Below are 54,833 nucleotides of genomic sequence, written 5' to 3' on the forward strand. Positions count from 1 at the left end.
CGGCCAGCTCCTGTTCCACCTCGTCAGCCGGCTCTACGAGCGCACGTCCATCGTCGTCACCACCAATCTCGCGTTCGGTGAATGGCCCAGCGTGTTCGGCGACGCCAAAATGACCACCGCGCTTCTCGATCGCCTGACCGACCATTGCGACATCGTCGAGACCGGCAACGACAGCTGGCGCTTCAAAAGCCGCGACGACGATCACGCAACCCGCGCTCGCACCGTCTCCGCAACCCCGACCAGCTCCGACGGTGCGAGCGCTACCGCCAAAACCCGCCGCTCGAAGGGGTCAAAATTGGACGCCGATACGGGGTCAAATTTGAACGCCGATTGACAGACGATATCGCCTTCACGTCGATCGACAGCCAGCGCGTTGTCTTGTGCCACTTCGCGCTGCGGAGCTGGCCTGGAATCCGCAAGGGCGCGTTGATGCTCTACGGCCACCATCACGGCCGTCTGCCTGGCAATCATCAGAGCTGCGACGTCGGCGTGGACGTCTTCGGTCCGGCGCCAGTCAGGCTCAACCAAATCAAGGCGTATCTGGCGACTCTGCCGCGGGCGGTGGATCCAGAGAGCGGCGACAACCTCGACGCGGACGGGGTGACGCCGTGAAGCTGTTTGAGCTGGAGACGCCCGCAATTCCCGCTATATCGCGCATGCCCACGCTGCCAAGCGCAAGGGCAGGACGTCATCAGGGACAGTGCTGGTGCGGATCGGAGCCGTGGAGCAATTTCTCGGACGTCGGCGGCCGGCATATGCTGTCCTTCGATGACTCGCCCGGCAGCCGCAACAATCTCGTCGGCGGGATCGAGATGCTCCGCTGCGATCTCGACACCGACGGCCGCGACTGGCTGCATGTCGGCAACTTCACGCCGACCGAGCGCAAACCGGCGAAGAAGAAGCGCGCCGAGCGCTGTTCGTCTGAGTCACGGGCTGTTGATATCGTGGAGAGCGACCGCGGAGCGCGCGTCCATTTTGCCTACTATAGCAGGCAAATTCGCGCTTCGTTCTCCGAAATGACCAGTATAGCAGGCAAATTAACCACGCGGTGGGAAGCTAACTTTCCTACGCGCGCTTGATTCCTCAATCCTGTCAACAAATTATCTATTGCGCTGCCGAAGCTCTCGGCCAGGGCCGCCCGCATCAAGGCCGCCGCCATCGCGGCCTACGGCGACCGCGGCGTTTCGCAGCTCGCAGCGGCATCAGGCGTCTCTCAGCAACTGATGAGCTTCATCGTGCGCGGCGACCGCGCGGTGTCCGATGAGGTCTATCGCAAGGTCGCCAATGCGCTGTTCGCTGAGTCCGAGCGGCTCATCACGGCGTCCGAGAAGATCGGCCTGCTGGCCGGCAAGATGATCGCAGAACTGGAGAAGTGACTATGGCGCGTTATCATCATTATCCGGCAATCGGCAGCGGAGCCGTGCTGCGCGAGCGCGATGGCGCAACGCGCATGGCCAAGGTGATCTTGTCCGAGCGGACTAAGTTGCTGGTCGCCGTCGAGGACGAGAAAGGGGCTATTCTCAATTTCCGCCCCTACGGCTGGGCCGGGCCCGGCGTCCAATGGACGCACGTAAAGCGGTATCCGACCCGCTGGCTGCGTGACGACAGCAAGATGATCGCCGAGTTCGAAGACCCTCCGCCGTCAGGCGGGTAAACCGGCTCGCTTCCATGACATGTTAGCGGTTGGGAACGACTTCCGCCCTCGGGCGGGTAAGCCGGAGCGAGGCGTCTACATCGAGACCCTGAATTCCGGATCCGCGGGTCGCGCGGCAAAAATGACACGGAGACCCCGGCTTAGGCCGGGGTTTTCTTTTTGAGCTTGCTCTTGCGCCGCTCCTCGCGCGGCGCCGGCATCTTGCCGCCGGCCTTCAGGTAAGCCCCGACGACGGCCTCCGACCACGCCCGCATGCCGGTGGCCTTCTCGGCCATGCGCTGCGAGGTCAGGTAATAGGCTTTCGTCGTCGGCGCCGCTTCCTCGGCATCGTTCGGGAGCGTGTGCGCCAGCACCAGGGACGACACCACGCCGCTGACGCGCTCGGCGATGTAGTCTCCCATGGCGCTGCGGACAAGATGCAGCGAGAAGTGCGGGAGGCCGTCGAGGGCGTCGGCGGCGCGCATCCGCTGAATGTGGCGGTTCAGACTGTTCGGGTAGACGCTCACGTCGTCGTTGTCGGCGTCGCGCCCGTGGCGCCTGGTCGACGCGAACACCCATTGGCTCGGCCAGTCCCCATGCTCGTTGGCGACGAGCTGCGTGTAGTCGGCGATGCTGCCGGCGGCGACGTCGCGAACGACAGGCGGGAGCGGCAACCAGAATTCGGTCTTGGCCTTCATCGCGGCCGGCGGCCAGGCGGCGCGCCCCCAGCCGGCGTCGCCGAGCGGATCCTGCCCGAGGAAGTCCGATCGGCGGAGCTGCACCGTTGAGGCCCGCCGGTTCGCGGTCAGGCAGACCCACCACAGACCGAAGCGGATCCCGGGCGAGATCTTGTCCTCGGCGGTCCGGCCGGCGCAGTAGCGTTCATGCGCCGCCAGGACGGCGCCGATCGCCGCCACGTCCAGGTCGGCCTTGCGCTGGCGATGGACGCGCCGGCGCTCCTCGATCGCATGCATGGTGTCGGTATCCGGATCGCCGGCCGTCAGCCGCTCCCACCACCGGTCGACGCCCTCGACCAGGCCGGACTCGTCGGGCTTCTTGTCGGCTGCCCAGGTCATGGCGGCCTTGAAGTAGGCGATGTTCTTCTCGCGTTGCCGGTGGCTCTCGATGGCGTCGCGGGCGGCGTTGATGGCCGGCCGGTCCAGCTCGGCAAGGCGCTTGCCGTGCAGCGCGGTGAAGCTCGGCCTGGCGAAGGCGAGGCGGACGTCGTCGACCGTGCCCTTCGAGGGCGGCTTCATCCGCCGGTTGACCCAGCGCGGCTGCGCGATCATCGCCTGATAGGCGGCATCCAGCTCGGCCCAGGTCCATCCCCCGTCGGCGGAAACGGGGGTCTCGGGCTCGCCGTAGCGCCTCCCCGCCGCGCCGCTGCGCCGGCGCGGGGATTTTCGCCGGCGACGTCCACCACGCCTACCGGGCGGTGAGTTGGCTGACCAATCAGCGCGCGCTGTGGGGCAAAGAGGTGCTCCTCGTAGCCGGCAACCACGAGTATTACGGATCCATCCTGGAAGACGCCGCGGCCGAGATCCGCGACCGGGCGCGCCGGACCAACGTCAGGTTTTTGGATGCGACCGAAGTGCCGGTGATCGACGGCGTCCGCTTCCTCGGCTGCACGCTGTGGACCGACTACCGCTTCGATGCCGAGAGCCAGGCGCACGGCCTCCACGCCGGACGGTTCATGAACGACCACAAATTCATCCGGACCTCGGGCGGGGCCGAATTCCCGAAGCCGTTCACCCCGATCGAGGCCTATAAAAGACACCAAGCCGAGCTGCGCTGGCTGACCGATCGCCTCTCGGAGGAGCACGACGGCCCGACCGTGTGCATCACCCACCATGCGCCGCATCCGGGCTCGCTGCACCCGCGTTACGCCGACGCCGAGGCGATGAACGCCTCCTTCATCAGCGACCCGTCAGCCGCCATCGCCAGCAGTTGTTGATGCTCCTCCGGCGTCCACCTTCGGACCAACGGATAGCGTGATTGTGCCATTCGCCCGGCGTCCAGCAGTTCCAAATTGGAGGAGGTGCAAGCCATGATCGAGGCCAAGGACGCCGTGGTGTGGGTCAACGAGCGGATCAAGGAGGTCCGGGTCGTCGCGAATGGCGGGCCGGAGAACTGGCTGCCAAGGCCGTGGGGCGATCCTATCGGAGCGGCCTACGCTCAGTGGCAGGAGATGACAGACACCCAGCGCGCCCGGCTGATGACTGAGACCGCCATTGATCTGGCGATGGCCGGCTTCGATCTCGGCACCGTGCTGCGCGAGTTCGCCAAGGCCTCGATCACAACGTCCACCATCCGGGAATATTGAGGGGAGAGTTTGTAGTGTTCACCACACTGTTGGAGGGGTATCCCGATATAATCGGCTTACGATTTGGGAGGACGTCTACGACAGCATCCGCACGCCAACCGATGTCAAGACGATAACTCTTGTTTTTCCCAAGCATCACCACGGTAGCAATTGCAGATTGGATTTTGTCCATAGTGTACTTGCCATTCGGATCAATAATATCATTCCATACATATGTCATGTAGAGCTTTATGCGGTACGAGCCATCTGAAGCGCGTTTGCCTGGCTCCGCAAAACCGACGATATGAAAATCGCCGACGTCGCGATTCGTCCCATGCATCAATGCATATCCGGTCTTATTGCTATTTTCCGGAAATTCTGCATGAAATCTAAAGGAGAGGGGAATGCGAGCGGGCGAGTGCGTGCGGCATTCAAGGTCAGCGACCAATTTCTCGACGGCAGAAGCCAGCTGCACGTAAATTTGCCCTCGCAAACTCCTGTGCCTCATCATGTAGGCGTTCCAGAAAGGGTCGTCGCGAACCGACACCGGCGAACCATCGCCGTTCAGATAGGTCCCGAGTATGATTTCTCCGGCGTCATCCATCCCAGCGATTTTGGCGTAAGCGCCCACATAGATTCTGAACGGGTTGACCATCGCAACATCCTCCATCTTAGTTTCAAGGGGTATCAAGCCAATTGCGCTTCGCCTGTGATCTAGATCGCAGGGCAACCCAAATTTGTAGCGCCGCCAACCCCGGACCGACGCGTTCCGCAGGCCGGCCGGAGCGGTGCCCTCAGACTGGCAAACGTTGCTGCATGAATAAGTGGCAGCCATTGGCTCGAGACTGATTTTCCGAGCGCGTTCTTCAGAACGGCGGCTTCTGATCCCCTTGGGTCAAACTTCATATCGGCCTCCGCTCTCGCTGCTGCTGGCGGGGTGATCTGCGTTTGCAGCCGATGACATCTCTTTCGATCTCGGGCAAGACTTCTCTCAAAGGCAAAAAGCCTGGCGATCGGGAGGACCCCATGAGCTACCAGCACATCATCGTCGACGAGCCGCGTCCGCGCGTCCGGCGCATCACGTTGAACAGGCCGGAGAAGCGCAACGCGCTGAACAATCGCCTGCGCAGCGAAATCTTCGAGGTGCTCGAACAGGCCGATCGCGACGGCGAAGTCTCGATTACGATCCTGCGCGGCGCAGGGCCTTGCTTCTCCGCGGGCTACGATCTCTCCGCCGACAATCGCGTCGACCAGCCCTATCACTCGGCTTCGGGCCCGGGCCAGTGGTCACGCCACGTCGTCGAAGGCTGGTTCCGGATCTGGGATCTCGCCAAGCCCGTGATCGCGCAGGTGCACGGCTACTGCCTTGCGGGTGGCACCGAGCTCGCCACCGCCTGCGACGTCGTCTACGTCGCCGACGATGCGCAGATCGGATATCCGCCAGTGCGTCTGATGAGTCCGCCCGACATGCAATATCATCCCTGGCTGGTCGGCATGCGCCGCGCCATGGAACTGATGCTGACTGGCGATGCGATGTCCGGCCGCGAAGCTGCCGATTGGGGGTACGCGACGCGGTCGTTCCCGCTCGCCGAACTCGACGAGAAGACGCTCGATTTCGCCGAGCGCGCCGCCAAGGTGCCGGTCGAGCTGCAGCAGCTCAATAAGCGCAGCGTCCATCGCGCGATGGAAATCATGGGCGCCCGCGCTGCCATTCGCGCCGGCACCGAGATCCAGGCGCTGGCCTTCACCACGGAGGCGAGCAGGGCCTACATGGGCAGTTTTCGCCGCGACGGCAGCAGCGTTAAAGATCTCCTCGACCAGCGCGATACGACCTTCGGCGATTATCGAACGAAGAAGGAGTAGAGCGAGGGCTGTCACCAGGCGGCAGTTCGTAGGATGGGTAGAGCGGAGCGAAACCGGTCATCGCTCTTCCAAAAGAAAGCCAAAGGATTTCGCTGCGCTCTACCAATCCCTACAAGCTCCACGTGTGGTCGTAGAAGGCCGAGGCGGCACTTCCGCTGTCTTGTGGTAAGGCGCTGCACGGGACGATTGAGCGTGCTGTCACGCCTCATGCGATGGTCGCAGCGTCGAATTTGATTAGCTGCTTGACTAACAACATCGACCGTCCTCATATCGAAAAAAATCAGGCCAACGCGCCACTGGGACGGAAATGCTCGATTTCACGCAGCAATTGATTAGCGGCGTCGCGTTGGGGTGCGTCTACGGGCTGATCGCCCTTGGGTTCGTCCTGATTTACAAGGCGACCGAAGTGGTGAATTTTGCGCAGGGCGAAATCATGATGCTCGGTGCCTTCATGTCGGTCACCTTCATCACGACGCTTGGGCTGAATTACTGGTTGTCGTTCCTGCTGTGCGTGATCGCGATGGCGATCCTCGGCGCGATCATGGAACGGCTCGTGCTTCGTCCCATCCTCGGTTATCCGCAATTCTCGATCGTGATGGCGACGATTGGTCTTGGGCTCGTGATCCGGGCGCTCGTCGGCATCATCTGGGGCACGGACGATCTGCGGATCGAGACCCCATTCACCGACGGCGTCTTGACGGTCGGCAAGCTCGTCATCGCCTGGGACGCGCTTTCCATCATCGTTGCGACGGTGCTGCTCTGCGCCGCGCTCTACGCCTTCTTCCGCTACACCCGGGTCGGCATCGCGATGCAGGCGACGTCGCAGAACATGCTCGCGGCGTATTACATGGGCATCCCGGTCAAGCGGATGTTCTCGCTGATCTGGAGCCTCTCCGCGATGGTCGCGTGCGCCGCCGGGATCTTGCTGGCGCCGATCACGCTGGTCCACGCAAATCTCGGCTTTCTCGGCATCAAGGCATTTCCTGCGGCCGTGCTCGGCGGCTTCGGCTCGATTCCCGGGGCGGTCGCCGGCGGCATCACCATCGGCATCGTCGAATCCTTGTCCGGCTTCTATCTGCCTGAGGGATTCAAGGACGTCGCGGCCTATGTCGTGCTGCTCGCGGTGCTACTGTGGAAGCCGCAGGGCCTGTTCGGCCTCAACGCCGTCAAGAAGGTTTAAGGCATGGCGCACCATGTCCGCACCGGTTACGGCGACAGCGATCCGCTGTTCCCGTCAAAGGCCGCAGTGTTCTGGTACGCTGTTCTGCTCGCAGGGCTGATTGCTGCGCCCTACGTGATCGAGTCTTATTATCTCAGCCAACTCGTGTTCATCATGATCTACGCCATCGTCGGCGTGGCGCTGAATATCCTGTCCGGGCAGGCTGGGCAGGTCTCGATCGGTCACGCCGCCTTTCTCGCCATCGGCGCCTATTTCACCGCAGTGGCGCAGAAGCACGGCGTTCCGCTGGTGCTCTATCTCCCGCTCGCCGGTGTCTTCACAGGGATCGCCGGCTACCTTGTCGGGCTGCCGGCGCTTCGCCTGCACGGGATCTATCTCGCCATTGCCACGCTCGCCTTTGCCTTCATTGTCGAGGAGATCATCGCGCGATGGGAGAGCGTCACCCACGGCAATGAGGGATTGATGCTGCCGCCGCCGAGCGTGTTCGGGCTGAAGCTCGGCACCGAAGGCTTCTATTACCTCTGTCTGCTCGTCACCGTGCTGGTGATCCTCGCCGCCATCAACATCATCCGGTCCTCGACCGGACGCTCCTTCATGGCCATCCGAGATTCCGAGACCGCCGCGCGCAGCATGGGCATTGACACCGCGCGCTACAAGACCACGGCCTTCGCGCTATCGGCCGGCATCACGGGAATCGCGGGTGCTCTCTATGCGCACAAGATGTCGTTCATCTCACCGGAAATGTTCAGCCTGGCTGTCTCGATCGATTTCGTCATGATCATCATCATCGGCGGGCTGGTGAGCCTCCGGGGCGCGGTGTTCGGCGCGATCTTCATGATCATGGCCGATCCGTTGCTGATCATCCTCAAGGACAAGGTGCCGGTGTGGAGCGAGACCATTATGCACGGTCTGTTCCTGCCGGAGACCGTGACCCAGGCCGTTCAGACCGGCGTCCTTCGCGTCGTTAACGCGCCCGGCCTGAAGTCGCTGATCTTCGGCATCATCATCATCGTCTTCATCATCTACGAGCCGATGGGCCTCGACGGCCGCTGGCAGCGCGTGAAGGCCTATTTCAAGCAATTTCCGCTGGCGCGCCAACGCAGCGCGCGCCCACCCCGCATGTTCCTGAAGTCCGAGCGCCGATGACCTTCTTCGACGTCAAGAACCTGACTGTGAAGTTCGGCGGTCTCACGGCCGTGGACAACGTCTCGTTCGGGATTAACGAGGGCGAGGTCTTCACTATCATCGGGCCGAACGGAGCGGGCAAGACCACGCTGTTCAACCTCATCAGCCGGCTCTACACGCCGAGCGCGGGCCAGATCATCTTCCGCGACGAGGACGTCACGCGTCTTTCGGCGCAGCAGATCGCCGGGCGCGGCATCGCCCGTACGTTCCAGAACATCGAGCTGTTCGAGAGCGCCTCCACCTTGCAAAACCTTTTAGTCGGCCGACACCGGCACTCGACCACGCGGGCTTGGCAGGACATTTTCCGCACGAAGAAGGTTCGCGCGGAGGAAGTCGCGCACCGTCGCGCGGCCGAGGAGGTCATGGACGTGTTGCGGCTGCAAAGATACCGCGACATCACGATCGGCGCGCTTCCCTATGGCGTCCGCAAGGTGATCGAGGTTGCCCGCGCGCTGTGTGTCGGTCCGACGCTGCTGCTGCTCGACGAGCCCTCGTCAGGCCTCAACGTTGAGGAAACCAATGCCATGGCGGAGTGGATCCTGGAGATCAACCGTCGTCTCCGCGTCACCGTGCTGATGGTCGAGCATGACATGTCACTGGTCAGCCGCGTCTCCAACCGCGTGCTCGCGCTGAACTACGGGAAGATGATGGCGCTCGGCACGGCCGCGGAGGTCCAGGGCCACCCGGATGTCATTGCAGCCTATCTCGGGACATGACGATGGACGCGCAACCAATCCTCCGTCTCGCCAACGTCGAGAGCACCTACGGGCCGATTACCGCGATCCGCGGCATCAGCCTCGATCTGAGGCAGGGGCAGATCGTCACCGTGCTCGGTGCCAACGGCGCCGGCAAGACCAGCATTCTCAAGACCATCTCCGGCGTGCTCGATCCCATAAAGGGAACCGTCGAGTTCGAGGGGCGCAAGATCCGTTCGATGGAGCCGGACAAGGTCGTCCGGCTCGGCATCAGCCACGTGCCGGAGGGACGCGAGGTGTTTCCATTCCTCTCCGTCCGCGACAATCTGCGGATGGGCGCCTACATCCGCAAGGACAGCAAGACCATCGCCAGTGATCTGGAGAAGGTGTTCGACTATTTCCCGGTGCTGCGCGAACGGCAAAGCCAGATCGCGGGCCAGCTCTCCGGCGGCCAGCAGCAGATGCTGGCAATCAGCCGGGCCCTGATGAGCCGCCCGAAAGTGCTGCTGCTGGACGAGCCGTCGCTCGGGCTCTCGCCGTTGCTGGTGAAGGAGATCTTCACGATCATCCGCCGGCTCAATGCGGAGGAGGGAGTCTCGATTCTGCTAGTCGAGCAGAACGCCAAGATGGCACTGGAGACGGCGCATTACGGCTACGTGCTCGAGGTCGGCCGCGTGGTGATGCACGACACTTGCGCCAATCTGCTCCAGTCCGACCAGGTCCGCGAATTCTATCTGGGTATGCACAGTGAAGGTGGTCATGGCGGGCGCTGAAAACGAGGCACTCTCGGCACGTCTTGCCACGGCCCTCGCGGCGCACGGCACGGCGACCGTCATGCGCTCGAAGCGTTACGGGCTTTGGCAGCCGCTCAGCGGCACGGAGACCGCGACGCGTATCGCCGCGATCGCGCGCGGCCTGCGCGCGGTCGGTTTGCGGGACAACGACGTCGCGGCCATCTGCGGCGAGACCTGCGCGGATTGGGTGCTCGCCGATCTCGGCATCATGGCCGCCGGCGGCATTTCGGCGGGGCTCGACGCGGACGCAAATGGTGAGGAGCTGGCGCGGCTCGTCGATCTGTTCGGGGTCACCATTCTCTTCGTCGCCGGCGATGCGCATCTGCACCGGGCGCTCGGCATCCGGGATCGCTGCCCGGGATTGCGGCTGATCGTCCTCATGCACGAGCAATGGGATGACGGCGCGCGCGTGGACCACGTGATGACGCTGGCGGAGCTGCAGGCTCGCGGCGCGGGCGCCGAGACGCTTCCTGCGCCTGCCGCGGCCGCGATCACCGCGATCGTGATGACATCGGGCGTTACGGCCCCGGCGCGCGGAGCCCTGCTCACGCAGGCCGCGCTCGGCCGGCAGGCTGCGCGGGCCGCCAGTGAACTGCAGCTGAGCGCGTGCGACGAACGCCTCTCGTTGACGCCGCTGTATCATGTGATGGAGCGCGTGGTCGGCGTCTACGCCTCTCTGCTCGCGGGCTGTATCATCAATTTCCCCGAGAGCCGCGAGACCGTGCTCGCCGATCTCAGGGAATTGCAGCCGACCGTCGTGCAGGCGCCGCCGCGCGTGTGGGCGAAGCTGAAGTCCGGTGTCGAACTCGCTGCGGCGGAGGCGACGAAGTTTCAGCGCCGCATGGTCGCGCTGGCCGTGAAGCCCGGAAGCGACGGACCGAGCCCCATTCTCGATGCCTTGGTCCTGACGCCGGTCCGCACTCGCCTCGGTCTATCGCGGGCACGACTGTGCCTCACGACCGGGGCGCCGGCGCGCACCGATGTTGGCGCCTGGTTCGCGGCGATCCGGCGGCCGCTTACCGATGCCTATGGCCAGGCCGAATCCGGCGGGGCCGTGACGTTGGCTCCGCATCGCGGCACGCCCAGAACGCTCGATGGCGTGACGCTGGAGACGCTGGTATCAGGCGAAATCCGGCTAACCTCCGATACGCTGTTTGTTGGTTACGCGGGCGAGACTGAGAACGCGGTTCGCGACGGCTGGTGGCATAGCGGCGATGTCGTCCATGCCGGCCAGCTGCATCCCGCGGGACGTGCCGCGGATCAGCTCGACAGCGGCCCCGCATCGCTCAGAAGCGAAGCCGATCTCGTGACATCGCCCTACGTCGCCGATGCCTTCCTGCATCGCGATGACAAGGGAAGGGTGATCGCTGCGGTGTTGATGGACGCTGATTCCGTCATCAAGTTCGCGCAGGACAATAGCATTCCATTCACGCACTTCCTCAGCCTTTGCCGCTCCGACGACATCCGCACACTGATCGGCCGCGTGATCGCGCAGACCAACGCGCGGGCGCCCGTAAAAATCGACGATTTCACCTTGATCGAGCGTTCGCTCGGTCCTGGCGACCCCGAGATGAGCGCCATGCTCGTGCTGCGTAGACGATTGCTGCGTCCTAGAGAACATTCCGTAACAGCAAGCGCCATTTCACAGAGCGCATAACCGAGAACCCTGGAGGTATACCATGACTTCACGTTTCCTTTTGTCAGCCGCGATCGTCGCGCTCACGGGTTTGCCGGCGCAGCCCGCGCTCGCACAGTTCAAGACGCAGGGCGTTACCGACACGGAGATCGTGATCGGCACGCATATGGATCTCTCCGGGCCGATCAAGTCATGGGGCGTTCCTGCTTCCTCGGGCATGAAGCTCGCAGTCGAGCAGATCAACGCCGCCGGCGGCATCAACGGCCGCAAGATCAAGCTCATTCTGGAGGACGACAGCTACGATCCGAAGAAGGCCGTGCTGCAGACGCAGAAGCTCATCGAGCTCGACAAGGCGTTCTCGATCGTGTCCGCGATGGGCTCGGCCACGACGCTGGCGCCGATGCCGCTGGTGCAGGGCGCCGGCCTGACGCATCTGTTCCCGATCACGGCCGCCGAATTCACCTTCAAGATGGATCCGGCCAAGCCCGAGGACAGGCTGAAGTTCAACATGTTTAGCCCCTACTACGACACGATGCGCCTAGGCATCAAATACGTGATGGAGAAGAACGGCATCAAGAAGCCCTGCATCGTCTATCAGGACGACGAGATGGGGAAGAATTTTACCGATGCCTATTCCGATCAGCTGAAGGATTTGAAGGTGCCCGAGGCCACCCGCGTGTCGTTCAAGCGCGGTGCAACGGACTTCAACTCGCAGGTTGCGCGCATGAAGGCGGACGGCTGCGATCTCGTTGCGCTAGGCTCCGTGGTCCGCGAGTCCGTCGGCATCGTCACCGCCGCCAAGAAGCTCGGCTGGACGCCGCTTTACGTGGTGTCGTCACCGAGCTACGTGCCTGACCTGCACGATCTCGGCAAGGACGCCACCGAAGGCATTTTCGGTGTCGGCCAGACCGAGATTTTCTATCCAGATACGGCAACGGGCAAGGTGAAGGAGTTCATCGAAGCGTATCGCAAGATGTTCGGCATCGATCCCAATCTGCAATCCACCTCGGGCTATGACGGCGCCATGGCGTTCGCGTTCTATGCCAGCCTCGCCGGCAAGAACCTGACGACGGATTCTCTCATCGCTGCGATGGAATCCGGCAAGGTCTTCGAAGACATCTTCGGTGGCGCGCCGGTGTCCTTCTCCAAGGACAATCATCTCGGCGTGTCCGCCGCGACCATTGGCCAGATCAAGAACGGCCGCTGGGTGACTATCGCAAAGAACCAGTCGTACAAGAGCGAGAAGTAGACGGTTGAGAATGACGGCGATGCCTAAGCTCCAGGCATCGCCGTCGAGCTTAGTGCTCGGATGGGTAGAGCACTTGCGAGCCCATCATATTTCCGGCGGGGGGAAGCCGATGGAGGCCGAAACCGCCAAAGCCCAGACAGTCCCGCCGAGTAGGTGCGCTGCCAGGCCTGTCACTCCTAGTCGCCGGGCCACTTCATACCCTGTCATCTTCGCAGAAGAAGGCGGACTGAAACGCTGCGTATTGCCGCCTGGGATCGAGTGATCATGCCGCCGAGAGCCGACGAGGTTGAAGGTCGGCCCCAGCGTCGCGGCCGGGGCCTCACGATCGTACGCACGATCGAGGGCCGCGGGCCTATCTCGGGCGGACCGGTGCAGGACTGGCGGGTCGTCATTCAGCGGGCCTGATTGCTCAGGCCTACGCCGCACGGGCCCACATCAGCGCCAGCGGCCCCGGCGAAATGCCGGCCGCAAGCACGATCCAGCAGCCACCTGCCGTGTTGGGCCGGCCGGCAACCTAGTGGCCGAGGAGGCCGTGGGGTGCTGCGCGCCAAGTCAAAATCGCTGGAACAACACCATGAAGCGGAAGACCTGAGCTGGTCGAGGCCGTCTCGCGACTATCGTGCCCGCCGATCAAGCCCAGCTTCATTTCAGCCTTCGTCCACAGCCGCGGAACAGGTGGACAAGCCGGAGGCTCTGCATTTCGGAATCCCTGACCCGTGCTAACCGCCAGGAACGAGCCGGCGATCCGAAGGATTCGTCCCGGCAGGAGCAAGCTCGATGCTGATGACGAAGGAAAGACGGCCGGCGATCAGAACGCGGCGCGGATGGGCGCTCAGCGTGTTGCAGGAGGCGGGCGCCATCCACGAATGTGAGGAGCATGGCTGGGCAATGGACCGGGCCGACCCTCACGCCCGCGCCCGCGCGTTGGACATCGCCAGGCAGGAGCCTCCAGACGGCTTGTCTCCGGATCAGGCTGTCGCTGAGCTCCGCGGAGTGCTGGACTCGATCGGCGATACCTGCCCTGAATGCCCGCCCGACTGAACCGGACCAACAACCCACGGTCCGATGCCGCTGTCGACGATCAAGGGATCAGGGGTGCCGCCGTGGTGCCAAGATGCTCAGCAGCGGCAAGCACCCGGCCGGCGTGCTTTCGCCGCTGCTGCGCGAACTCTGCTGCGTCGACCTGCGAACGCACCTTGTAGCCAGCCGCCGTCAAGCGGGCGCACACGCGCGGAACTGCCGCATCAGTGGTGTCGTCAGATTTTGCCTCAAGGCCGATCAGTCCATTCAGATCGTCGATGAGGCGCAATCCTTCGCTTCGGAGCAGGATCGCCGGCGCTCGGCTCTCGCGGTCCTCGATCAGCAGTTCGAACATCAGCGCGAGGTCCAGCATGGCCCCGAGCGTTGCAGGCCAACCCGAGCCGACGCCAACCGATCGAAAGTAGATCAGGGATGGATGGGAAGCATGGCTCTGCAGGACGGTGGCGCACCAGTCCCGTCCTTTGTAAAGCACGCGCCTGATCTCCTCCGGAGAGTCGAGGTCGGCGTAACGCTCCAGCAGTCCGAGAGCCGAGGGCGGCTGACCCGCAGCCGTCGTAAGTTTGAGAATTCCGGCATCGCGGCGGGAAATACCCTCTTGTACCTGGAGGAGGTAAGTAACAGCCATTGTCAGGACCGAGAGGCCCGAAAGGCCGGCCAGGATGAGGGCCCAGCGGGCTGGGCCATGGGCCTCAATGCCGCTCAGTCCCACCGTGCACAATGCGCTTCCGACGATGAACAGTGCCTCCTGGAAATCGGCTGGCGGCGCGAACCAATCGCCCAGAGCATGCGCGATCAGGCCGAAGCCCAGCCACAGAAGGACCATCCAGATGAGGAAGGAGCCCATGAGGATCGCCGGCGCAAAGCTGGTGGAGACCCCGCTCTTGCCGCGGCGGGCCCACTTCCAAACCGGAAGCATGATGGTGAGCAGCCGCCGCGCCACGCGGAGCGCGCCTCGGCTCTCTCCGGGCACCACCACCGTGTCGAATACATCCCGAAGGGCGAGGACGACCAGGACAATTCCTGCGATGATCTCGACCGTCGGTATGATCATGGAACGCCGCCAAGCGGGATGTGCTCAAACTCGTCACAACTGGGCGCGTGGAGGATCAGCAATCCCGCCCAACAGGCCAGAACCGAGGTCAGGATCGATCCTGCGGAGATCCTTCTGCGGCTATCTGCTGGTCGGACCAAATGCATCGGCGCATTTTCAATTAACCAGCACCAACCGCACGGTGCCGTGGCCGTTCCTATGCGCAGCTGCTCGGACCTACCCTGTGCTCGGCCAAGCGCCCTCATCCGTGCTCAAGCTCTACTGGGTCGCTGACTTTATCTCAGATTGCAGTGGCGTCACCCGAGCACGAACTGAAGTCTTTATCAGATCCTGTGCAGGAGCTTCATCTCGGCCGCCAGCTGGAAACTTCGTTTTCCGGCCAGCGCCGTCGCCTCCCAAATCGCGCCGTTGGCCTCGCAGCTGCCCGAAAAGCCGATGCCCACCTCGTAACCGCCGAAGATCGCGTCGCGAGCCGCCGTGTGTTCCTGGTTGACGATTTCACCGCGCCAGCGGTTATCCGCCGAGGAGTAAGAACCGGGATAATAGAAGAAGGCGTCTCCGCCCAGCATGCGGCCGTCCTCCAGCAGCATCACACCCGTCAGTCCGCCGTCAATCCCATCGAGCGCGCGGATGCGCAGCCCGTAAAGGCCATTCGGGATGCCGCTGTCGCCGACCTTTCCTGGCGGCGGCAAACACTCCTCATCCAAGCTGGTCATCACGGCATGCATCACTTGATCGGGGAGCCGGACCGGGGAGGCATCGAAGTGATAGGAATCGCCAACCGCACGGCCGCGCAGGATCAGCTCGTCATCGTCCGCACCGTAGAGCTGCCGCACCTCGGGATTGAGGGCATGGCGCTGTCCGGCTACCCGACCGACGATCACGCCGTCGATCTCTTGGTAGCTTCCGACGTGGGCGAAAGCCGAGTTTCCACCCAGCATGCGGCCACCGCGCACATGCATGACGCTACGGTTCAGCACGGCACCGGCGCGATACTCGCATTTGTACAATCCGTCGAACAACACCCTGTCCCCGCTATGCGTAGCGTATTCTAGCCGGTCAGATCGTACGCGAAAAGGCGGCTCGGTGCCGCCTCGAGGCTCGCGCTGATCGTGTCGTCCCCATGGGGCTCATCTTGCGAGGAGCGAATCCCCGAAGCAGGCAAGCAGGGCGGCCGGGCCGGGATATACCTGGACGCATCCAGCCTGCCTCAGCGAACTCTCGGTGAAGCCGCCGCACAGCACGCCGACGATCTCGATCTTCGCTTTGCTCGCAGCTTCCGCATCGTAGGGGGTGTCACCGATCGCCACCGCATGGTGGCCCTCGACCCCAAGCTTCTTCAGGACCGCTTCGAAGATGTCGGGAGCCGGCTTCGATTCCTCGACGTCGTCCGACGAGGTCGTCACGTCGACCAGGTCGCCGATGCCCGCGATCTCGAGATACTTGGAAAGTTCATCCTTCTTGGCGGAGGAGGCGACGGCAATCCGGGCGCCGGCATTCCTCACGCGCCGAAGCAGATCGGGGACTGCCGAAAACGGGCGCACCAGCGGCAGATACTCGGACCTGAACCGGTTGCCGCGCCATTCCTCCATCTCCTTGCCATGGTCCCGCTGCGCGTCTTCGGACAGGAAGTGCGGGATCAGCTTGTCGCCTCCCTTGCCTATCTGCCCGCGAGCCTGCTCGAAGCCGACATCGTGGCCGAACTTCGCCATCGCTTCGTGCCAGGCGAGCGCATGGAGATCGACCGAGTCCAAAAGCGTTCCGTCGATGTCGAAGATTGCGGCTTTGGGCAATTCAGGATCCTCCCGAGCGTGAGCGTCCAAGCTTTGCGTACCATTCGGCGTAGGTCGTGTTCTTGGCCATGTGCCGGTTGAGATCGGGTGCGCCGTCTTCCCACCAAACGGGGCCTCTCTCACCGAGCCTCCGTTTGAACTCGTCCACGGCCTTGTGCGCGGCGGCCTCCGTCTTGAGGTCTGCGCTCCGCTTGGCGTCGCGGACCGCGCGACGGGCCTTCATCAGATGGCCGACGAGACTGGTCCGCTCCGCTTCCGAGGCCGGGCCTGGCCATGCGCCACAACCTGCCACGGACGACGAAGTAGCGACCGTCGGGCGTCACTGGATATTTCACGTTACATCAGGCCGACTTGCGCCGCGCCCCTGACGCAGGCTTCTTCGCCACCGCTTCCTTCGCCGGCTTCTTACCGGCGATCGGCATCAGCATCTCCTTCTGAGCCGCCGCAGCTTTCTTCGTCTTCTTGGCAGGCTTTTTCGGAGCCTCGGTCTTGGCTGCTGCGGTGCCGACGCTCTTGCGTAGCGCGTCCATCAGATCGACGACGTTCTCGCCTTTCGGCCGATCCTTCGGCACGATCGGCTTGCCGGCCCGCTTCTGATTGATGAGCTCGATCAGCGCGCTTTCATAATGGTCCTCGAACTTCTCCGGCTCGAAGCTGCCCGCTTTCTGGTTCACGATGTGCCTGGCGAGATCGAGCATGTCCTTGGTCACTTTGACGTCCTGGATCTCGTCGAAGTATTCGTGTTCGCTGCGCACTTCGTAAGGATAGCGCAGCAGCGTGCCGACCACGCCCTTGTCCATCGGCTCGAGCGCGATGATGTGCTCGCGGTTCGTCAGCACCACACGCCCGATCGCGACCTTGTCCATCTCGCGGATGGTCTCCCGGATCACCGCGAAGGCGTCGTGGCCGACTTTTCCGTCCGGACGGATGTAGTAGGGGCGGATGAGGTAGCGCGGATCGATGTCCGCCTTGTCGACGAACTCATCGATTTCGATGGTCCGCGTGGATTCCAGCGCGATCTCTTCGAGCTCTTCCTTGGAAACCTCGATGAACTGGTCCTTCTCGAGCTGGTAGCCCTTGACGATGTCCTCGTTGGGCACCTCGTCGCCGGTGTCGGCGTCGACCTTCAGGTACTTGATGCGATGGCCGGTCTGCCGGTTCAGTTGGTTGAACGAGATCTTCTCGCTCTCGGAAGTCGCCCGGTAGAGCGCCACCGGACAGGTGACGAGCGACAGGCGCAGGAAGCCTTTCCAGTTCGCGCTGGGGGCCATGGCTACGCAACACTCCAGGTACAGGGACTCGGACTTAAGACGAACGGCGCGACACAGTTCCGACACTACGGCCGCCGTCCACGCATATCCGTTCCTGGCCGCCCGCCGAGGCGCCATGGCGCACGCCGCGCAGCCTTGACTCCTGCGAACAAAATGAGAACATGCTTTTATGACCCGACCCGAGCAATCCGAACCGGCCACCTTCGAGGTGGAGGTCGCCGCCGACCAAGCCATTGCCGCCTGCGGCGGAGATGCGCGGGAAGCTGTGAAAGCTCTGCTTGTCGCTAACGGCTTCCTGGAGGCACAGGTCGCTGAGCTACGGGCCTCGGTTTCCGCCGGCTACTCGCGCCGCCGGCTCGACGTCCCGCGCGATCGGAAGGATTGGTACGACTGAGATGGCCGAGGTCACCTACTACGTCGCCTTGCCCTTCGTGGCCGCCGACGATGGCATCGCCGCCGGCGAGGCGACGGAGTGCTTCTCGGCCAATGCCGCCGTGATGCGTGCCGAGGCGCTGTCTCGCACGCCCGGCATCCTGGGCGCGGTCGCGTTCAGCCGTAGCGGCGATCCTGCGACCGGCGAGTTCGGAGACGCGACCGTCATTCGCAAGTTCGGCGACGTGCCGGCCGATCTCAGCGCCCTATGAGACTTCACTGGGTCCGGAACGAGATCGCCCGGAGCGCGGGCAGACCCGCGCCCAGGAGCGCGAAATTCAAATGCCGCAGCGGGTCGGCGTCGCAACCGCCTGAGCCGAGCTGCTGCTCTCGAGGATGCGGGCGAAGGTAGGCGATCTTTGCCGAGAGCGGGACGTGCTCCGGGTAGCGTCGACCGCGTGACCGGCGCCCCGCTCGGGGCATCTTCCGGCGCCTTGACTCGCCGGCCGGACGTACGGTGATGTTGCTGGGTGCGTCATGGAGCAACAATTCTATCCGGGTCTTGACCCTCGCCGAGAAGGCCGAGTCGTTCACCGTGCGGCACCTGCTGGAGCTCGCGACCGGTACGATGACAAGGGTCCCTCTGGATCCGGAGCGACCGACCCACCGCTGCCTGCGCCACGCACGCCGCCGCCATCCACCTTCTCCCGACCAGGCGGGGATGCGGCCCGAGCTGCTCGTCTGGATAGTGCCGCGGTAGGCTCGCGCTCGCCGGGGCCCAAGGAGCCCCGGCGCCAACCTGGATAGATTACTTCTGCCCGGACGGAGCTTGCGCGTTCGAGTTGTTCGGGTTGTTGCCGTTCTGCTTGTTAGCCTCATGATGGCCCACCACGCAGCCCGCCACCGCGCCGAGCTTGCCATGACCCGCCATGTGGCCGGCAACACCACCGACGATCGCGCCCTTGATGCACCCCTTCGCTTGCACCGGCGAGGCCAACGCCAGTGACAGCAGGCAGACAGCCGCAAAGATGGTCTTCATGATCTCTCCTCCGAAAATTCGACGCTCGTGATGGTCAAGTCGCAAAGTGAATGGCCGTTCCGCGGCCATTGTTCGTGTAGATCCATTTTGCTGCTGGTCTCACGTCACCCGCTCGGCTGCGCCTGATAAGCTCGGACGCCGCAAACGCCCGAGCTCATGCTGAGCGCACCGCGAGCATCTGAACTCGAGCTCGACACCGGGTGAAAGGTTTTTCGGCGGTTTGCGGCCATCCGCCAGGCGCCGCAGTTCGGGCACTTAACCGCAAGGTATCGGTTTCAAGCATCGTTGCCGTTCTCTGCCGCCCCGCTGGGCAACCGCGCCAAATCGGAGACGTTCCTGCGTGCTGCCAGACCTAGGAAAAGCTGCCGCGAAGAGCACGGACCGATGTTGCCTGGCTCACTGAACGGTCGCGGCGCTCAGACGAGAGGAGGGCGCTGCTCAGGAGCTTGTAACATTCGGTAGTCCGTCTACGATCCCGAAATGACAGAGCACAAAGCTTGCCCGAAATGCGAGGGGACCATGGAGCAGGGTTTCATTCCCAGCCTGGGGCGTGGGCAGTTGCTCTGGTTTGCGGGAGTGCCGCCCGCCACGTACCGCGAGTCGTTCATGTTCGGCAGGAAGGCGCTTACGGTGGCCACGTATCGCTGCTCGGCCTGCGGCTATCTGGAATCGTATGCGGAGGCCGGATCGCCCGAGTAAAGAGAGCGCTTCATGGAAACGATTGCTGGATCTACCGCCCTTGTGCTCGCAATGGTCACGGGGCTCGCGTTCTATTTCCGCTTGAAAATGACAGGCCTGCAGCGGCGACTTGTCACCCTGGAAAGAGTTGAAGCAAAGCTCGATTTACTACTGAAGCAGGGCGGTGTGAGCTATGAACCGCTGGGTGGTTCGACGGAAATAGAGGACGCGCTCAAAGCCGGCGAGAAGGTCCGCGCAGTTTCACTTTACCGCGCCGCGAACGGCTGCACGTTGGCAGAAGCAAAGGCAGCGATTGAAAGGGCGCAGCGGCCCTAACCATCGTCACGTCAGTTGCCTTATGAAGCGCTTCGGCGTGCCCTCCTAGCTGGAATTGGACTTCGCGCCCGCGGTAGGCGGCTCGGACGGAACGAATCAGCGCGACCGCGTTGAATCGCCATGTGTGCCGTGGCGTTGCGTCAGTCTCGTTCGGGAGTATCGCGCGTCCATGGCGCTGTCAAAGCTGCTATTCCTGGTTACATCGAGCCGTGTGATCCCACGTTGCGCGAGAAGCCACCGCGCGGCGAAGACTGGGTCTACGAGATCAAGGCCGACGGATTCCGCGCCCAGCTGCATCTGCGAGATGGTGACGCCAAGGTCTATTCGCGCACCGGCCTGGACTGGACCCAACAATTCACCTCGATCGCCGCGAGCGCCGACCTACTCAAGGCAAACAGTGCGATCATCGACGGCGAGGCCGTGGTGTACGGCAGTGGCGGCCTGCCGGATTTCCAGCAGCTCTGGCGGGAGCTCGGTCCCAAGCGCAGCGAACGTGTGCGCTACCACGCGTTCGATCTCCTGTACCTCGACGGCTATGACCTGCGTGGCGTCGCGTATGAGGATCGCAAGCGCCTGCTGCAGCGGCTTCTGAAGGACGCACCGGAGACATTCATCTATGTCGAGGCGCTTGCGGCCGACGGCAACCTGATCTTCGACAAGGCGTGCAAACTGGGCTTGGAAGGTCTGGTCGCCAAACGGCTGGGCGAGCCGTACCGCTCGGGTCGGCAGGAGAGCTGGATCAAGCTCAAGTGCAAGAAGAGCGAGACCTTTCCGATCGTCGCCTTCGTGGAGAAGCTTGGGGCGCGACCGCGCAAGGTCGCCTCGCTCTACGTCGGCCGGCGCCAGAACGGCAAGCTGCTCTACGCCGGTAAGGTGCGTACCGGCTACACCGAGACGACCGCGCGCGAATTGCGCGAGCGGCTTGATCCGTTGATCCGCAAGACTTCTCCGCTCGATATGGCCATCAAAAAGCCGAAGGCGACCTGGGTCGACCCGACCCTTGAGATTGAGGTCCAATATGGCGCCCTGACCGATGATGGCCTGCTCCGCGAAGCCGTGTTCAAGGGTTTTCGCGATGATCTTGCCGTGCGCAAGGTCAAGGCGCCGCGACTGGTGCCCTCGGTGGCCGGCCGGCCGAAGCTGGGTGTCCCCCGAGAGAACATCCTGCAGCTCCTGCCCGAAGCCGTTGCTCCCTCCAAAGAAGAACTCGCCGAGTATTGGACCCGGGTCTGGAAAAAGGCGCTGCCGCACCTCGGGCATCGTCCGCTAAAACTCGTGCGCCACGTGCACGGCACGACCTTCTATCATAAGGGGCCGCTGCCGAAGGACATTCCGGCCGCCGTGCACCAGCTCCGTATTCAGAAGCGCGAGGGTGGCCAGGGAACGCGCCTGTGGGTCGACAGCCTGGATGGTTTCCTTGGTCTGGTCGGGATTGGGGCCGTCGAACTGCACCCTTGGAATGCGACGGTCGAAGACTTCGAACGTGCCGACCGCATCGTGATCGACCTCGATCCCGGAGAGGGTGTCGGCTGGAATGCCGTCGTGGAGACCGCGCTCGATCTGCGTACGCTGATGAAACGCGAGGGTTTTGAGACCTGGCCCAAGCTCACCGGCGGCAAGGGAATTCATCTGATGGCGCCACTGCATCAGCCGGTGCTGCACGACAAGGCGCATCGGATCGCGCATCAGCTGGTGTCCGCCCTCGCAGCGCGCCATCCGGACCGCTACCTCCTGTCCGCCCAGGCAAAGCGCCGCGATCGCATCTTCCTCGATTATCTGCGCAATGGCCGCGGCACCACCGCGATCGGTACCTATTCCCCACGAGCACGCGATGGATTTCCGATCGCAGCGCCCGTGACCTGGAAGCGCATCGAGAGCGGGATCGCGCCGGACGCCTTCACCATGGACAGTCCATTCCGCGCCAGGTCGACGAGGTGAGCGACATGTCGGATGCATTTGATCGATGGGTGGAATGGTGCTCAAAGCCACCGGGCGACAGGCGCGGCATTCCTGCCGAACTCTACGCCGCGGTGATGTCCCTGCCTGAGGCCGATCATTCCGACCGGCAGAGGGTGAACGAGGCCGTCCGCCACCATGACGAGGCTCGCCGCGAGGGAAGAACCGTTTGGCTCTACCTCGACGATTACCAGGACGGCAGAACGCACGCGGCAGGCGAGCCCGGATGGATAAAGGTATTTGCGTCTGCGAGTGCCGCCGACGCCTGGCTCCAGGACAATGACCCCGAAGGCGTTGCATGGGAATACGAAGTGGAAGTCGGTCCAGTCGAGGGATCGGTGTGGCTCTGCCAGTCCGACCCGGTGTCCAGAGCCATCGGTGAGCCCGATTGGATCAAGCTCTTTGCCTCGAAAGAGCGCGCGCAAAAATGGCTTGAGAGCAACGAGCCGAATCGCGACATTTGGCAGTACCCTGTTCAGGAGTGACGCGGATGAGTGCGTTCGTTGACAGCTCAGTCTGGTTTGCCGCCACCGCCAAGCGGGACGCTCAGAATGGGCGTGCCAAATCGATCCTCCGGAGCATCGACCAATACCTCACAGACTTGGTGCTGGTCGAGACGTGCCAGCTTCTAAAAGCCCGATTTGGCCGCGGTGTGGCGGAAGTCTTCTGGGAGCGGCTGCGCGACAGCGGAGTTCGGATCGAACCCATCGTCCGCGTCGATCTGGAGGCGGCTTCGGAGATAGGGGCGCGCTTCCCGGACGAGAGTTTTTCCTTCGTCGACCGGACGAGTTTTGCCCTGATGGACCGCATGGGGATCACGTGAGCAGCGACCTTCAATCCCGGCTTCGCAGCGTACCGACCCCGCCGCGGTCGCAAGCGACCCTTCCAGATCCTGAGCGAGGGGCACAGCGAAGTTTTCAAGGGGCTCAGACAAGCGCTCCTTGATCGCCGGCCCGTTCACGTAAGCCCTGACGGCAAGTGCCACCAGACGGTCTGCCCCTACATCCCGGGACATGCCGCCGGGGAGGAGGGCGCATTCGTCCTCCTCGTGAACGCGAGTTCGGGCACGAAGTGTCCGGCCGACGCCAGGTGGATCTGCCTTAGGCTGTCAAAGATCGACGACGTTCGCTTTGCCGATGAGGCCTGGATCGAGCAAGATTACCCCGGTCCGGTGCAGAGGTGTGTCGACCAGGTGCACTTCGAGGCGGCGCGACTACCACAGCTTCTTGGATAGCGTCGGCTGAGGGGCTGTGCTCATGAACGTCGGCTCCACATGCCAAAGCGGAAGAACCCCGCTGAACTTGATCGGCGGCTCGTGACCCGTTGCAGACGAACCGTCTCTCACTCAAAATCGCGCTGTTCCAGCGTCTAAACCAAGTTCGAGGCGTCCGGCCGTGACGTATATTGAAGGATTTAAAGCGACGTGCTTGGTGGCGGCCTGCACATCGCGAACGGCGCGTTCCAGTGCGCTGGTTTCGAAGATCGAGCCTGCGCCGGCCTCCGTCGCCACGCTGTCAACGATGCGACCTGCGGTCTCGCCCGCATGGGCTGCGGCCATCCGCAATCTCAGGCGCGCGTCGACGAGGCGATGGCCGCCAATATCAGTCGCAGTCATCAGCTCCGTCATCGCCTCGAGAAGGAATGCTCGTGCGGAGTTATGCAGCGTCTCGGCGCGACCGATCACTGCCTGCACGACTTCCCGATCGCGCATGAGACCGGCAGTCCCGAGCCGCCCCTTGTTGCCGCCCGCCAGCTTTGCAAAGCTCTCCATGGCACCCCGTGCGATGCCCAGTGGCACCACTGCAATCGTCCAGGCGAATGATGAGAGAGCTGGAATGCGATAGAGCAGCCCACCTTCAGCGGGTTTGTGGTCAATAAACGGATGCATCCATTCGGCAGGAACGTAGGCATTGTCGACTTCCCAGTCCGAACTTCCGGTGCCGCGCAAACCTGAAACGTGCCAAGTGTCGTGAATCGTGACCTGCTTTCGTTCGAAATAACAGCAGAAGCGCGGCTGGTCAGGCGCCTGATTTCCGCCCATTGTCACCAAACCCATGAAGTGGGTGCCATGCGGTGCGCCACTTCCGAACGGCCATCGTCCCGAGACGCGGACTCCGCCATCGGCAGGCATGGCGGTCCCTACGGCCCCCGTTGCACTCACGATAAACGTGCGGCGGTCTTCGAACCAGCGGCACACCACTGCAGAAGGCAAATAGCCCCCGACGCGGCTCATACCGCCTCCATTGCCGACCAGCCAGCCGACAGCTCCGTCGAGCGCTGCTGCGCGTTCTACGACGCTCATGAAGGCGAGCGGCGACAACTCAGGGCCGCCAAGCGATGCGGGTAGCCAAAGCCTGAAGAACCCTCCATCGGCCAGCGCTTTAACAACGTCTTCATGCAGTTGCCGTTCACGATCGAATGCCGCCCGATGTTCGGCAATCAACGGCTGGATATCTTGAAGAGCCTCCAGAAACGGGGCTGCACTGTCATCTTCCCGCATAAGTCCATAGTCGGCATTTGCTTCCGGGGGGCAAGTCTGAACATTTCATGTTCAGATGAGATGATTTCATCTACGTTGTCCGAATGCGAAAGTTACCGCCCTTGACGGAGTTGCGCGCCTTTGAGGCCGCGGCACGTCATCTGAGCTTCAAGCATGCAGCAGGTGAACTTGGCGTCACACCGACAGCCATCAGTCATCAAATCAAGCTTCTGGAGCAGCATTGTGGTCGCCCGCTATTCCGTCGCCGGCCGCGCCCGCTGGCGCTGACCTCGGCAGGCAGACAGCTGTTTCCGGTCGTCCGTGAGGGATTCGGAAGATTTGCCGAGACACTTTCCAACATCAAGAGCAGCCACGCGGGCCGGCATCTGCGCATCACGGCGACAAACGCCTTTGCCGCCCGCTGGCTATTGCCACGGCTGCAGTCTTGGCGGGCGGCGCATCCACGGCTCAAGCTTGACATTGTCGGCACCGACGCCGTGCTCAATCTCGAGTCGGACGAAACCGATGTTGCGATCCGCTACGCTCTCGGGCCACCGGCCGATGGAAATGTTGTCGAGTTGATGCGCGACACCTTCTACGTGGTAGCAAGCCCAAAGCTCGTGGACACGCGAGCGACGAAGATGCGGCTGGTCGATCTGGCGCGACTTCCGCTCATCGAGGCTGCATGGCCGCCGGGCGATACACACGCGCCGACGTGGCAACGCTGGCAGCGGGCGGCACTCCCCTTGTCCAAACGCAAACTTGCTTCGCTTGTGAGTTTGCGGTTTCAAGAGGAACTTCACGCCATCGAGGCCGCGATCGCTGGTCAAGGTGTGGCGATCTGCAGCGATGTCCTGGTCGCCCCCGAATTGGCGAGCGGCGTGCTCGTTCCGGTATCGCCGGTCACTCTGAGTGGCTATGGATTCTACATCGTCCATCGCGCGGGTGCCGGGAATGGTCCTACCATAAGGAAGTTCATCACTTGGGCCCGGGCCGAGGTCTAATTCGGCGCTACGTACACGGCAATCACCGCTTGTAGGCCCGGTGCCGCCTTTGCTTACTGGGCCGCAATGTCTGCCGTCCAGGAGATTAGCCGATCCCAGCACTCAAGTCGGTGCGGAAGTCAACCTGTGACCTGTTGCGGACATTTGGGCAGGCAAGCACGTGGGATCCACGGTCCGGCTTCTTGCGGAGAAGCCCGCGGCATGTCGGCTCCTAAGCTTCAGCAACCTTGATGATTTATTGCGCCTCTCCGGGGATGAGTCGACCAATAGCATTCTGGTTTCGAGGGCATCTCGGCCCGTAGGAGACTTATGCGACGCTCAAGGACTGCTGGGTCACCGGGGCGATACAAACCTGGTGGCGCTGCGGACCCACTCAGCGTGTTGGCGGCGCATTCGCCGCCGCTCCTCCACCTCATATATTATCCAGACAAGACACGCGCCCAAGCAAGTAACGAGGCCGATGAAGCATAAGACCTGCTCTCCTGCTTGCATGCTCAGCGCCGCCCCAGCGAGACTGCATGGAGACGTGCGCAATCGTCGAGATCGACAGTCGCAATCTCATCTTGGATACACAGGGGCCCCATGCCTCGGAGCAGATCTAATGGCTCCGGTCCGGCTATCTCCATGTTCATGACAAGCCTCCGGCAGCCGCGCCGTCTCGCTTCGAACGCAACAAGCTGGAGCAAATGGCCGTAGATCGTGATCCTGTCGTCTGTATCCCCTCCCGCCAGTGCCAGCTCTATGCTATCGCGGCATGGGTGGAGTTCAGCGACAGCTACCAGGCCATCCGGCGCCAAGCAGCCGACTACGAGAACTTCTCTTTGGGCTAGTTCACGGCAGTAGCGGGCAATCGATTCGTCCGACACCGCGGCACCGAAACGCGCACGCCTCTGATCGAAGCAAAATGCAAGATAGAGGGGGCAAAGCAGCCCCACAAGCTCGGCGGCGGACAACGACCGAAACGAACGGGAGCCGGCAGCCGGCGTCAGAAATTCAACGGCATTTGAATTCTTCATGGCTTGTGCCCAATGGTTCAAGTGCGAGTCAATAAATTGATGTCGCTAACTTCGGGTTCGGATTCCGTCTGGAGTGGAGCGCGGGGTGAGAGTGGAATCCTCTCTGCAATGCAAGCTGTTGAATAGGCCGCTTCTGCCGCAGCTGTTGTGGCCTCCTTCACAAAAGCTGATCACAATCCTGTTGGGACATTTTTGCGCACCCGCGTTCTGCCGGGCCCACTTAGGCAGCGCTGCTGAGCGCGATGCACAGTTGCGTGTAGCAGGTGATGAGAACCGTCGTGCGGACGTTCCGGATTGGCAAGCATCAACCGCATTGTGCGGGCTCTCCTTGGTTCAGGCATGGCTTCGAGGTGCTATGATCGCGGAAGCGCGTAGCGAGTGATCAGGCGGGCTCGCTTGCCGCAACAGGTCGCGAGCAGACCAACTTCGCCTCAGGCCGCTCCTGCGAAGCGGTCCTTTGGCTTAGGGCGGCATGGCGTCTCCGGCCGCCGAGAGCGTGTGCATTCAGAAGGAACGCCGAAATGATACGTGGCGATCGCGACACGAGGTCGGCTTGAACGCCATGCAGTTCTATTAGTTCGCAACAAAACTCACGGGACGAAGGCCCTTGTGATGGCCGTCGATCGGTGGTGTTCCGGCAAAGGTCGCAATGCCAATTGCCAGTCCCATCACCATCATGAGGAGCCATAACAGGGAAGGGCGATGCATCGCGGACCTCGGGAGAAGATCGTTGCAAATTCGCGCACCAAGTAGCCTCTGATGCGTCTCACTAGGTCATCGTTAGAGATACGACAGTTCAAAGGCGAGAAGAATTCGGCAGGGTGCATCTGATTGAGTTGCCACTTAGGACGTGTTCGCCCAATTCATCGGCACTTCGCCGCCAAAGTGAGCAAATACATTTATTCCGAGTGGGTTTGGGTGCGGTGAACAGGGATCGGTTCCGCATTTCGTCACCCGCGCGGGTGACGTCCTATTCTGTGCTTCAGTTATTATGAAGAAATCAGAGCAAGCCGAATTGAATCCTCGGTCGTGAATTACTTCACACGCATCTCGCGGCAGGAAACCTAAAGTTGGCGTCGACGGATGTGGTGCGGGCGCCTGCATTGCAGGGAGAAATTACATGCAGCCTGTTGACGAGAGGACAGCGTTCAGTTTCGCCGGTAGGGGATCGACCGCGATTATTCCAGCGCTCTGTCTATTTCTCTTCGCCACGAACCTTGCCGTTTCCCCTGCCGGCGGTTCTTCGGTGGTTGCCCCGACGATCGTGCTGTTGTCGGCCCTGGTCTCGAGCATCGCAGGATTTGCCTTCTCGCCCATCGCTGGCGCGTTTCTTTTCTACGCGATGAAAGAACCTTTGTCGGTGATTCAGATTTTGCTGGTCGCCTCGATCTCACAGCAGCTCTACTGCCTGTGGCGCTTGCGCGAGAACATCCATCTCCGCGATTGTTTTCCATACCTTGTTGGCAGCATCGCTACCTTGCCACTGGGGTTATTTCTGCTCTTACGAACGCCTGCATCAACTTTCCTTCCGCTGCTTGGATTGCTGTTGATCTTCTACGGAGCCTTCTCTGCACTGAAGCCCTCCTTGCCGGCAGGTAACAACCCGGTTTGGGGACGGGTCACGGTCGGCGCTCTCGGTGGCATCACCGGGGGCATCGCCGCATTTCCTGCCGCTTTCGTCACCATGTGGTGCCACATTCAGGGGTTCGACAAGCATCGGGCGCGTTCCATTATCCAGCCGTTCATTCTCGTCAATCAGGTCTTGTCGCTCACGGCCTTGCTTCTCCTGAAGCCTCCGAACGTCATGGCGCTCGGAACTCTGCAATATGCGGCTCCTGCCGTGTTGGGCGCATACCTCGGATTGATGATCTTCAATCGTGTCGAGACCTCGACGTTCAATCGTCTTGTGGGTCTGTTTCTTATCTTCGCGGGGTTCAGTTTCATTAAGTCGTTCTAGCGCTGATGGAGGGTCAACATGCAGAAGTCAGTCTATGGCTTGAGTACCGGAGAGCGTCGTGTCGTACGCAAATGGCGGCTTGCGGTGTTCGGCTTCTATGGATCACTCCTGGCAATCATCGCGCTCTCGGCTGCCCTGTCCCATCGAGAGGTGGAGGTTGCGCGCGTTGACCCTCCCGCGCAACTGCAACAGAAATAGCTGACCCAATGGCAACCATGGAAGAGATCCTTGACCTGATCTACGATGCGGGCGGAGATCACAAACTGTGGCCGGCCGCTCTGTCCGGCATCGCAGACCTCACCCGAAGCGAAGGCGGCATACTGTTTGGTCAATCGGTCGCCGCCGAACAGGTCTACTTTGATTTCAATGGTCGATTGAACCAGGAATGCAACCGCGCTTATCAGGAGCGTCACATGCAGAATCCCTGGTCTGTCGCGATGGAGGCACAACCCGTTGGTCAGCTAGTGCTATCGGACGAGGTTTTGGAGTTGGGCAGGCTACGCAACTCGGGATTCTACGATGATGTGCTTCGTCCGCAGGGCATCGGGCACAATGCCATGATCGCGCTCGCTGCGAGGGATGATTTCCGAGTCGCATTCAACATCTGTCGGAGCGAGCGCAATGGCGAGTTTGGATCGGTCGAGCGAAGGATCTTTGAGGCGCTCGCGCCGCATCTGCGCCGGTCGGTCACGCTCGGCTTTCGCCTGACCGCCTATCGTGCACTACGAGACGCAGCGTTCGAGCTGGTGGAGCAATTGGCGGACGGTGTTGTCGTCGTGGGGCATGGCGCTGACGTCTTATACGCTAACGAGATGGCCCGTTCGCTGGAGGCTCAGGGGACATTGAAGCTCAAGCCGATTTCCACCTGGTCGGCACCGCATTCCAGGCGTCTGGCCGGTCTCGTCAGGTCTGCCCTGGCCGGCGGCGCAGGCGGCACTATGAGCGTTCCATCTCATGACAGGTCGCGCCTGCTTAGCATGGTGGTCGCCGGCCTTCGAAGCCGTGAGTCAAGCGTGCTCCGAGAGGCGCACATTCGTGGTGCGGCATGCGTTCTCTTCGTCATCGATCCTCTCCAAAGGAGGGTCATCGGAACGCAACATCTCATCGACGCCTACGGTCTGACCAGAGCCGAGGCGCGCGTGGCTGCTTCGGTGTTTTCCGGAGGCCTGGCCTCAACGTCAGCGTCTGCGTCTGCTCTTGGCCTGTCGGCCAATACTGTAAAAACGCATCTAAGAAGGATCTTTGCGAAGACAGGCACGAAAGGACAAGGTGAGCTCGCCGCGTTGCTCGCCGCCCTTGGCATGGTGAAGGCGCAGGGCGGCCGCGGAGATAATGCCGATGAACGAAAACACTGAAGTGCAATGATCAGAAGAGGGGAGTCGTAACTGACCTGGTCCGTCATGGTCGGCAGCTGTTTGCTCACTGTGACTTGCTGCTCGCGTCGGAGGTGCCAAGTCTTTGTTACCGTCTCCTCGTTTGCTTTGCTGATGATCTACTTAGTACTTTTGCAGAGGGGCTCATTATGAGATCGCTTGCGCTATGTTTGCTGGCAACCGTGATGCTCGCGGGACCTAGTGTCGTTGCACAGAATGCTAGTCCTGGATCTCCATCTGATCGGCTTCCGGCCTGGGCCTTCTTGTGGGACCCGACAGTCAAAGTACCCCCGCCCGATGACCAACCCAATCAACTCGTCGGCAGCAGCGCTTCATTCAGCTGGAAGCAGGCGCGGGACCTTTTTTTCGCGCCTGATTGGCATCCGGATGATCATCCGGCGATGCCGGAAATAGTCGCGACGGGGCGCAAGCCGGAAGTCCGCGCTTGCGGATCGTGCCATCGCGTCGAGGGCACTGGTGGTCCTGAAAATGCAAGTCTCGCGGGATTGCCGGTCGGCTATTTGGTCCAGCAGGTGGCTGACTTCAAAAGTGGCGCCCGAAAGATGTCGGGGCCGGAGAGACCTTCCATACAGCTGATGATGGCGTCGGTTAAAGCCATGACTGACGACGAGGTGTACGCTGCCGCCGAGTATTTTGCTGCGCAGAAGCCCAAGCAGATAATCAAGGTCGTCGAAAGCGAGAGCATCCCGAAGATAGGGGCGTCACGCTTGTTTTACGTCAAGAGCCCGGAGGGCGGCTCCGAAGCTCTCGGCCAGCGTATTGTCGAAGTGCCTGACGACGCAGATCAGTTCGAGCTTCGTGACTCACGCGCTACTTTCACCGCGTATGTGCCGGTTGGAAGCTTGGCGAAGGGCGAAACGCTCGCGAAGACCGGTGGAATGGGAACGACGGTTGTTTGCGGCAGCTGCCACGGTCCGGAATTGAAAGGCATTGGCTTGATTCCGCCGATTGCTGGACGCTCGCCAACCTACATCGTGCGCCAACTCCATGAGTTCCGCAACGGGGGGCGGGTGGGAAGCGCAAGCTCCCTGATGAAGCAGACGGTAGAAAAGCTGTCCGAAGGCGAGATGATTGCGCTGGCGGCCTACGTGGCGTCGCTATCGCCTTAATCCAAGCCGCCTCTGCAGAGAATGAGGTCCGCTTCTGGCCGTCGCGCGTTTTCGCTGCACTAGGTATGCAATCGGCGGCTTGTGACTCATAGCTATCAGCGCCGACTTTTGGGGGAGCACACCTCAGGAAGTTGAAACGTCGCAACCGGGGAGTGTCTTGCAATATCCCGCTCTCTTGCTACCGCGCTGCAGACCGGCCGAGCAAAGATGTACGGAACTGCGTCGCTCGGCATTCGGGTCGCATTAACGATGCGACTGGGAATCAAAGGTCAACGTGCACAGTGGAAACTCCGATTTCAGCAAGCGGGTCCATTCTGCTCCTCGAACAGGACATCCGGGCCGTGCCGAAGTTTGTCTCGCGCAGCAGGTCCGCGCCATTGCCGCGACGGCCGATCCTTTCACCCGCCGTCGCCTGCTGGATCTTGCCAAGCGGTACGACTCCAAGGGCGGCACCGCGCGATCCGGAACGACGGAGCGGCCGCTGCCAACGCCGCGCACGACACCGCTTGGGTCGATCTTCTCCGGACCCGGCGAGGCCTGACGCGAAACCGTCGTTCCTGGTGTTGCCGCAGGTCGCCCCGGCCCGAGCGCGGCCGCCCTCCCGCCGGGCGCGAAGAGAGCCGCCGACGGCCGCCTCCCGAGGACCCAGCTCGCCTGCCCAGCCCGTGGTTCTGGCCTCATCAGCGAGGATTTGAGGTCGTAGACGGGTGCGGCATCGCATTTCGCCCTGAACGCGATCCTAGCGGAAGGGGGGTCGGAGGCGGCGTTGTGCCTTGCACCGGTGACGAGCTGCCGCGTAGGCCACCCTTCCGGCACGTTGTGCTCGGCAGCCTAGAGTCAAGGCAGTCGACGCAGCCCGGGGCGCAGGAGCGGTCGCGACGCCGGCCCGCTGCTTCGCCTTCCCGAGCCCGGAGCTGCCCCCGCACGCGGGCGATGTCGTTCCGGACCCAATGGAGTTTCAGAGGGTGCTGAGATCGTCCGACACGTCGCCGAACTTCCGGATCAGCGGGCGTCGCTGAAGTCGGCGCTGGACGGATCTCCGGTCTGCGAAAACGCGTTGCGCCGGTATGGCCCGGCCGGCGGGAGAGCGTCTCCGCCCGGATCACCGCAGCGTTGGCGCCCAGGCCCACCTAGCCCAGAACTTCGCCTATTGGCCCACCGGCGGTGTAGAGGACCAGGTGAGGTCCGCTCAATGAGGCAGGGCGGACTAAATTTGCTCAGGTTGAGTTCTTCGCATTTTGGCTGCGCTTATTCGCGTGCGATCACGGCATCCAGCCAAGCGCAATTAAGCGCTGGTACGCGTGGATCGGCCACGCGCACGCCGCGGGCTGCCGCATCGAGCCGCATGTCACGCAGGCGCTTGCGCTGTTCCTCCGGCATGTGGAGGCGCTCATGGCCCCACAGCGACGGCCCATCGAAGGTCTCGTGCGGCTGCCAGGTACCGGGATCGATGATACGTGCGCCCCAGCCGTATTCGATAAAGAAACCGGACGGCGTATTCACATAGAACGAGGTCATGTGGTCGTTGGTGTGCCGGCCCAGCGTGTAGGCGATGCGACCGTCGTCCAACTGCGCGAGGTCGTAACCCTGCCCGACATCGTCGAGACTGCCGAGCTCCACCATGAAGTGATGCAGGGCCTTCCGCCCGGAGCCGACCATCGCGAAACTGTGATGGCGGCCGTTGACGTGAAAGAAATAAAGCCCGTAGGGCTTCAGTCCGAAGTCGGAGACGTGAAAGCCGAGCACGTCGCGGTAGAACGGCAACAGCGATTCGACGTCGTCGACACTGAGCACCACGTGCCCCATGCCGAGCGCACCGGTGCGAAAACCCGAGATCGGCCGTCCCGGCTTAAACGGTTCGGTCGCAAGCTCGGGCTTGCAGAAGGCCTCCAGCCGGTTGCCGGCGGGGTCCGCGAATACGATCAGCTCGGCCACATGCCGCTCGTCGGCGATCGCACGCGACCCGCGTGTCACCTTCACGCCGTGCTTCTCCAGCCGTCCGGCGAGGCGGTCGAGTCCGGCGGTGGACGGAACCTCCCAGCCCATCACCGCAAACCCGGCATCGCTGCTGCCGTCGACGATCAGGCGCTGCTTGCGATCGTCCATGCGGAAGGCGCGCATCTTGCCGCCGCAGTCGACCTGCTGCATGCCGAGCAGCCCGGTGGCCATCCGGCCCCACTGGTCCAGCTGCGACGAGCTGATTCCGATATACCCAAGCGCGGTGATTTCCATCGACGTCCTCCCGAAGGCATCGCGTCTGCCGCACTGCGGCGAACTTGATACCGGCCGCGCGCGCTCCTACGGTGGCGCCCCGCAATCGCTTCGCGTTCGCAAAGACGATAATCGCAAGGCCGCAGGCCACAAGGGAGGAAATACCAAGTGTCCAAGGAGCGGACGCGGAACGGTGGGCCGCGGCAGTCCGAGGGCGTCCGCGCCTTCAAGCGTGGGCTGGACGTGCTGCGCGAAGTCAACCGCTCCGGCGGCATCCGCGCCGGCGACGTGGCCCGCGCGCTCGACCTTCCTCGCCCGACCGTCTACCGCCTGCTCGAGACGCTGGAAGAACTGGGCTATGTCGCCCGCAGCGCCAGCGACGACCGTTTTCGCGTGACCCGGCGGGCGCTCAGCCTTGGCGACGGCTACGATCCGGGCGTGGTGATCTGCCAGGCGGCGGCACCTTTCCTCACCGAGCTTAGCAAGACGCTGGTCTGGCCGGTCGATCTCTCGACTTACGAGAACGCTGCGATGGTGGTGCAGGAGACCACGCATTCGCGCAGCCCGCTCTCGATCGACCGCGGCATGATCGGCAAGCGCCTGCCGATGCTGCGGACCTCTGCCGGGCGCGCCTATCTCGCCGCAAGCCCGGCGCGCGAGCGCGATCTGATCGTCAACCATCTCCGCCGCATCGACGAGGCCGAAGATCGTCCCTTCCTCGACGAAGGCCGCCTCGACCGAATGATCGCCGAGACGCAGGCGCGGGGCTACGCGATCCGCAGTGAGGGCGAATACAACCTCAAGACTGCTTCGATCGCCGTCCCAATCGTGCGCAATGGCACGGTGTTCGGCTGCATCTCGATCATCTGGATACGCTCGGCGCTGGGGATCGACGAGGCCGTGGCGCAGTTCGTCGCGCCGATGCGCGAGGCTGCCACCGCCATCCCGGTCAGCCCCTAAAGCGCGATGAGATCAGGACGAATCGTCCTCGCGCTTCAGGCTCTAGCTCACCCGCACCGGCAGGGATTTCAGGCCGCGCAGCACGTTGTTGACTGCGAGCACGGGTTCGCCGAGCTCGAAACGCCGGACTTTCTCCACCAACAACTCCAACAGCGCGGTCATTTCCAGGCGGGCGAGATGCAGACCCGCGCACATGTGGATGCCGTTGCCGAAGCCGAGGTGATCGCTGGCGCGGCGGCGGATGTCGAAGCGCTCGGGGTCCTGCCACTTCCGTTCGTCGCGATTGGCCGAGGCATAGAGCAGCAACGCCCGGCTCCCGGCGAGAATGGTCGCGCCACCGACGGTGGCATCGGCGGTCAGATGGCGGGTGAACCCTCGGATCGGCGATTCCAGGCGCAGCGCCTCGTTGATCGCGTTGGCGATCAGTGTCGGATCCTCACGCAGGAGCTCCCATTGTTCGGGATACTTGCCGAACAGCAGGATCAGGTTCGCGGTGGCAAAAATCGTGGTGTCGAGGCTTGGTCCCAAATAATCGCGCATCAGGACCGGACAGCGCTCCGGCTCGACCTCGCCACGATCGGCGGCTTCAAAAATCCGCTGGCCCCAGCTTCCCGGCCGCAATCGTTCGCGGATCGCCGGACCACCGAGATAGGTTCGCATCTCGCGCACGTCGGTCATTCCTGCGCAGCCACGCTCGTTCATGGTGCCGAGCACGTTGAAGGTGGCCGATGCCCAGCGCAGCATGCTGCCGCGGCCGTAATCTTCCAGCCCCACCAGCTTGGACACGATGGTGAGCGGAAGTTGCTGGGCCAGATCCGTCACCGCGTCGAACGCGCCGCGGGTGACGAGGTCGTCGACGAGCCGACGCGCCTCGGTCCGGATCTGCGGACCGATCTCCTCCAGCGCCCGCGGCAGCAAGGGCGCCGCGATGATCGCGCGCAGCCGATCGTGCAGCGGCGCATCGCTCGCAAGCGTCGTGCCGCGCGACATTTCGTTCACGTCGTCATTGGCGGCAACCCCTTGCGCCGACGAAAACAGGCCGGGATTGCGCAAGGCGGCGCGGACGTCCTCGAAACGGCCAAGCGCATGGAGCGCATTCTGCGGCAGCCAGATTACGGGCCCGAGCTCGCGCAGCGCGCGGTAATGCGGATAGGGATCGCACAGCACCGCGTCGCTGTAGAGATCGACATCGTAGACTGGACAGTCTATGTCGGCAGCGATCATCTGCTCCCTCCTGCTTGTCGCAGTCGCCTGTTCAGCGAACGGCGACCCACTCGCCCTTCTCGAGCTTGCCGAGCGTCAGCGCACTCTGGTCGAGCCCGGTGTGATCATTCGGGCCGTAATTGTAGACACCGCGCGATCCGGCAACGCCCTTCAACGACTCGATCGCAGTGCGCAAGCCTTCGCGGAATTCGGCGGTGCCAGGCTCTCCCACCTTCAGCGCGGCCGGCACCGCCTGTTCGAGCAGGATCAGCGCGTCATAGGCCGAGCCAGCGAAGATATTGCGGCTGGCGGGTCCGAACTTGCCCTCATAGCGCTGGATGAATTCGAGCGCGGCCCTCTTGGCGGGATAGTCGTCGGGGAAGGACGCAGCACCGACCGCTGGGCTCAGCGGCACGAAGATGCCGTCGCCTTGCGCGCCGGTCAGCTTGCGGAAATCGCCGAAGGTCGCGCCGAGCGTGCCGTAGATTTGCCCCGCAAATCCCTTCTCGCGCAGTTGCAGCAGCGGAAGCGCCGCCGGCGCACCGGAAGCCGCGATCAGGACGGCGTCGGGGTCCGCCGCGATGATCTTCAGGACCTGCCCCACGACGGTGGTGTCGGTCCGCGCAAATTTCTCATTGGCGACGAGTTCGATTCCCGAAGCTGCGCACATGTCGGCGCTGACCTTGCTCCAGGCGTCGCCATAGGAGTCGCCGAAGCCAATCAGCGCGAGCTTCTTGACCCCGCTGTGCTTCATGTTCGCAAACAAGGGCGTCGCTTCATGATCGTCATTGGTCGTGGTCTTGAAGATCCAGCGCCGCCGCTCATCAACGGGCGCGACTAGCGCATTGACAGGCGCCAGCGAAATCATCGGCAGCTTGTACTCGACCGCCGGATCGATTGCGGCAAACGAACCCGGCGTGGTGGTCGGCCCCACCAAAATATCGATCTTGCTCTCCTGGAACAGTTTCCGCAGCGCGGACACGGCCGCGGTGCTGTCGGAGGCTTCGTCGAGAAAGAGATAGATGATCTTCTTGCCAGCGATTTCGGCGGGGCCAAAGGCAGTTCCGTTGCGCTCGGCATTGCCGATCGCAGCCGCGGGCCCGGTCGCCGACAGGATCACTCCGACATTAATATCGGCCGCAAAACTCGGCGCAGCGAACAATTGGACCACAACACACACGCCCAGCACGGATCGCAGCATGACCGTCTCCTCCACTTCGGCCGCCCGCGCCGGCAGCCTGAATATTATTGCCTTTGACTCCTCACTAGCCAAAGCCGGGGGTTCGCGCGTAGCGGTATCATCGAGCTGTCCGGCTGGCGGACAGGGAGCACGAGACTGGCCGCAGCCGGGTGCGTCCGCAGGGCGGACACTTGGCGCGACGGCATTGAAGGAGGGGCGTTGCTTGGGGAAAGAAATAGCCCCATGAAAGATAAATCCGCCTTTGAGGAATTCGACGTTGTGATCGTCGGCCGCGGCCCGGTCGGAGCCACGCTCGCCAACTTGCTCGGCTTGTGCGGCGTACGGACACTGGTGCTGGAGCGCGAGGCGCAGACCTATCATCTGCCGCGCGCGGTGCATTTCGACGACGAATGCATGCGGGTATTCCAGACCATCGGCCTCGCCGAAGCGATCCTGCCGCATGTCATCCTGAGCCCCGGCATGCTCTTTCTCGACGCCGACGGCCGGATGCTGCTGGACTGGTCGCGGCCACAAACATTGACGCCGATGGGATGGAATCTCAGCTATCGCTTCCACCAGCCCGAGTTGGAAGACGTGCTGATTGCTGGCCTCGCGCGCTGGCCGCACGTCGCCTTGCGCAGCCGCTGCGACGTGTTCGCGCTGGATCAGGACGAAATCGGCGTGCGCGTCCGCTACGAGGATCTTTCCACGGGGAAGCTGAGCGAAGTCCGCGCCGGCTATGTCATCGGCTGCGACGGCGCCCGCTCGCTGGTGCGCCGCTTCATCGGCTCCCGCATCGACGATCTCGGCTTCCACGAGCGCTGGCTCGTGATCGACGTGCTGCTCAAGCGCGACCGCGACGATCTCGGCGACTACAGTATTCAGCATTGCGATCCGCGCCGGCCGGCGACCTATGTTCGCGGCACAGGCGCGCGGCGGCGCTGGGAGATCACGGTTCTTCCGGACGAAGAGTCCCAGGAGGTGGCGCAGCCGGCAAAAGTCTGGGAGCTGCTGTCGCGCTGGATCACGCCCGGGGATGCCGAACTCGAGCGCGCCGCGGTCTACACCTTTCATTCCGTCATCGCGCAGCAATGGCGGAGCGGTCGTCTGCTGCTCGCCGGCGACTCCGCACACCAGACCCCGCCCTTTCTCGGCCAAGGCATGTGCGCCGGCATCCGAGATGCCGCCAACCTTGCCTGGAAGCTTGCCGCAGTCCTGCACGGACGGGCGGAGTCAAGTCTGCTCGACACCTATCAGAGCGAGCGCCAGCCGCACGTGCGCGAGTTCATCGAGCTCGCTATCCGCCTCGGCGGCGTCATCAACACCAAGGCGATCGAAGCGGGCCTTGCCGCCGGCGAAACCCGCGAGAATGCACCGGTCAAGCTGGAGGTCAAGAAGCCCCTGCTCGGCCCTGGCCTCGCGCTCGGCGATCTGCCTCTCGCCGGGCATCTGGCGCCGCAGTTCGAGTTGACAGACGGCCGCCGCGGCGACGACCGGGTCGGCTACAGCCACGTGCTCCTCGTCGAGAGCGCGGCCGCGCTCTCGTCGCGTCACGCTCTGTCCCAGGCAGGAATCGACATCCTGATCAGTGACGATGCCGAGGGCGTCGGGTCATGGCTGCGCGAGCACGGCATCATCGCCGCACTCGTTCGCCCCGACCGCTACGTCCGCGGCACCGCCCGCAACTACACCGAGCTCGACCGGCTCATTGCCGCCATCACGCCTCCAACCCACGTGCCGTCCGCGGCCTGATCGACTTTTCGCAAGGATATCTCATGAAGCTGCTTTCTTTCATCGCCGACGGTCGCCCCTCTTTCGGGGCCGTCAAGGACAATGGCGTGGTCGATCTCGGCACGCGCATGGCGCCCTGCACCACGCTGCGGCAGTTGCTCGAAACGGGTCGGGTTGCCGAGGCTGCAAAGCTGGTCGCATCTGCTGCACCCGATCATCCGCTCGACAGGATCACCTTTGCCCCCGTCATTCCCGATCCCGGCAAGATCATCTGTGTCGGCCTCAATTATCGCGACCACGTCGCCGAAACGGGGCGCACCGTGACCGAGAAGCCGGCACTGTTCGTGCGCTTTCCCTGCAGCCAGGTCGGACATCTCCAGCCCATCGTGAAGCCGAAAGTCAGCGACGATTTCGACTACGAAGGCGAACTCGCGCTCGTGATCGGCAAGCAAGGCCGTCACATCTCCGCGAGTCGCGCGCTCAACCACATCGCCGGCTATTCCTGCTACAACGAAGGCAGCGTCCGCGACTGGCAACGGCACACGAGCCAGTTCCTCTCCGGCAAGACCTTTGCGGAGAGCGGCAGCTTCGGCCCGTGGCTGGTGACAACGGACGAGATCCCTGACCCGTCGAAGCTGACCTTGCGGACGCGCCTGAACGGCACCGTCGTGCAGGACACCACCACGGATCTCCTGATCACCGCCATACCCGAGCTGATCGCCTACATCTCGGCGATCTGCCCACTCAATCCCGGCGATGTCATCGTCACGGGCACGCCCGGCGGGGTCGGCGCCAAGCGCACGCCGCCACTGTGGATGCGTCCCGACGACACCGTCGAGGTCGAGATCTCCGGCATCGGAACCTTGCGCAACAAGGTGATCGCCGAACCGGTCTGACCGCCGGCACCAATAAACAAAACGACAACAGGATCGGGAAATGCCATGACCACGCTACGTAGGACATCGACCGCCATCCCGCTGATCATGTTGGCGCTCGCAGGCGCCACGGCGCACGCCGAAGTCAAGGGCGATGCCATCCGCATCGGCGTCCTCACCGACATGAACGGGATATTCGCGACCGCGATGGGCCCGGGCTCCGTCGAGGCGGCGCGGATGGCGGCGGAGGAATTCGGCGGCAAGATCAATGGCAAGCCGATCGAGATCTTGCAGGCCGACCACCAGAACAAGCCGGACCTTGCGGGATCGCTCGCCCGCAAATGGTTCAGCGACGGCGTACAGGCGATCGCCGATGGCGGCAGCTCTGGTGCCGCGCTCGCGGTGCAGGAACTGGTGCGCGGGAACGGAAAAATCTTCCTCGTCTCCGGCGCCGGCGCCAACCAGCTCACCGATGAAGCCTGTGCAGCGAGCAGCGTGCAGTGGACGCAGGACGCCTATTCGACCGCGACCGCCGTGGTCTCGGGCATCATGCAGACCAGCAAGGAGTCGTGGTTCTTCATCACCGGCGACTATGCCTTCGGCCACTCGATCGAAGCAACCGCCCGCGCCCGAATCACCGAGCTCGGGGGCAAGGTCGCCGGCAGCGTGAAGGCGCAGCTCGGCACGCCCGACTACAGCTCGTTCCTGCTCCAGGCGCAGTCCTCGGGCGCAAAAATCCTGGCCATCAACGTCGCCGGCGACAACGCCACCGCGATCAAGCAGGCGGAAGAATTCGGCCTTGCCAACCAGGGCATGAAGATCGTGCCGATGTCTTTCCAGAACGTCGATATCGAGTCCGTGGGGTTGAAGGCGACGCGCGGGGACTTCATCGTCACCTCGTTCTTCGAGGACGTCTCGCCGGCAGCCCGGAAATTCGCCGATGCGTTTTTCGCGCGTCGAAAAGCGATGCCGTCGCAAATCCAGGCCGGAGTCTATTCCGCCGTGCACCACTATCTCCAGGCCGTGAAGGATACCGACTCGGACGACGGCGCAACGGTGATGGCGAAGATGAAGGCGACGCCGGTTTCGGACGCTTACACGCCCAATGGGCGCATCCGTGAGGACCAGCGCATGGTGCAAGATCTCTATTTGGTGCAAGTCAAGACGCCGGAGGAATCCAAGGGTCCCTGGGATTTCGTCAAGCTGGTCGCGACCATCCCGCCCGACCAAGCCTTCCGCCCGCTTGAACGCAGCAAGTGCAGCCTGGTCGGCAAGTAGAGCGCCATCACGCCAAACTGTCGCCTCGGTGGCTGCCGGCCCTGTCAGTCAAGTCGATCAGCAACTTCCGCTTGTGATTGTACGTCGGCGGGATGGAATGACCTCGCCCAGATCAACGGTGTCAATGACTTGTCGTGCCGATCGGCTCGGGACCCCACGCCGATTCACACGTCGCCGGAAAGAGGCCCACCATTCAAATGCGGGGTGCTGGGCGTGGTCAGGCCGGTGGAGCGGTCGCGGCTGGCGATAGAGCGCGGGTTCGGCTCCCGTCATGTTCTTTCCGCGCCTTGCCGGCTCTATAGGACACTCTAGGAGGCGTTCGCCCTCGCTCGTTCGCGCGCCTCGCGCCGACGTTCGCGGCGTTCTCGCCGCCGCTTGGCGCGGTCAACGGGCTGCCGCAGCGGAGGAACCTGCGTCGCAGAGACTGTCGCCGTAGTCTCCGGGATCAAAGGCGCCTGGGTCGGTTCGGGCGCAGCGGGGCGGGTTTCCATGAACTCGAGCACCGCCCGTCCATTGGCTGTGATCTGCCATCCGCCGCTGATGCGTTCGACCAGCCCGTGTGAAAAGATGTCGAGATCGGGCACCCGCGCGGCGAGGCGTCTGGTCCGGTCCGCCCATTCGCGTCCACTGGTCGCCAGGATGGCCATGTCGCGTTTGAGGTCCTCCATGACGGCGAAGCCATCCGGGTAGCTCACCAGGATCTTGAGGACCGTCACCTGGAAGTTCACGCCCCCTCCGGATCAATCAGCGCCACATCGTGGGTGCATGGGACAGGGCGTGGCGGCCTACCTGCCTGAGGACGTCGGGGGAAATCTCACCCTTGGTAGCAGCTTCCAGGATTTTCGATGCAACGTGAGTACGTGCTCCAATCTCGCGGCGCGAGACGCTTTCGCAGACTTCATCGAGGACCGCGCGCAAAAGCGCGGTCGTTTCCGTGTCGAACATGAGATGCCCCCACAAACCCAATACTAGCCCGATTTCACCCCGTGGGGGATTCAAGCATGTTAAGCTTCGCGGCAAATGCGCTCGGAATTTTGAGGAGCAGAGCGCTGCCGGCCGACGCTAGTACGCAGTCGGCGCCAACAGCAGCGCATCGACTACCACGCGCACGCGGTGGAGGTCCCAATCGGCTGGTCGCTTCGGTGCGATCTCTCAACCGCACTGACGTCGGCTTGCCGGGTGCGAACGGACCGAGCTCGAAGATGCGTGCAACGCCCGTAAGTGACCTATATGCGACTTTCGACGATTGGAAGAATGATCCTGACCTATTCGATCGGCGGGATGGTGCGGATCCACGCGACGATAGCGTCGAGATCCTGCTCAGTCATCTTGCTGAAATAGCGTTGCCGGGCCATCGGCAGCTTGAGCACGCGGCCGTCGCGGCTGATGCCCTCGGTCAGCGCGCGCTTGAGTTCGGCGTCCGTCCACGCGCCCACACCCTTCTCTTTGTTGGAGGAGATGTTGGCGACTACAACTGAGCCGAAGGGGCCCTTCATCTCGTGACCGCCCTTGCCCCACCAGTTCTTAAAGTCTTGAGTGCCATCGGGCTTGCGGGAGTGGCATTCCATGCAATGCGCGAGGGTGGCGAGATAGAAGCCGCGCTTGACTTGATCTTGAGGGACCGAGTCACCGATTGATGTTTCGGCGCCCGGCAGTGGCACGGGATACGCCGCGGCCTTATAGACCGGCGGCGGCATCTCGTTGCTTACCGGCTTGGCGGTCTTCAGATAGGCCGCGATCGCATCGAGATCACTTGGCGTCAGAATTCTGTAGAAGCCGTAAGGCATCTGCGGCGCAACCGACACGCCGTTCGGTCGCAACCCGCTGATCAGCAGTCGCTTGATATCATCGTCGCTCCAAGCTCCAATGCCTGTGTCGAGGTCGGGCGTGATGTTTGACCCGTGGACAGTGTAGGCCGGTCCGTCCCAGACAATAGACCCGCCCGAAAAACGTCGCTCCATGATGAGACCGCCGGGCCCGCGTGGCGTATGGCAGCCATCGCAGGCCATGACCGCGTTGACAAGGTAACTGCCGCGCTCGATTGCCGTCTCGGCGGCGGCTGTAGTTGCGGCGCCACACAAAACGGCGAGTACAGCGAAAACGTAGATCATCGCTCCGGCCCCCGCACTTTTAAGGCTTACTGCTTTCACACTGGAGCCTAGCGGCCGCGCGATATGTGAACTCGTTCACGTCCGGACAAAAGTTTTTATCACCTAACGGCTTATCAGCGAGGTGACTGCCCTTGTCATTGAGGTCCGCTCAGCCGGGATGGCGGACAGGATTTGCTCAGGTTGAGTTCTTCGCATTTTGACCCTGGCTGTGTAAAAACGCGAAAGATCGAAACTCGGCTAGAATTACATTCTTCAGTTCGTTCTCTAAGTTCAATGCGCTTGCGCGTTTGACCACGAAGACGGTCTTGAGCGAATGACTTATTCTATCGCCGCGTAGCGTCCTGGCGTTTTCACACAGCCAAGACCCTCAGCGGACGTCGCGCACCCGCCGGATCGGATGCCTCGTGGGTCGCTATCTCGGTTCGAGGCGACGTAGTCGATCTCGCCACGCGCAATCCCAATATCCATCAACTCCCGATCACTTAGGTTCGAAAGATCGCGTCGCAGCCGCTCCCATTTCCGCCATTCTTGAAATGCCCCCCAGAAATTCTTGAGGGCGCTCGAATCGTGCCTCTGGGATACGGCCGTCTGAACTAAGCCCGCCGTACGATCAATCGTGCTCATTGCAGCAGCCCTGAATGCGTAGTTTCCACCCAGACAAGCTGCCCAGTTCTCGGCGGGCATGCTTGACGTGCTGCTTACATTTTCCTTACCGGCAGCATATTCTTTGTGTCGCCAAACGTTGCTAGGCCCCGATGACCAGAGACCGCCGAACGGGATTGGAACCTTGCGCTATCTTTTCGAGGAATACGCATTCGACACCGACCGGCGCGAGCTGCATCGCGGGGCAGACCTCATCTCCATCGCGCCCCAGGTATTTGACCTAATCGATTACCTGATCCGCAACAGGGAGCGAGTTGTCAGCAAGGACGACATCATCAAAGTCATTTGGAATGGGCGCAGCGTCTCCGACGCGGCGCTGACAACCCGCCTGAATGCCGCCCGGACTGCAATCGGCGATTCCGGCGAGGAACAGCGGTTCATAAAAACACTACCGCGCAAGGGCTTCCGCTTCGTCGGAGCAGTCCGGGAAGTGAAGGAACCGGCAGGCGCAGCACTTGCCGACAATCAGGTAGAACTTCAAAAAGCCGATCTTGCGCTCCCCGACAAACCGTCTATCGCTGTGCTGCCGTTTGAGAACATGAGCGGCGATACCGAGCAGGAATATTTCGCCGATGGCATGGTGGAAGAAATCATCACTGTGCTGTCGCGCTTTAAGTCTCTGTTCGTTATCGCACGTCACTCAAGTTTCACCTTCAAAGGCAAAGCTGTTGATATCGAGGAGGTCCGACGCAGGCTCGGCGTGCGCTATGTCCTTGAGGGAGCTGTGCGCAAGGCGTCGGGAAAGGTTCGCATCACAGGGCAATTGATTGATGCGGTGACAGGCGCGCATCTATGGGCGGAAAGATTCGAGCGTGAGCTGACGGACATTTTCGCTCTTCAGGACGAAGTTGCGCTCGCCGTTGTCTCGGCTGTTCAGCCAAAGATGCTTCAAACAGAGATGAAATGGCGACGCGGCGGCGACCAGAGAACCTCACCGCATATGATTTCTTTCTTCGATCCATGCAACAGTATTACCTGACAACCCGCGAGAGTTTAGCTGAGGCGATTAAGCTGGCTCATCGCGCTTTGGAGCTAGACCCGAGGTTCAGCTCTGCAGCGGCTCTGGCAGGTGACTGTCACGCGAGCAACGTCGCTTTAGGCTATGCCAACGATCCCGAGTTCGACGGGAAGGAAGCAGTTCGGCTTGCTCGTTTGGCATTGAGGCTCGATGATGGTGATCCGGACACGTTGTCCAGGGTTGCCGTAATCTTGGCGGGCATGGTCGGAGATAGTGAAGCCGAAATCGAAATGGCTGACCGGGCGGTCGCGCTCAACCCAAATTCATGGCGCACTTGGAACAATAGAGGCTGGGTCTATATAATGGCGGGAGTGCCCGAAGAGGCAATCCGAAGCTTTGAACGTGCTATTCGCATGAGCCCGTTAGACCCGCTGCTACACATGACTTTTCTGGGCGTTGGGCATGCTCTTATGGCGCTTCGCCGCTTTGACGAGGCGATCATTGTACTTAAGAAAGCCCTTCGCCAGAATCCTTCCTTTATGCCAGCTTGCCGCGGACTAGCGTCTGCCTTCGCCCATCTCGGACGCGACGCTGAGGCGCACGCCGCGGCGGCGCGTGTGCTTGAGATCGATCCCGCCTTTACAGTATCGGCGCATATCGCCCGGGTCCCCAAAAGCTCAAAGCTGTTTATGGAGGGCCTTCGGAAAGCGGGGTTGCCCGAATAAGGCTTCCTGCGCTGTGCGGCGACGTGATCGAATGACCGCTGCTGGCGCGAAGCTGTCGTTCGCTTAGTGAGTGTTATCGCATGATTTGATGTCGAACCCGGATGCTCACGTGCGAGCCGGATGACCGAGAGCGGCGTTCGGCGCCACGTCGTGTCTGCCTCAAAAGCCTATATTTCTTGACAGCCCGAAGTCAGGCAGCCGCCGCCGCTTCCCGTCGAGCGTTTCTCCGCAATATCTCCGGTGGCACGCCGAAGGTCCGGAGGAATGCGCGACGCATGCGTTCGCGGTCCACGAATCCTGTTTCCTGCGCCACAACATTGACCGTGTGCCGCCCCTCTTCGATCATGAACCTAGCGGCCTCCAGCCGAAGCCGCTCAACGGCTTTTGCTGGAGACTGGCCGGTTTCGGCCAGAAAGGCCCGGCTGAACTGGCGGGGGCTCAGGTTGGCGACCGCCGCAAGCTCTTCGATCGTCAATGGGTTCCGTAAATTTTGACGGATGTGCGCCAGAACCAATTCGATGCGATCGGACTTCGGCGTCATGTCAAGGAGTGCGGAGTGCTGCTTTTGTCCCCCCATCCGACGCTGGTTCATGACCAGAAGTCTGGCGACCATTTTCGCGGCTTCGGGACCGAGATCATTATCGATCAACGCCAGCACGAGATCGATCCCCGCGGTCATTCCCGCCGACGTCCAGACCGGACCGTCATTGATGAAGATCCGGTCCTCCTCTGCCCTGACATCCGGAAACCGAGCCCTGAAGCTGGCAGCATGGGCCCAGTGCATCGTCGCGCGTCGACCATTCAGAAGGCCCGCTTCAGCCAGCACGAACGCGCCGCTGCAGATCGAGGCGATCCGCCTGGATGCTTTGGCTGCCTCTTGCACGAACGCGATCATGGTCGCATCGGAGGAAGGCATGTCCATCTCGGTGATCGAACCCACGATGACGGTGTCGAAGGCGGGATCTCCGAATGCCTCGGTTTCCAGCGTCATCCCTGAGGAAGACCGAACCGGACCGCCATGTTCTGACAACAAATGGATGTCGTAGCGCTGGTCGGCCGGGGGCAGATTGACGATTTCGAATGCCGTCAGCGCCGCAAGGCTCATCAGCTGAAACCGTTGCGGCACGATGAACCCGACCCGATGCATTTTCGCTCCTGTGGCACGAATGGTGGCAAGAACGACCTACGTCAGCCCCGCCGTAATCGCTAGAGTCCGAGCAACAAATCTCGCACTGGTTCCTCGCCGCTAAGCGACCCCCATGTCAGCGCTTCCGTGAGGGAGAAAGGATGATGCATGTCTTCCGATCACGCCGCCTTCGTCGAGCATCGCATTTCTAGGGGCGAAGGAAAAGTCTACGCTCGAGATTATGCGGGTTCTGGCCCGGCCTTCGTGCTCATGCACGGCTTCCCCGACAATCTGCACATCTGGGACGACCTGATTCCGCACTTGGTCGCCAGCGGGCGGCGCGTGGTGACGTTCGATTTTTTGGGCTTTGGCGCCTCCGACAAGCCCGCCGGCACCGTCTACAGCTTTAAGCAGCAACTTGGCGACCTTGAAGCGGTGGTCGAGGGTCTGGGTCTGGGGACGATCGTCCCGGTCGCTCACGATTCCTCGGGGATGGCGACGCTCAATTACGCGCTCACCCATTCGGACGGTGTCGATTCCGCGATCATGCTCAACTCGGCCTATAGCGAGGACCCCACGGTTCTTTGGCCCGAGATGATCACGCTGTTCGCGACCCGGAGCATGCAGGCCCTGGCCATGGCGATCGCCCAGAGCCCCGAACAGTTTGGCTGGCTGCTGAGATGGCAGCAGAAGAAATTCCTGGATTCTTTGCCCGAGGCGCAAAAGTCCCATTTCAGCGCGTTCATCGGTCCGCTGATCAGCGACAACTTTATCGTCCAACCTGGCGCCGGTCCTGCCTTCGTGCAGTTGGCGGCGGAATTCTTCGATGAACATGCCCGAAACGCAAAGCATCTGACGGCGCTCAAGACGCTGGATATTCCAGTCAAGCTGATCTGGGGACGGTACGATCCTTACTTCCCCGCCGCCATGGCCGAGCGGCGCCAGTCTCAGCTCAAGAATGCGTCCCTCACCGTCATACCGGCAGGTCATTGGCTGCAGGCCGACGAGCCCGCGCAAGTGGCGAAGGCGATGCTGTCATGAGCCGCGTCCTCAACAAGCTCGCCGTGAACGCGACCCGCTTGACCAGGCTCGCCTGCTTCGGCGCCCTCGTCGCGATGTTCGTAGCGATCAGCCCGGCCACTTCGTCCGCTCAGTCGGCACCGCCATCTTCGGGCCTTGACGTGCCGACCACCAAGCTGCTGGCGATCGGCACCTTCACAGCCAAAGGGACGCCGAACCAGTGGAAGCCGCTCCTTCCTTCTGAAGTGCGCGACACCGTACGGCTCTATCTCGCTGGGAAAATCGACCAGTGGTACCTCAAGCAGGACCAGAGCGGTGTCGTGTTCATGATGAACGTCACCGATCCGAAGGAGGCTCTGGAACTGCTGGGCAGGTTTCCTTTCGGCCAGGCGGGGATGATGGAATTCCAGATCATCCCGCTCGGCCCGATCGCGCCGCTTCGCGTGCTTTTGACCGAGCCTGCGAAGTAGTTCGCGGCGCTCCGGACCAATCTATCAAAAGGAATTAGCAACATGCCCGACAACAAAAATCCGCGCGTTCATGCCGAGATACTGCCCGCGCTTGCCGCCGTCGTCGTTCCGACAACCAAGATCCTGGCGATCGGGTCGGTCACGGCCAAGGGCACGCCCGCGGCAATCGCACCGGTCCTGCCCCATGAGGTTCGTGCGACGGTCCGCAATCATCTCGCTGGAAAGATCGAGCAGTGGTTCTTCCAGACGGAGGGCTACGGCGTCGTCTTCATCGTGAACGCGACCAGCACTGCGGAAGCGCACGAACTCCTAGAGAAGCTTCCTCTTGGCGTGGCCGGCATGATGGAATTCGAGCTGATCGCTCTCGGCCCGCTTGCGCCGCTCGCCATGCTCATCGGTGAGCCTCCGCGTTCGTGATGCGATCCGCAAACCGCGTTGGGAACTTGGTAGCGCCCCAGACTCCGTCAGACCGCATTCGTAGCTTCGTGACTACCCGATCGCTCCGCTTCGGATGCATTTTACGGATACTGCGAAGTCGTTCGTGGTCCCCCTACCGATATGCCGAGAGCAAGCAGTAAAATGCCTGACGTCAAGAATCCGCGTGTCCGTGCCGAGATATTGCCCGCGCTCGCCGCCGTTCTCGCTCCGACAACCAAGATCCTGGCGATCGGCTCGGTCACGGCGAAGGGCACACCCGAGGCGATCGCCTCGGTCCGCCCCCATGAGGTTCGCGCCACGGTTCGCAATCATCTCGCTGGAAAAATCGAGCAGTGGTTCTCCCAGACAGAGGGCCGCGGCGTCGTCTTCATCGTGAACGCCACCAGCACGGCAGAGGCGCACGAACTCCTGGAGAAGCTTCCACTCGGCGTCGCCGGAATGATGGAATTCGAGTTGATCGCTCTCGGGCCGCTTGCGCCGCTCGCCATGCTCATCGCCGAACCTCCGCGTTCGCAATGCGATCCGCGGGTTTCGTTGTGAGCTCGGTGGCGCTCCAGGCTCCATCGCCAACCGATTGAGGTCGACCGGGGCATGGTGAAGCCATGTCGGGGACCAAAGATTACATCAACAACCCGCCAAAAAGGACCCGCCACGATGCCTGTTGTCAAAGCCGCGGCCGTGCAGATCAGTCCCGTTCTCTACAGCCGGGAAGGCACTGTTGGCAAAGTGGTCAAGAAAATCATCGAGCTTGGGCGCCAAGGCGTCCAGTTCGCGACCTTTCCGGAAACGGTCATTCCTTACTACCCCTATTTTTCCTTCGTCGAAGCGCCTTACCTTATGGGCGCGGAGCACTACAAGTTGCTCGATCAGGCTGTGACCGTGCCGTCTGACGCCACCAGGGCTGTCGGTGAGGCCGCAAAGCAAGCCGGCATGGTCGTCTCCGTCGGCGTCAACGAGCGCGATGGCGGCACGATCTATAACGCGCAACTCCTGTTCGATGCCGACGGCACACTCATCCAGCACCGTCGCAAGATTTCTCCGACCTATCATGAACGCATGGTCTGGGGTCAGGGCGATGGCTCCGGGCTGCGCTGTGTCGACAGCGCCGTAGGGCGCATCGGTCAACTGGCCTGCTGGGAGCATTACAACCCGCTGGCCCGCTACGCCTTGATGGCCGACGGCGAGCAGATTCACTCCGCTATGTACCCTGGCTCGTTCGCCGGTGACGGTTTCTCCGAGCAGATTTCAGTCAATATTCGCCAGCACGCACTGGAGGCCGGGTGTTTCGTGGTCTGTGCGACCGCCTGGCTGAACGCTGAGCAGCAAGCTCAGATCATGAAGGGTACCGGCTGCAGCATCGAGCCGATCTCTAGCGGCTGCTTCACCGCGATCGTCTCTCCAGAGGGCGCATTGATGGGCGCGCCGCTGCGATCGGGCGAAGGCGAGGTCATCGCCGATCTCGATTTCTGGGCTATCGACAAGCGCAAGCGCCTGATGGACTCGCGCGGTCACTACAGCCGCCCGGAGCTGCTCAGCCTCATGATCGACCGTACGCCGAAGTCCCATGTGCATGAGCGCAACGCGCATCCAGCGCTGAAATCCCTAGACCCGGCCGATCGGCTGGAAGAAGTCGACTCGCGTCGAGTAACGGCAGCTACCTCATGACTTCACGCCGGCATCTTCTTCTCACTGGCGGCGGTCTCGTCGCCGCGCTCGGCCTCCCGAAAGCGGCGCTCGCGGACGCGACGAAGGGCGCCTAGCCGCCAGCCCAAAACCTGCTCACAAAGGATCAAAGCTCATGACGACCGCGACAATGAAAGACGGCGCGAAGGTCTACTTCAAGGACTGGGGTGCCGGTCCGGTCGTAACCTTCTCCCATGGCTGGCCGCTCACCGCAGACGCCTGGGACGCCCAGATGCTGTTCCTGGCGAACCACGGCTACCGCGTTATTGCTCATGATCGACGCAGCCATGGTCGATCGGATCAGACCTGGACCGGCAACGACATGGATACCTATGCCGACGATCTCGCCACACTACTCGAGACGCTCGACGTCAAGGGTGCGACGATGATCGGCCATTCGACCGGTGGAGGCGAGGTGGCGCGCTATATCGGCCGCCATGGCACATCGCGGATATCGAAAGCAGTCCTGATTTCCGCGGTACCTCCCTATATGGCGCAGACGCCCACCAACCCTAACAGCGCGCCGATGAGTGTGTTCGACGGTCTGCGCGCGAGCCTGCTTGCCGATCGGGCGGGGTTCTTCAAAGAACTGGCAATGCCGTTCTTTGGCTATAACCGTCCCAATGCGAAGGTTTCGCAAGGCCAGATAGACTCTTTCTGGCTTCAGGGCATGATGGGGAGCCTCCAAGGCGAGCATGACTGCATCAAGGCCTTCTCCGAGACCGATTTTACGGATGATCTCAAGAAGATGACGATCCCAACCCTGCTGCTGCAGGGTAATGACGATCAGATCGTTCCTATCGACATCGCGTCCCGGCGTTCGGTGAAGATCCTGCCAAACGCGAGCCTGAAGGAATATGCCGGTGCTCCACATGGCATGTGCGTCACCCACGCCGATCAAGTGAACGCAGACCTGCTGGCCTTCCTCAAAGGATGACGAGGACGAAATCCTCCTGCCGATCGACCGGCGGCAAGAGCGGATACGTCGCGCGGCAAAGCATATTCATTCTGAGTGAGGCGAAAGATGAGCAAGGCACAACATGAACTTCCGATTCTCGTGACCGGGGCGGCTGGACGGATCGGCTCGGTGGGCCGCTCAGTGACCGAGCTGCTTCTCGCCCGTGGGTTCCGCGTACGGGCGCAGGTTCGTGTCGACGACGAGCGGGCCACAAGGTTGCGCGCGCTCGGTGCAGAAGTCGTGGTTGGCGATCTACTCGATCTTATGGCGGTACATCGGGCGATCGAAGGGTGCGAACGTCTCTGCTTCGCAATGTCAGTCGCGTCGACCTATCTCGAAGCGGCTGTCAACGTCGCCGTCGTCGCGAAGCATCATGGCGTAAAGGCGTTCGTCAATCTCTCTCAGATGACCGTCAACGAGATGGACATCTTCAATACGACCCCCAGCCCACAGCAAAAGCAGCATTGGTTGGCGGAGCAAACGCAAACCAACCCTCGCCTTGAATCTCTCAGTACCTCATGAAACTCCACTGGGTCCGGAACGAGATCGCCCGCATGCGTGGGCAGATCCGCGCCCAGGCGCGCGAAATCCACATGCTGCAGCGGGCTGGCGTCGCGACCGTCTCGGCCGAACTGCTGCTCTCGAGGGCCAAGGTCGACGACCTCTGCCGAGAGCAGGGCGCGCTCCGGAAGGCCATAGTCGGCAAGCTACGGGCGCGGTCGATATCCAGCGGACGTGAGAGCTGGTTCACACCCGCAAAGTCTTTGAGGCCTAGGCTCCGCCCCGCTGCTTCCGGAAGGAGATCGATGATGGCCGCACACTGGTAAAGGTGCTCTCGCATACGAGGGGCGGGAGCTCGAGGTCGGGGGACTGAGATCATCGTGATCTTTTGCAGCGCGGGCCGCGGCCATGCTCGGAACGAGGTGTCGCAGCGGGTATTGGTGTCTCATGGACGACAGGAAGTGGATTGCCATCATGGTCGCGTCGATGCTGCTGCTGGTCGGCGTCGCTGCGTTGCTGGTGCAGCAACCGGAGCTAGTCGTGACCGGACATTCGGTGGTGAGCGGCCGTCCTTTCGCCTTCTGAGAAGTTGGGCCCGGCGGGGGGCACTGCCCTCACGAATGAGAGGCGTTCAACTACACGGGCGCCTCGCGGGCCGCGAATGCGCGATCGTTTCTGAGCACGTCGCTGCGGAGGCCGGCAGAACAGGCAGGCGACGAAACAGAGGCTGTCAGTATTCGCATGGGAGCAAATCCCGGCTGGGGTCGGTCGGCGCAAGAACGCCGAAGTCGCGGGGAAATCTCCTATTTCGCGGGCGGCCGTAGCGGGCTGTCCGCCCACTTACGGGCCGTCGGGTCCTGCAGCGGGTCGTCTCCGCAATTGGTGCAGACGTACCGCAGCTTCCCGTTGGCGATTTCGTCAGGCACAGCCTTCATCGGCTTGCCGCACGTCGGGCACGCCTTCCGGACCGGATAGGGCACTGGCATCTGATTTTCCCCTGCGACGGCCAGTCTACGTCCGCCGCCATGCCGATCTCAAGACGGTCGCGGAAAGTTGCAAGAGCGTGTCGTGTGCCTTCTTGACTCAACGACCGCGGGCCACTCAAGTCGGGGCAGTGATGTTGTGGGTGCGTCATGGAGCAGGAATTCTATCAGGGTCTCGCGCAGCGGGTCCGTGTCATTGCCGAAAGGGCCGATCCGTTCACCCGACGTCGTCTGCTGGATCTCGCTAAGCGGTACGACGCCAAGAGCGGCCCTGGGCAATCCGGAGCAACTGAACGACCACTGCCGATCCCGCGCACCACGCCGCCGGCTTCCATCTTCTCCGAACCGGGCGAGGCCTGACCTCAGGCCTACCCCGCCAGCCGGCTGCTCCGTCGCGTTCAGGCAAAGCGGAGATCCGGCGATGTGAATTCAAGCCCGCGCCCTATGTCCGTGTGAAGCTTGCCAGCGAATGCTCGAAAAAGAAGCGCAGCATCTCCCTGGTCGCGTCCGGCCCGCGCGGATCGGTGTAGGACCCGGCAGGACTGCCTCCCGACCAGGCATGGCCGGCCCCGTGAACGCTCCAGTGCTCGGACGTGCCCAAGCCACCTTCATCGGTGAGGATGGTGCGGGTATATGCGTGCCCCTCAGGTACTCGCCCGCGAAGAATTTCCGTCCTCAGGCTCGCATCTTCGCTCGGGCCACTGAGAATCCGGTCAGCATTGCTCGGATGCACCGTGGTGTCGCGATCGCCATGGAAGACGATGGTCGGCACCGATGCGCCAGCCGTCCCGATCGGTCCAGCGCTGCCCTGCCGCATAGCGGCCAATGCGGACGGAAGGTCGCTGGCAGCCCCGCAGGCCAGGCCGGAGTGGACGCCGACGGCGGCATATAGGTCGGGGTACGTCGCACCCATGATGGCCGCGGCGGCCCCGCCAGCCGACAGGCCTGCGACGTAGACGCGCTTGGGGTCGATAGGATGCTCCCGCATGATCTGGCGGGTGATGCCCGCGATCAGCGAAGGCTCACCGCCATCCCGCCGCTGGTCCCCTGTGCGAAACCAGTTCCAGCATTTCGCATGGTTGGCTCCGCGTGGCTGCTCCGGATAGACAACGAAGCATTCCCGCTCCTCCGCCAGAAAATTCATCCGGGTGCCGGCGGCGAAATCGTCTGGAGACTGGGTGCAGCCGTGAAGCATGACGATGAGGGGACGTGCTCCTCCTTCCGCGCGGCTCGGAATGAACAGCTTGTACATCCGGCTTCCCGCCGCGTTGCTGAAGGTGGCAGCGACGAACCTTGTGCCGTCCGGTGCAATATCCACCTTGGACAGTGGAGCGCGCCCGACCGGACCTGGCAGGCTGAAACCGGAAAGATCTTTAATGCCGCCGAAGGGCGCGGGGCCTTTGTGTCGTTTGGCAGGCCTGGCTTGCGTGGACGGCCCGCTCTCCCTCTCCTCGACGACATTGGCCTTCAGTTCGAGTGTCGGCGGCTCGAGCCTCGCACGCTCGACAGGCACAGCATTTCCCCTTGTCGCTGCGGGGCCGCCATCGCCGCGCAGCATTCGCTGCAGCAGTGCAGTGGCTTCGACCAGTTGGCCGGCACGTGTGAGGCGGGTCGCTTCGCGGACCATGTCTGGATTCAGCATCGGTTCACCTCGTTCGGTCGGCGAGAGCGGCCTTGACTGCGGGGCTGGCATGAAGGGCTCCGAGCACCGAGACCGAGGCAATTGTGGCGCGTGCCAGCTCAGGCGTGACGTCCTGGTCGATGGTCGCCAAGCCGAGGACGTTGATGTGCAGCATCTCGCCGTCGCGCCGCGCCCTCTCGAGATCGACGCGGGCATAGTTACGCAGCCCCAGGTCCAGACTTTTACGGACCGTCGATTGCTTGACCACATCCGCGTGCCGCTCGAGCTGGTTGCGGATCGCCGTCCGGATGAAATCGGTGCGGTTCGAATAAAACCCTTCCTGCACCATGAGATCGACCTGGCCGAGGTCCACATAGCCCAGGTTGATCGTGATCTTCTCCGTATCCGGGGTCCGGGGTCGCAGTTCGCGTACATTGTCGGTCAACGGGTACATCCATTTTGACCATCCAAATGGATGGCGGTTGGATGCTAAATGGACATTCACGGAAGAATTTCAAGGCGGCAGGCAAACATCTCCCGCCGCCGCGCTTTCGGGACGGGATCCCGCTGCCGTTTCGCGAACCTTCCCAGGGTAGGTTTGTCCGGCCGTGAGGTCTAACCGACTGAAATCAACTGAGGGCTCGTTGGGCGCGTGCTATCATCGCGGCTACAGGAGGAAGACACATGTCCACTTCCAAGAAGCGATTAGCACCCGATGATTTTCCGGTGACTGCCGAAGGACAAAAGATCAAGAAGCAAGATGGCGAGCCCATCGCCACTACGGAGGATCATGAAACCGCTGCCGATCTGGCCGAGCGCATCAACGACGACGAAGCGCGCCGTGAGGAGGACAAATGGTCCGCCTGAGCGGCTTCTCTCAGTCCTCCAGCAGCGTGTCGATCAGCTTCAGCAATTGCTGGCGCTCTGGACCCCCGGCGCCACTACGCAGGAATTGGCCGATATCCGTATAGGTGACTTGGCCACCTGAGCTGATGTTGGGCTGGTGCTTCACGACGGGCGTATTCGTCCGCGGATCTCGCGTCAGCGCCCAGACGTCACCATTGCTGCTTTCGTAGAGAACTCGCTCGGTCATACCGACCAATCG

At 62.4% G+C, this 54,833-nt stretch carries 62 protein-coding genes and 1 pseudogene; 43 read left to right on the top strand and 20 right to left on the bottom strand.

All coding sequences use genetic code 11. The annotated features are described in order from the left end of the window. The 5 genes from N551_RS0119035 to N551_RS0119055 all read left to right on the top strand — a co-directional run. Window positions 1-334: ATP-binding protein (locus N551_RS0119035; protein WP_027568246.1), on the top strand; the 334-nt coding region annotated here is incomplete at its 5' end. Continuing rightward, on the top strand, window positions 331-612 hold the full coding sequence (locus tag N551_RS35900) for a hypothetical protein (protein WP_051462848.1): 282 nt from the start codon (window positions 331-333) through the stop codon (window positions 610-612). The genes N551_RS0119035 and N551_RS35900, both read left to right, overlap by 4 nt. Further along, the gene (locus tag N551_RS0119045; RefSeq protein WP_155809810.1) at window positions 609-1,079 is read left to right on the top strand and encodes a hypothetical protein; all 471 of its coding nucleotides are present in this window, start codon (window positions 609-611) and stop codon (window positions 1,077-1,079) included. Before N551_RS35900 ends, N551_RS0119045 begins: the two co-directional genes overlap by 4 nt. Before the next feature lie 78 nt (window positions 1,080-1,157). Beyond that, complete coding sequence (locus N551_RS38180; protein ID WP_371180071.1) at window positions 1,158-1,376, top strand: helix-turn-helix domain-containing protein; 219 nt, start codon at window positions 1,158-1,160, stop codon at window positions 1,374-1,376. A gap of 2 nt (window positions 1,377-1,378) precedes the next feature. Next, window positions 1,379-1,654, top strand: a complete 276-nt coding sequence (locus N551_RS0119055) for a hypothetical protein (protein ID WP_027568248.1) — start codon at window positions 1,379-1,381, stop codon at window positions 1,652-1,654. Window positions 1,655-1,794: 140 nt separating this feature from the next. Here N551_RS0119055 and N551_RS0119060 read toward each other — a convergent pair whose 3' ends face one another. After that, window positions 1,795-2,922: a hypothetical protein gene (locus N551_RS0119060; RefSeq protein ID WP_027568249.1), complete on the bottom strand. Its 1,128-nt coding sequence runs from the start codon at window positions 2,920-2,922 to the stop codon at window positions 1,795-1,797. Between the two features lie 110 nt (window positions 2,923-3,032). Here N551_RS0119060 and N551_RS35905 point away from each other — a divergent pair, with 110 nt between their 5' ends. Both N551_RS35905 and N551_RS0119070 read left to right on the top strand, forming a co-directional pair. Then, window positions 3,033-3,587 carry a metallophosphoesterase gene (locus N551_RS35905; RefSeq protein WP_371180072.1) on the top strand — a complete coding sequence of 185 codons (555 nt, stop codon included), beginning with the start codon at window positions 3,033-3,035 and terminating at the stop codon, window positions 3,585-3,587. Window positions 3,588-3,680: 93 nt separating this feature from the next. Beyond that, a complete protein-coding gene (locus tag N551_RS0119070) occupies window positions 3,681-3,956 on the top strand; it encodes a hypothetical protein (RefSeq protein WP_081747899.1) in 276 nt (91 codons plus the stop codon). Here N551_RS0119070 and N551_RS0119075 read toward each other — a convergent pair. Next, window positions 3,928-4,590: a hypothetical protein gene (locus N551_RS0119075; protein ID WP_155809813.1), complete on the bottom strand. Its 663-nt coding sequence runs from the start codon at window positions 4,588-4,590 to the stop codon at window positions 3,928-3,930. The genes N551_RS0119070 and N551_RS0119075 overlap by 29 nt on opposite strands. A gap of 371 nt (window positions 4,591-4,961) precedes the next feature. Between N551_RS0119075 and N551_RS0119080 the strand changes: the two genes are divergently transcribed. The 8 genes from N551_RS0119080 (at window position 4,962) to N551_RS0119115 (ending at window position 13,578) form a co-directional block, all read left to right on the top strand. Then, window positions 4,962-5,798, top strand: a complete 837-nt coding sequence (locus tag N551_RS0119080) for an enoyl-CoA hydratase-related protein (protein ID WP_027568252.1) — start codon at window positions 4,962-4,964, stop codon at window positions 5,796-5,798. Between the two features lie 307 nt (window positions 5,799-6,105). After that, entirely contained in the window at window positions 6,106-6,978 is an 873-nt protein-coding gene (locus tag N551_RS0119085) for a branched-chain amino acid ABC transporter permease (RefSeq protein WP_027568253.1), read from the top strand. Window positions 6,979-6,981: 3 nt separating this feature from the next. Then, entirely contained in the window at window positions 6,982-8,124 is a 1,143-nt protein-coding gene (locus N551_RS0119090; RefSeq protein WP_027568254.1) for a branched-chain amino acid ABC transporter permease, read from the top strand. After that, on the top strand, window positions 8,121-8,879 hold the full coding sequence (locus tag N551_RS0119095; protein ID WP_027568255.1) for an ABC transporter ATP-binding protein: 759 nt from the start codon (window positions 8,121-8,123) through the stop codon (window positions 8,877-8,879). Before N551_RS0119090 ends, N551_RS0119095 begins: the two co-directional genes overlap by 4 nt. Window positions 8,880-8,881: 2 nt before the next feature. Then, the gene (locus N551_RS0119100) at window positions 8,882-9,631 is read left to right on the top strand and encodes an ABC transporter ATP-binding protein (RefSeq protein WP_027568256.1); all 750 of its coding nucleotides are present in this window, start codon (window positions 8,882-8,884) and stop codon (window positions 9,629-9,631) included. Continuing rightward, a complete protein-coding gene (locus N551_RS35910; protein WP_051462851.1) occupies window positions 9,618-11,309 on the top strand; it encodes an AMP-binding protein in 1,692 nt (563 codons plus the stop codon). The genes N551_RS0119100 and N551_RS35910 overlap by 14 nt, the downstream gene beginning before the upstream one ends. Window positions 11,310-11,331: 22 nt before the next feature. Continuing rightward, the gene (locus tag N551_RS0119110; protein WP_027568257.1) at window positions 11,332-12,537 is read left to right on the top strand and encodes an ABC transporter substrate-binding protein; all 1,206 of its coding nucleotides are present in this window, start codon (window positions 11,332-11,334) and stop codon (window positions 12,535-12,537) included. A gap of 777 nt (window positions 12,538-13,314) precedes the next feature. Further along, window positions 13,315-13,578 carry a hypothetical protein gene (locus N551_RS0119115; RefSeq protein ID WP_027568258.1) on the top strand — a complete coding sequence of 88 codons (264 nt, stop codon included), beginning with the start codon at window positions 13,315-13,317 and terminating at the stop codon, window positions 13,576-13,578. Window positions 13,579-13,618: 40 nt separating this feature from the next. On the opposite strand, the gene N551_RS0119120 is transcribed toward N551_RS0119115, so the two are convergent. The 5 genes and pseudogenes from N551_RS0119120 to N551_RS0119140 all read right to left on the bottom strand — a co-directional run bounded on the left by N551_RS0119120 (window position 13,619) and on the right by N551_RS0119140 (window position 17,693). Continuing rightward, window positions 13,619-14,629: an ion channel gene (locus tag N551_RS0119120; RefSeq protein WP_027568259.1), complete on the bottom strand. Its 1,011-nt coding sequence runs from the start codon at window positions 14,627-14,629 to the stop codon at window positions 13,619-13,621. Between the two features lie 323 nt (window positions 14,630-14,952). Continuing rightward, window positions 14,953-15,651, bottom strand: a complete 699-nt coding sequence (locus N551_RS0119125) for a GrlR family regulatory protein (protein ID WP_027568260.1) — start codon at window positions 15,649-15,651, stop codon at window positions 14,953-14,955. Window positions 15,652-15,759: 108 nt separating this feature from the next. After that, complete coding sequence (locus tag N551_RS0119130; protein WP_027568261.1) at window positions 15,760-16,422, bottom strand: HAD family hydrolase; 663 nt, start codon at window positions 16,420-16,422, stop codon at window positions 15,760-15,762. A gap of 1 nt (window position 16,423) precedes the next feature. Next, window positions 16,424-16,757, bottom strand: a pseudogene (locus tag N551_RS35915) (hypothetical protein). 6 nt (window positions 16,758-16,763) lie between these two features. Beyond that, window positions 16,764-17,693, bottom strand: a complete 930-nt coding sequence (locus N551_RS0119140; protein WP_027568262.1) for a Ku protein — start codon at window positions 17,691-17,693, stop codon at window positions 16,764-16,766. 169 nt (window positions 17,694-17,862) lie between these two features. On the opposite strand from N551_RS0119140, the gene N551_RS0119145 reads away from it, so the two are divergent. Further along, window positions 17,863-18,087: a hypothetical protein gene (locus N551_RS0119145; protein WP_027568263.1), complete on the top strand. Its 225-nt coding sequence runs from the start codon at window positions 17,863-17,865 to the stop codon at window positions 18,085-18,087. A 1-nt stretch (window position 18,088) separates the two neighbouring features. After that, window positions 18,089-18,337, top strand: a complete 249-nt coding sequence (locus N551_RS0119150; protein ID WP_027568264.1) for a hypothetical protein — start codon at window positions 18,089-18,091, stop codon at window positions 18,335-18,337. A 536-nt stretch (window positions 18,338-18,873) separates the two neighbouring features. Here the strand turns inward: N551_RS0119150 and N551_RS0119160 are convergent. After that, on the bottom strand, window positions 18,874-19,104 hold the full coding sequence (locus N551_RS0119160; protein WP_027568266.1) for a hypothetical protein: 231 nt from the start codon (window positions 19,102-19,104) through the stop codon (window positions 18,874-18,876). Window positions 19,105-19,584: 480 nt separating this feature from the next. Here N551_RS0119160 and N551_RS0119165 point away from each other — a divergent pair, with 480 nt between their 5' ends. The 5 genes from N551_RS0119165 (at window position 19,585) to N551_RS0119185 (ending at window position 22,897) form a co-directional block, all read left to right on the top strand. After that, window positions 19,585-19,803: a PF20097 family protein gene (locus N551_RS0119165; RefSeq protein WP_027568267.1), complete on the top strand. Its 219-nt coding sequence runs from the start codon at window positions 19,585-19,587 to the stop codon at window positions 19,801-19,803. A gap of 12 nt (window positions 19,804-19,815) precedes the next feature. After that, a complete protein-coding gene (locus tag N551_RS0119170; protein ID WP_155809816.1) occupies window positions 19,816-20,118 on the top strand; it encodes a hypothetical protein in 303 nt (100 codons plus the stop codon). Between the two features lie 120 nt (window positions 20,119-20,238). Continuing rightward, on the top strand, window positions 20,239-22,056 hold the full coding sequence (gene ligD / locus N551_RS0119175) for a DNA ligase D (protein WP_027568269.1): 1,818 nt from the start codon (window positions 20,239-20,241) through the stop codon (window positions 22,054-22,056). Between the two features lie 5 nt (window positions 22,057-22,061). After that, window positions 22,062-22,559, top strand: coding sequence for a hypothetical protein (locus N551_RS35920; RefSeq protein ID WP_155809817.1), 498 nt, complete (start codon window positions 22,062-22,064; stop codon window positions 22,557-22,559). A gap of 5 nt (window positions 22,560-22,564) precedes the next feature. Beyond that, window positions 22,565-22,897, top strand: coding sequence for a type II toxin-antitoxin system VapC family toxin (locus tag N551_RS0119185; RefSeq protein ID WP_027568270.1), 333 nt, complete (start codon window positions 22,565-22,567; stop codon window positions 22,895-22,897). A gap of 522 nt (window positions 22,898-23,419) precedes the next feature. Here the strand turns inward: N551_RS0119185 and N551_RS0119195 are convergent. Next, window positions 23,420-24,574: an acyl-CoA dehydrogenase family protein gene (locus N551_RS0119195; protein ID WP_027568272.1), complete on the bottom strand. Its 1,155-nt coding sequence runs from the start codon at window positions 24,572-24,574 to the stop codon at window positions 23,420-23,422. Window positions 24,575-24,675: 101 nt separating this feature from the next. Between N551_RS0119195 and N551_RS0119200 the strand changes: the two genes are divergently transcribed. The 5 genes from N551_RS0119200 (at window position 24,676) to N551_RS0119220 (ending at window position 31,033) form a co-directional block, all read left to right on the top strand. Continuing rightward, the gene (locus tag N551_RS0119200) at window positions 24,676-25,557 is read left to right on the top strand and encodes a LysR substrate-binding domain-containing protein (protein ID WP_245287817.1); all 882 of its coding nucleotides are present in this window, start codon (window positions 24,676-24,678) and stop codon (window positions 25,555-25,557) included. Window positions 25,558-27,693: 2,136 nt separating this feature from the next. Continuing rightward, window positions 27,694-28,530 (top strand): sulfite exporter TauE/SafE family protein, encoded by an 837-nt coding sequence (locus N551_RS0119210; RefSeq protein WP_027568275.1) that lies wholly within the window; start codon window positions 27,694-27,696, stop codon window positions 28,528-28,530. 18 nt (window positions 28,531-28,548) lie between these two features. Then, the gene (locus N551_RS38185; RefSeq protein WP_155809818.1) at window positions 28,549-28,728 is read left to right on the top strand and encodes a hypothetical protein; all 180 of its coding nucleotides are present in this window, start codon (window positions 28,549-28,551) and stop codon (window positions 28,726-28,728) included. Between the two features lie 17 nt (window positions 28,729-28,745). Next, entirely contained in the window at window positions 28,746-29,885 is a 1,140-nt protein-coding gene (locus N551_RS0119215) for a helix-turn-helix transcriptional regulator (RefSeq protein ID WP_197031169.1), read from the top strand. A gap of 281 nt (window positions 29,886-30,166) precedes the next feature. After that, window positions 30,167-31,033, top strand: a complete 867-nt coding sequence (locus tag N551_RS0119220) for a c-type cytochrome (protein WP_245287818.1) — start codon at window positions 30,167-30,169, stop codon at window positions 31,031-31,033. Window positions 31,034-32,281: 1,248 nt separating this feature from the next. On the opposite strand, the gene N551_RS0119225 is transcribed toward N551_RS0119220, so the two are convergent. Beyond that, complete coding sequence (locus N551_RS0119225) at window positions 32,282-33,265, bottom strand: VOC family protein (protein ID WP_027568278.1); 984 nt, start codon at window positions 33,263-33,265, stop codon at window positions 32,282-32,284. Between the two features lie 147 nt (window positions 33,266-33,412). On the opposite strand from N551_RS0119225, the gene N551_RS0119230 reads away from it, so the two are divergent. Then, complete coding sequence (locus tag N551_RS0119230) at window positions 33,413-34,204, top strand: DNA-binding transcriptional regulator (RefSeq protein ID WP_027568279.1); 792 nt, start codon at window positions 33,413-33,415, stop codon at window positions 34,202-34,204. A 42-nt stretch (window positions 34,205-34,246) separates the two neighbouring features. On the opposite strand, the gene N551_RS0119235 is transcribed toward N551_RS0119230, so the two are convergent. Both N551_RS0119235 and N551_RS0119240 read right to left on the bottom strand, forming a co-directional pair. Beyond that, window positions 34,247-35,428, bottom strand: a complete 1,182-nt coding sequence (locus N551_RS0119235; protein ID WP_035961600.1) for a cytochrome P450 — start codon at window positions 35,426-35,428, stop codon at window positions 34,247-34,249. 31 nt (window positions 35,429-35,459) lie between these two features. Beyond that, on the bottom strand, window positions 35,460-36,608 hold the full coding sequence (locus N551_RS0119240) for an ABC transporter substrate-binding protein (RefSeq protein WP_027568281.1): 1,149 nt from the start codon (window positions 36,606-36,608) through the stop codon (window positions 35,460-35,462). 222 nt (window positions 36,609-36,830) lie between these two features. On the opposite strand from N551_RS0119240, the gene N551_RS0119245 reads away from it, so the two are divergent. Genes N551_RS0119245 through N551_RS0119255 form a run of 3 tightly spaced genes read left to right on the top strand, consistent with a single transcriptional unit; the run spans window position 36,831 to window position 40,471 of the window. Then, the gene (locus N551_RS0119245) at window positions 36,831-38,339 is read left to right on the top strand and encodes a bifunctional 3-(3-hydroxy-phenyl)propionate/3-hydroxycinnamic acid hydroxylase (protein WP_027568282.1); all 1,509 of its coding nucleotides are present in this window, start codon (window positions 36,831-36,833) and stop codon (window positions 38,337-38,339) included. 23 nt (window positions 38,340-38,362) lie between these two features. Further along, on the top strand, window positions 38,363-39,214 hold the full coding sequence (locus N551_RS0119250; protein WP_027568283.1) for a fumarylacetoacetate hydrolase family protein: 852 nt from the start codon (window positions 38,363-38,365) through the stop codon (window positions 39,212-39,214). A 45-nt stretch (window positions 39,215-39,259) separates the two neighbouring features. Then, a complete protein-coding gene (locus N551_RS0119255) occupies window positions 39,260-40,471 on the top strand; it encodes an ABC transporter substrate-binding protein (protein ID WP_027568284.1) in 1,212 nt (403 codons plus the stop codon). A 308-nt stretch (window positions 40,472-40,779) separates the two neighbouring features. Here the strand turns inward: N551_RS0119255 and N551_RS0119260 are convergent, their stop codons facing one another. The 4 genes from N551_RS0119260 to N551_RS37205 all read right to left on the bottom strand — a co-directional run bounded on the left by N551_RS0119260 (window position 40,780) and on the right by N551_RS37205 (window position 43,266). Then, entirely contained in the window at window positions 40,780-41,199 is a 420-nt protein-coding gene (locus N551_RS0119260) for a hypothetical protein (RefSeq protein ID WP_027568285.1), read from the bottom strand. Between the two features lie 16 nt (window positions 41,200-41,215). Beyond that, entirely contained in the window at window positions 41,216-41,416 is a 201-nt protein-coding gene (locus tag N551_RS0119265) for a hypothetical protein (protein ID WP_027568286.1), read from the bottom strand. 320 nt (window positions 41,417-41,736) lie between these two features. Then, window positions 41,737-42,582, bottom strand: a complete 846-nt coding sequence (locus tag N551_RS0119270) for a c-type cytochrome (protein ID WP_035961602.1) — start codon at window positions 42,580-42,582, stop codon at window positions 41,737-41,739. Between the two features lie 318 nt (window positions 42,583-42,900). Beyond that, a complete protein-coding gene (locus N551_RS37205) occupies window positions 42,901-43,266 on the bottom strand; it encodes a DUF1127 domain-containing protein (protein ID WP_371180070.1) in 366 nt (121 codons plus the stop codon). 103 nt (window positions 43,267-43,369) lie between these two features. Between N551_RS37205 and N551_RS39365 the strand changes: the two genes are divergently transcribed. Both N551_RS39365 and N551_RS39370 read left to right on the top strand, forming a co-directional pair. Next, a complete protein-coding gene (locus tag N551_RS39365) occupies window positions 43,370-44,224 on the top strand; it encodes a winged helix-turn-helix domain-containing protein (RefSeq protein ID WP_245287819.1) in 855 nt (284 codons plus the stop codon). Next, on the top strand, window positions 44,206-44,928 hold the full coding sequence (locus N551_RS39370) for a tetratricopeptide repeat protein (RefSeq protein WP_245287820.1): 723 nt from the start codon (window positions 44,206-44,208) through the stop codon (window positions 44,926-44,928). The genes N551_RS39365 and N551_RS39370 overlap by 19 nt, the downstream gene beginning before the upstream one ends. Window positions 44,929-45,118: 190 nt before the next feature. On the opposite strand, the gene N551_RS0119280 is transcribed toward N551_RS39370, so the two are convergent. Next, window positions 45,119-46,075, bottom strand: a complete 957-nt coding sequence (locus N551_RS0119280; protein ID WP_027568288.1) for a GlxA family transcriptional regulator — start codon at window positions 46,073-46,075, stop codon at window positions 45,119-45,121. A gap of 147 nt (window positions 46,076-46,222) precedes the next feature. On the opposite strand from N551_RS0119280, the gene N551_RS0119285 reads away from it, so the two are divergent. The 9 genes from N551_RS0119285 to N551_RS37215 all read left to right on the top strand — a co-directional run bounded on the left by N551_RS0119285 (window position 46,223) and on the right by N551_RS37215 (window position 52,467). Beyond that, window positions 46,223-47,095, top strand: a complete 873-nt coding sequence (locus tag N551_RS0119285; protein ID WP_081747903.1) for an alpha/beta fold hydrolase — start codon at window positions 46,223-46,225, stop codon at window positions 47,093-47,095. Continuing rightward, window positions 47,092-47,544 (top strand): hypothetical protein, encoded by a 453-nt coding sequence (locus N551_RS0119290; RefSeq protein WP_027568290.1) that lies wholly within the window; start codon window positions 47,092-47,094, stop codon window positions 47,542-47,544. Before N551_RS0119285 ends, N551_RS0119290 begins: the two co-directional genes overlap by 4 nt. Window positions 47,545-47,586: 42 nt before the next feature. Beyond that, complete coding sequence (locus tag N551_RS0119295) at window positions 47,587-47,961, top strand: hypothetical protein (RefSeq protein ID WP_027568291.1); 375 nt, start codon at window positions 47,587-47,589, stop codon at window positions 47,959-47,961. A gap of 162 nt (window positions 47,962-48,123) precedes the next feature. Next, the gene (locus N551_RS0119300; protein ID WP_027568292.1) at window positions 48,124-48,522 is read left to right on the top strand and encodes a hypothetical protein; all 399 of its coding nucleotides are present in this window, start codon (window positions 48,124-48,126) and stop codon (window positions 48,520-48,522) included. A gap of 114 nt (window positions 48,523-48,636) precedes the next feature. Beyond that, a complete protein-coding gene (locus tag N551_RS0119305) occupies window positions 48,637-49,647 on the top strand; it encodes a nitrilase-related carbon-nitrogen hydrolase (protein WP_027568293.1) in 1,011 nt (336 codons plus the stop codon). Window positions 49,648-49,780: 133 nt separating this feature from the next. Further along, the gene (locus tag N551_RS0119315; protein WP_027568294.1) at window positions 49,781-50,602 is read left to right on the top strand and encodes an alpha/beta fold hydrolase; all 822 of its coding nucleotides are present in this window, start codon (window positions 49,781-49,783) and stop codon (window positions 50,600-50,602) included. An 87-nt stretch (window positions 50,603-50,689) separates the two neighbouring features. Then, complete coding sequence (locus N551_RS35930) at window positions 50,690-51,145, top strand: NAD(P)H-binding protein (protein WP_051462853.1); 456 nt, start codon at window positions 50,690-50,692, stop codon at window positions 51,143-51,145. A 426-nt stretch (window positions 51,146-51,571) separates the two neighbouring features. Further along, a complete protein-coding gene (locus N551_RS38190) occupies window positions 51,572-51,709 on the top strand; it encodes a hypothetical protein (protein ID WP_155809819.1) in 138 nt (45 codons plus the stop codon). Window positions 51,710-52,257: 548 nt separating this feature from the next. Next, window positions 52,258-52,467, top strand: coding sequence for a hypothetical protein (locus N551_RS37215; RefSeq protein WP_081747905.1), 210 nt, complete (start codon window positions 52,258-52,260; stop codon window positions 52,465-52,467). An 82-nt stretch (window positions 52,468-52,549) separates the two neighbouring features. Here the strand turns inward: N551_RS37215 and N551_RS0119335 are convergent, their stop codons facing one another. Continuing rightward, the gene (locus N551_RS0119335) at window positions 52,550-53,749 is read right to left on the bottom strand and encodes a PHB depolymerase family esterase (protein WP_027568295.1); all 1,200 of its coding nucleotides are present in this window, start codon (window positions 53,747-53,749) and stop codon (window positions 52,550-52,552) included. A 4-nt stretch (window positions 53,750-53,753) separates the two neighbouring features. Further along, window positions 53,754-54,182, bottom strand: coding sequence for a CopG family transcriptional regulator (locus N551_RS0119340; protein ID WP_035961605.1), 429 nt, complete (start codon window positions 54,180-54,182; stop codon window positions 53,754-53,756). A gap of 230 nt (window positions 54,183-54,412) precedes the next feature. On the opposite strand from N551_RS0119340, the gene N551_RS0119345 reads away from it, so the two are divergent. Further along, entirely contained in the window at window positions 54,413-54,595 is a 183-nt protein-coding gene (locus tag N551_RS0119345; protein ID WP_027568297.1) for a hypothetical protein, read from the top strand. 10 nt (window positions 54,596-54,605) lie between these two features. Here the strand turns inward: N551_RS0119345 and N551_RS0119350 are convergent, their stop codons facing one another. Next, a complete protein-coding gene (locus N551_RS0119350) occupies window positions 54,606-54,821 on the bottom strand; it encodes a hypothetical protein (protein ID WP_027568298.1) in 216 nt (71 codons plus the stop codon). Window positions 54,822-54,833: the final 12 nt, after the last annotated feature.

Source organism: Bradyrhizobium sp. URHA0013 (genome assembly GCF_000518345.1).
Classification (GTDB): domain Bacteria; phylum Pseudomonadota; class Alphaproteobacteria; order Rhizobiales; family Xanthobacteraceae; genus Bradyrhizobium.

Bases quoted from the DNA above. Each gene is read 5' to 3' on its own strand.
- N551_RS0119340 (WP_035961605.1), bottom strand. From the start codon at position 54,182: ATGTACCCGTTGACCGACAATGTACGCGAACTGCGACCCCGGACCCCG.
- N551_RS38190 (WP_155809819.1), top strand. From the start codon at position 51,572: ATGGACGACAGGAAGTGGATTGCCATCATGGTCGCGTCGATGCTGCTG.
- N551_RS0119250 (WP_027568283.1), top strand. From the start codon at position 38,363: ATGAAGCTGCTTTCTTTCATCGCCGACGGTCGCCCCTCTTTCGGGGCC.
- N551_RS38185 (WP_155809818.1), top strand. From the start codon at position 28,549: ATGCAGAAGTCAGTCTATGGCTTGAGTACCGGAGAGCGTCGTGTCGTA.
- N551_RS0119055 (WP_027568248.1), top strand. From the start codon at position 1,379: ATGGCGCGTTATCATCATTATCCGGCAATCGGCAGCGGAGCCGTGCTG.
- N551_RS0119280 (WP_027568288.1), bottom strand. From the start codon at position 46,075: ATGCATCGGGTCGGGTTCATCGTGCCGCAACGGTTTCAGCTGATGAGC.
- N551_RS0119245 (WP_027568282.1), top strand. From the start codon at position 36,831: ATGAAAGATAAATCCGCCTTTGAGGAATTCGACGTTGTGATCGTCGGC.
- N551_RS0119215 (WP_197031169.1), top strand. From the start codon at position 28,746: ATGGAAGAGATCCTTGACCTGATCTACGATGCGGGCGGAGATCACAAA.
- N551_RS0119095 (WP_027568255.1), top strand. From the start codon at position 8,121: ATGACCTTCTTCGACGTCAAGAACCTGACTGTGAAGTTCGGCGGTCTC.
- N551_RS0119295 (WP_027568291.1), top strand. From the start codon at position 47,587: ATGCCCGACAACAAAAATCCGCGCGTTCATGCCGAGATACTGCCCGCG.
- N551_RS0119120 (WP_027568259.1), bottom strand. From the start codon at position 14,629: ATGATCATACCGACGGTCGAGATCATCGCAGGAATTGTCCTGGTCGTC.
- N551_RS0119240 (WP_027568281.1), bottom strand. From the start codon at position 36,608: ATGCTGCGATCCGTGCTGGGCGTGTGTGTTGTGGTCCAATTGTTCGCT.
- N551_RS0119225 (WP_027568278.1), bottom strand. From the start codon at position 33,265: ATGGAAATCACCGCGCTTGGGTATATCGGAATCAGCTCGTCGCAGCTG.
- N551_RS0119345 (WP_027568297.1), top strand. From the start codon at position 54,413: ATGTCCACTTCCAAGAAGCGATTAGCACCCGATGATTTTCCGGTGACT.
- N551_RS0119165 (WP_027568267.1), top strand. From the start codon at position 19,585: ATGACAGAGCACAAAGCTTGCCCGAAATGCGAGGGGACCATGGAGCAG.
- N551_RS0119235 (WP_035961600.1), bottom strand. From the start codon at position 35,428: ATGATCGCTGCCGACATAGACTGTCCAGTCTACGATGTCGATCTCTAC.
- N551_RS0119150 (WP_027568264.1), top strand. From the start codon at position 18,089: ATGGCCGAGGTCACCTACTACGTCGCCTTGCCCTTCGTGGCCGCCGAC.
- N551_RS0119115 (WP_027568258.1), top strand. From the start codon at position 13,315: ATGCTGATGACGAAGGAAAGACGGCCGGCGATCAGAACGCGGCGCGGA.
- N551_RS0119350 (WP_027568298.1), bottom strand. From the start codon at position 54,821: ATGACCGAGCGAGTTCTCTACGAAAGCAGCAATGGTGACGTCTGGGCG.
- N551_RS0119080 (WP_027568252.1), top strand. From the start codon at position 4,962: ATGAGCTACCAGCACATCATCGTCGACGAGCCGCGTCCGCGCGTCCGG.
- N551_RS0119210 (WP_027568275.1), top strand. From the start codon at position 27,694: ATGCAGCCTGTTGACGAGAGGACAGCGTTCAGTTTCGCCGGTAGGGGA.
- N551_RS0119185 (WP_027568270.1), top strand. From the start codon at position 22,565: ATGAGTGCGTTCGTTGACAGCTCAGTCTGGTTTGCCGCCACCGCCAAG.
- N551_RS35920 (WP_155809817.1), top strand. From the start codon at position 22,062: ATGTCGGATGCATTTGATCGATGGGTGGAATGGTGCTCAAAGCCACCG.
- N551_RS0119085 (WP_027568253.1), top strand. From the start codon at position 6,106: ATGCTCGATTTCACGCAGCAATTGATTAGCGGCGTCGCGTTGGGGTGC.
- N551_RS0119140 (WP_027568262.1), bottom strand. From the start codon at position 17,693: ATGGCCCCCAGCGCGAACTGGAAAGGCTTCCTGCGCCTGTCGCTCGTC.
- N551_RS0119315 (WP_027568294.1), top strand. From the start codon at position 49,781: ATGACGACCGCGACAATGAAAGACGGCGCGAAGGTCTACTTCAAGGAC.
- N551_RS39370 (WP_245287820.1), top strand. From the start codon at position 44,206: ATGCAACAGTATTACCTGACAACCCGCGAGAGTTTAGCTGAGGCGATT.
- N551_RS0119060 (WP_027568249.1), bottom strand. From the start codon at position 2,922: ATGATCGCGCAGCCGCGCTGGGTCAACCGGCGGATGAAGCCGCCCTCG.
- N551_RS0119160 (WP_027568266.1), bottom strand. From the start codon at position 19,104: ATGAAGACCATCTTTGCGGCTGTCTGCCTGCTGTCACTGGCGTTGGCC.
- N551_RS0119305 (WP_027568293.1), top strand. From the start codon at position 48,637: ATGCCTGTTGTCAAAGCCGCGGCCGTGCAGATCAGTCCCGTTCTCTAC.
- N551_RS0119285 (WP_081747903.1), top strand. From the start codon at position 46,223: ATGTCTTCCGATCACGCCGCCTTCGTCGAGCATCGCATTTCTAGGGGC.
- N551_RS0119290 (WP_027568290.1), top strand. From the start codon at position 47,092: ATGAGCCGCGTCCTCAACAAGCTCGCCGTGAACGCGACCCGCTTGACC.
- N551_RS0119300 (WP_027568292.1), top strand. From the start codon at position 48,124: ATGCCTGACGTCAAGAATCCGCGTGTCCGTGCCGAGATATTGCCCGCG.
- N551_RS0119195 (WP_027568272.1), bottom strand. From the start codon at position 24,574: ATGCGGGAAGATGACAGTGCAGCCCCGTTTCTGGAGGCTCTTCAAGAT.
- N551_RS0119110 (WP_027568257.1), top strand. From the start codon at position 11,332: ATGACTTCACGTTTCCTTTTGTCAGCCGCGATCGTCGCGCTCACGGGT.
- N551_RS0119265 (WP_027568286.1), bottom strand. From the start codon at position 41,416: ATGTTCGACACGGAAACGACCGCGCTTTTGCGCGCGGTCCTCGATGAA.
- N551_RS0119270 (WP_035961602.1), bottom strand. From the start codon at position 42,582: ATGATCTACGTTTTCGCTGTACTCGCCGTTTTGTGTGGCGCCGCAACT.
- N551_RS37205 (WP_371180070.1), bottom strand. From the start codon at position 43,266: ATGCCCGCCGAGAACTGGGCAGCTTGTCTGGGTGGAAACTACGCATTC.
- N551_RS37215 (WP_081747905.1), top strand. From the start codon at position 52,258: ATGGAGCAGGAATTCTATCAGGGTCTCGCGCAGCGGGTCCGTGTCATT.
- N551_RS0119075 (WP_155809813.1), bottom strand. From the start codon at position 4,590: ATGGTCAACCCGTTCAGAATCTATGTGGGCGCTTACGCCAAAATCGCT.
- N551_RS0119100 (WP_027568256.1), top strand. From the start codon at position 8,882: ATGGACGCGCAACCAATCCTCCGTCTCGCCAACGTCGAGAGCACCTAC.
- ligD (WP_027568269.1), top strand. From the start codon at position 20,239: ATGTGTGCCGTGGCGTTGCGTCAGTCTCGTTCGGGAGTATCGCGCGTC.
- N551_RS0119090 (WP_027568254.1), top strand. From the start codon at position 6,982: ATGGCGCACCATGTCCGCACCGGTTACGGCGACAGCGATCCGCTGTTC.
- N551_RS0119145 (WP_027568263.1), top strand. From the start codon at position 17,863: ATGACCCGACCCGAGCAATCCGAACCGGCCACCTTCGAGGTGGAGGTC.
- N551_RS0119170 (WP_155809816.1), top strand. From the start codon at position 19,816: ATGGAAACGATTGCTGGATCTACCGCCCTTGTGCTCGCAATGGTCACG.
- N551_RS35910 (WP_051462851.1), top strand. From the start codon at position 9,618: ATGGCGGGCGCTGAAAACGAGGCACTCTCGGCACGTCTTGCCACGGCC.
- N551_RS0119070 (WP_081747899.1), top strand. From the start codon at position 3,681: ATGATCGAGGCCAAGGACGCCGTGGTGTGGGTCAACGAGCGGATCAAG.
- N551_RS35930 (WP_051462853.1), top strand. From the start codon at position 50,690: ATGAGCAAGGCACAACATGAACTTCCGATTCTCGTGACCGGGGCGGCT.
- N551_RS0119255 (WP_027568284.1), top strand. From the start codon at position 39,260: ATGACCACGCTACGTAGGACATCGACCGCCATCCCGCTGATCATGTTG.
- N551_RS0119335 (WP_027568295.1), bottom strand. From the start codon at position 53,749: ATGCTGAATCCAGACATGGTCCGCGAAGCGACCCGCCTCACACGTGCC.